The sequence below is a fragment of the Novosphingobium sp. B1 genome (genome assembly GCF_900176395.1).
Taxonomy (GTDB): domain Bacteria; phylum Pseudomonadota; class Alphaproteobacteria; order Sphingomonadales; family Sphingomonadaceae; genus Novosphingobium.
In genome coordinates this window covers 169058-225607 of sequence record NZ_FWXL01000006.1, presented here as the reverse complement: position 1 = coordinate 225607, position 56550 = coordinate 169058, and the positions used below count along the sequence as shown (strand labels likewise).

At 63.5% G+C, this 56550-nt stretch carries 55 protein-coding genes (2 of these 55 only partly in view); 22 read left to right on the top strand and 33 right to left on the bottom strand.

All coding sequences use genetic code 11. The features are described 5' to 3' along the window. Together B9A23_RS12805 and B9A23_RS12800 are read left to right on the top strand one after the other, a co-directional pair. On the top strand, positions 1-395 hold the 3' portion of the coding sequence (locus B9A23_RS12805; RefSeq protein WP_084279446.1) for a CoA transferase subunit B. 265 nt of this gene lie to the left of the window's left edge; only the last 395 of its 660 coding nucleotides appear in the window; the start codon falls outside the window, past its left edge; the stop codon is at positions 393-395. Between the two features lie 23 nt (positions 396-418). Continuing rightward, positions 419-1102, top strand: a complete 684-nt coding sequence (locus B9A23_RS12800) for a glutathione S-transferase family protein (protein WP_084279445.1) — start codon at positions 419-421, stop codon at positions 1100-1102. Positions 1103-1302: 200 nt separating this feature from the next. Here the strand turns inward: B9A23_RS12800 and B9A23_RS12795 are convergent, their stop codons facing one another. The 5 genes from B9A23_RS12795 to B9A23_RS12775 form a co-directional block, all read right to left on the bottom strand. Then, positions 1303-2235, bottom strand: a complete 933-nt coding sequence (locus B9A23_RS12795; RefSeq protein ID WP_084279444.1) for an electron transfer flavoprotein subunit alpha/FixB family protein — start codon at positions 2233-2235, stop codon at positions 1303-1305. After that, complete coding sequence (locus tag B9A23_RS12790) at positions 2235-2987, bottom strand: electron transfer flavoprotein subunit beta/FixA family protein (protein ID WP_084279443.1); 753 nt, start codon at positions 2985-2987, stop codon at positions 2235-2237. Before B9A23_RS12790 ends, B9A23_RS12795 begins: the two co-directional genes overlap by 1 nt. A 410-nt stretch (positions 2988-3397) precedes the next feature. Beyond that, positions 3398-5824 carry a TonB-dependent receptor gene (locus B9A23_RS12785; RefSeq protein WP_084279576.1) on the bottom strand — a complete coding sequence of 809 codons (2427 nt, stop codon included), beginning with the start codon at positions 5822-5824 and terminating at the stop codon, positions 3398-3400. 379 nt (positions 5825-6203) lie between these two features. Beyond that, the gene (locus B9A23_RS12780) at positions 6204-7259 is read right to left on the bottom strand and encodes a sugar phosphate isomerase/epimerase family protein (protein ID WP_084279442.1); all 1056 of its coding nucleotides are present in this window, start codon (positions 7257-7259) and stop codon (positions 6204-6206) included. 14 nt (positions 7260-7273) lie between these two features. After that, positions 7274-8386, bottom strand: a complete 1113-nt coding sequence (locus tag B9A23_RS12775) for a Gfo/Idh/MocA family protein (RefSeq protein ID WP_084279441.1) — start codon at positions 8384-8386, stop codon at positions 7274-7276. Between the two features lie 189 nt (positions 8387-8575). Here B9A23_RS12775 and B9A23_RS12770 point away from each other — a divergent pair, with 189 nt between their 5' ends. Next, positions 8576-9250 (top strand): TetR/AcrR family transcriptional regulator, encoded by a 675-nt coding sequence (locus B9A23_RS12770; protein ID WP_084279440.1) that lies wholly within the window; start codon positions 8576-8578, stop codon positions 9248-9250. 36 nt (positions 9251-9286) lie between these two features. On the opposite strand, the gene galU is transcribed toward B9A23_RS12770, so the two are convergent. Beyond that, positions 9287-10192 (bottom strand): UTP--glucose-1-phosphate uridylyltransferase GalU, encoded by a 906-nt coding sequence (gene galU / locus B9A23_RS12765; RefSeq protein WP_084279439.1) that lies wholly within the window; start codon positions 10190-10192, stop codon positions 9287-9289. A gap of 136 nt (positions 10193-10328) precedes the next feature. Between galU and murA the strand changes: the two genes are divergently transcribed. After that, complete coding sequence (gene murA / locus B9A23_RS12760) at positions 10329-11612, top strand: UDP-N-acetylglucosamine 1-carboxyvinyltransferase (RefSeq protein WP_084279438.1); 1284 nt, start codon at positions 10329-10331, stop codon at positions 11610-11612. Here the strand turns inward: murA and arfB are convergent. The 4 genes from arfB to pabB are packed head-to-tail and all read right to left on the bottom strand — an operon-like array spanning position 11609 to position 15662. Then, entirely contained in the window at positions 11609-12022 is a 414-nt protein-coding gene (gene arfB / locus B9A23_RS12755) for an alternative ribosome rescue aminoacyl-tRNA hydrolase ArfB (protein WP_084279437.1), read from the bottom strand. The genes murA and arfB overlap by 4 nt on opposite strands. A gap of 1 nt (position 12023) precedes the next feature. Next, positions 12024-12722: an RluA family pseudouridine synthase gene (locus tag B9A23_RS12750; RefSeq protein ID WP_084279436.1), complete on the bottom strand. Its 699-nt coding sequence runs from the start codon at positions 12720-12722 to the stop codon at positions 12024-12026. Then, positions 12719-13888: a pyridoxal phosphate-dependent aminotransferase gene (locus tag B9A23_RS12745; protein WP_084279435.1), complete on the bottom strand. Its 1170-nt coding sequence runs from the start codon at positions 13886-13888 to the stop codon at positions 12719-12721. Before B9A23_RS12745 ends, B9A23_RS12750 begins: the two co-directional genes overlap by 4 nt. Positions 13889-13892: 4 nt before the next feature. Next, on the bottom strand, positions 13893-15662 hold the full coding sequence (gene pabB / locus B9A23_RS12740; RefSeq protein WP_084279434.1) for an aminodeoxychorismate synthase component I: 1770 nt from the start codon (positions 15660-15662) through the stop codon (positions 13893-13895). 104 nt (positions 15663-15766) lie between these two features. Between pabB and B9A23_RS12735 the strand changes: the two genes are divergently transcribed. After that, entirely contained in the window at positions 15767-17341 is a 1575-nt protein-coding gene (locus tag B9A23_RS12735) for a helicase HerA-like domain-containing protein (protein WP_084279433.1), read from the top strand. Between the two features lie 94 nt (positions 17342-17435). Here the strand turns inward: B9A23_RS12735 and B9A23_RS12730 are convergent, their stop codons facing one another. From B9A23_RS12730 to B9A23_RS12705, 6 genes are all read right to left on the bottom strand, one after another. Next, positions 17436-20105, bottom strand: a complete 2670-nt coding sequence (locus B9A23_RS12730; RefSeq protein ID WP_084279575.1) for a M1 family metallopeptidase — start codon at positions 20103-20105, stop codon at positions 17436-17438. A 136-nt stretch (positions 20106-20241) separates the two neighbouring features. Next, positions 20242-21636: a sensor histidine kinase gene (locus B9A23_RS12725; protein WP_084279432.1), complete on the bottom strand. Its 1395-nt coding sequence runs from the start codon at positions 21634-21636 to the stop codon at positions 20242-20244. Positions 21637-21640: 4 nt separating this feature from the next. Continuing rightward, positions 21641-22378, bottom strand: a complete 738-nt coding sequence (locus B9A23_RS12720; RefSeq protein WP_084279431.1) for a response regulator — start codon at positions 22376-22378, stop codon at positions 21641-21643. 6 nt (positions 22379-22384) lie between these two features. Continuing rightward, complete coding sequence (locus B9A23_RS12715) at positions 22385-23020, bottom strand: EF-hand domain-containing protein (protein ID WP_084279430.1); 636 nt, start codon at positions 23018-23020, stop codon at positions 22385-22387. A 241-nt stretch (positions 23021-23261) separates the two neighbouring features. Next, on the bottom strand, positions 23262-23630 hold the full coding sequence (locus B9A23_RS12710; RefSeq protein ID WP_084279429.1) for a VOC family protein: 369 nt from the start codon (positions 23628-23630) through the stop codon (positions 23262-23264). Positions 23631-23687: 57 nt separating this feature from the next. Then, positions 23688-25487: an aminopeptidase P family protein gene (locus B9A23_RS12705; protein ID WP_084279574.1), complete on the bottom strand. Its 1800-nt coding sequence runs from the start codon at positions 25485-25487 to the stop codon at positions 23688-23690. 72 nt (positions 25488-25559) lie between these two features. On the opposite strand from B9A23_RS12705, the gene B9A23_RS12700 reads away from it, so the two are divergent. Both B9A23_RS12700 and B9A23_RS12695 read left to right on the top strand, forming a co-directional pair. Next, positions 25560-27626, top strand: coding sequence for a S9 family peptidase (locus B9A23_RS12700; RefSeq protein ID WP_176217980.1), 2067 nt, complete (start codon positions 25560-25562; stop codon positions 27624-27626). Next, a complete protein-coding gene (locus B9A23_RS12695) occupies positions 27623-28018 on the top strand; it encodes an acyl-CoA thioesterase (RefSeq protein WP_084279427.1) in 396 nt (131 codons plus the stop codon). Before B9A23_RS12700 ends, B9A23_RS12695 begins: the two co-directional genes overlap by 4 nt. Positions 28019-28030: 12 nt before the next feature. On the opposite strand, the gene B9A23_RS12690 is transcribed toward B9A23_RS12695, so the two are convergent. From B9A23_RS12690 to B9A23_RS12680, 3 genes are all read right to left on the bottom strand, one after another. After that, complete coding sequence (locus tag B9A23_RS12690; protein ID WP_217806607.1) at positions 28031-29731, bottom strand: sensor domain-containing diguanylate cyclase; 1701 nt, start codon at positions 29729-29731, stop codon at positions 28031-28033. Between the two features lie 116 nt (positions 29732-29847). Continuing rightward, on the bottom strand, positions 29848-32244 hold the full coding sequence (locus B9A23_RS12685; RefSeq protein WP_084279425.1) for an FtsK/SpoIIIE family DNA translocase: 2397 nt from the start codon (positions 32242-32244) through the stop codon (positions 29848-29850). Between the two features lie 107 nt (positions 32245-32351). After that, complete coding sequence (locus B9A23_RS12680) at positions 32352-32927, bottom strand: thiamine phosphate synthase (protein ID WP_254895099.1); 576 nt, start codon at positions 32925-32927, stop codon at positions 32352-32354. On the opposite strand from B9A23_RS12680, the gene B9A23_RS12675 reads away from it, so the two are divergent. Together B9A23_RS12675 and B9A23_RS12670 are read left to right on the top strand one after the other, a co-directional pair. Beyond that, complete coding sequence (locus B9A23_RS12675; RefSeq protein ID WP_084279424.1) at positions 32926-33603, top strand: YggS family pyridoxal phosphate-dependent enzyme; 678 nt, start codon at positions 32926-32928, stop codon at positions 33601-33603. The genes B9A23_RS12680 and B9A23_RS12675 overlap by 2 nt on opposite strands. Before the next feature lie 127 nt (positions 33604-33730). After that, on the top strand, positions 33731-35026 hold the full coding sequence (locus tag B9A23_RS12670; protein WP_084279423.1) for a sensor domain-containing diguanylate cyclase: 1296 nt from the start codon (positions 33731-33733) through the stop codon (positions 35024-35026). A 60-nt stretch (positions 35027-35086) separates the two neighbouring features. Here B9A23_RS12670 and B9A23_RS12665 read toward each other — a convergent pair whose 3' ends face one another. After that, on the bottom strand, positions 35087-37414 hold the full coding sequence (locus B9A23_RS12665) for a TonB-dependent receptor (RefSeq protein ID WP_084279422.1): 2328 nt from the start codon (positions 37412-37414) through the stop codon (positions 35087-35089). Positions 37415-37529: 115 nt separating this feature from the next. Further along, positions 37530-38969 (bottom strand): pyruvate kinase, encoded by a 1440-nt coding sequence (gene pyk, locus B9A23_RS12660; RefSeq protein WP_084279572.1) that lies wholly within the window; start codon positions 38967-38969, stop codon positions 37530-37532. A 70-nt stretch (positions 38970-39039) separates the two neighbouring features. Between pyk and B9A23_RS12655 the strand changes: the two genes are divergently transcribed. The 3 genes from B9A23_RS12655 (at position 39040) to B9A23_RS12645 (ending at position 40731) form a co-directional block, all read left to right on the top strand. Then, positions 39040-39378 (top strand): DUF1244 domain-containing protein, encoded by a 339-nt coding sequence (locus B9A23_RS12655; RefSeq protein ID WP_084279571.1) that lies wholly within the window; start codon positions 39040-39042, stop codon positions 39376-39378. A 164-nt stretch (positions 39379-39542) separates the two neighbouring features. Continuing rightward, complete coding sequence (locus B9A23_RS12650; RefSeq protein ID WP_039333612.1) at positions 39543-39794, top strand: DUF2312 domain-containing protein; 252 nt, start codon at positions 39543-39545, stop codon at positions 39792-39794. 76 nt (positions 39795-39870) lie between these two features. Continuing rightward, positions 39871-40731: an SDR family oxidoreductase gene (locus B9A23_RS12645; RefSeq protein WP_084279421.1), complete on the top strand. Its 861-nt coding sequence runs from the start codon at positions 39871-39873 to the stop codon at positions 40729-40731. Here the strand turns inward: B9A23_RS12645 and B9A23_RS12640 are convergent. After that, complete coding sequence (locus tag B9A23_RS12640) at positions 40728-41420, bottom strand: CPBP family glutamic-type intramembrane protease (protein ID WP_084279420.1); 693 nt, start codon at positions 41418-41420, stop codon at positions 40728-40730. The two genes, B9A23_RS12645 and B9A23_RS12640, sit on opposite strands and share 4 nt — an antisense overlap. A gap of 100 nt (positions 41421-41520) precedes the next feature. On the opposite strand from B9A23_RS12640, the gene B9A23_RS12635 reads away from it, so the two are divergent. The 6 genes from B9A23_RS12635 (at position 41521) to ruvB (ending at position 45532) form a co-directional block, all read left to right on the top strand. After that, positions 41521-42285: a YebC/PmpR family DNA-binding transcriptional regulator gene (locus tag B9A23_RS12635; RefSeq protein ID WP_084279419.1), complete on the top strand. Its 765-nt coding sequence runs from the start codon at positions 41521-41523 to the stop codon at positions 42283-42285. A 5-nt stretch (positions 42286-42290) separates the two neighbouring features. After that, the gene (locus tag B9A23_RS12630; protein ID WP_084279418.1) at positions 42291-42641 is read left to right on the top strand and encodes a DUF3147 family protein; all 351 of its coding nucleotides are present in this window, start codon (positions 42291-42293) and stop codon (positions 42639-42641) included. Between the two features lie 15 nt (positions 42642-42656). Further along, positions 42657-43133, top strand: coding sequence for a crossover junction endodeoxyribonuclease RuvC (gene ruvC / locus B9A23_RS12625; RefSeq protein ID WP_084279417.1), 477 nt, complete (start codon positions 42657-42659; stop codon positions 43131-43133). Between the two features lie 36 nt (positions 43134-43169). After that, complete coding sequence (locus tag B9A23_RS12620) at positions 43170-43679, top strand: nucleoside deaminase (RefSeq protein WP_254895098.1); 510 nt, start codon at positions 43170-43172, stop codon at positions 43677-43679. Positions 43680-43749: 70 nt separating this feature from the next. Then, positions 43750-44367 carry a Holliday junction branch migration protein RuvA gene (gene ruvA / locus B9A23_RS12615; protein ID WP_084279416.1) on the top strand — a complete coding sequence of 206 codons (618 nt, stop codon included), beginning with the start codon at positions 43750-43752 and terminating at the stop codon, positions 44365-44367. Positions 44368-44503: 136 nt separating this feature from the next. Then, positions 44504-45532 carry a Holliday junction branch migration DNA helicase RuvB gene (gene ruvB, locus B9A23_RS12610; protein ID WP_084279415.1) on the top strand — a complete coding sequence of 343 codons (1029 nt, stop codon included), beginning with the start codon at positions 44504-44506 and terminating at the stop codon, positions 45530-45532. Here ruvB and B9A23_RS12605 read toward each other — a convergent pair. Next, complete coding sequence (locus B9A23_RS12605) at positions 45509-45718, bottom strand: helix-turn-helix transcriptional regulator (protein WP_084279414.1); 210 nt, start codon at positions 45716-45718, stop codon at positions 45509-45511. The two genes, ruvB and B9A23_RS12605, sit on opposite strands and share 24 nt — an antisense overlap. Continuing rightward, on the bottom strand, positions 45711-46142 hold the full coding sequence (locus tag B9A23_RS12600; protein WP_139797450.1) for a hypothetical protein: 432 nt from the start codon (positions 46140-46142) through the stop codon (positions 45711-45713). The genes B9A23_RS12605 and B9A23_RS12600 overlap by 8 nt, the downstream gene beginning before the upstream one ends. A 289-nt stretch (positions 46143-46431) precedes the next feature. On the opposite strand from B9A23_RS12600, the gene B9A23_RS12595 reads away from it, so the two are divergent. Beyond that, positions 46432-47352 carry a PEP-CTERM sorting domain-containing protein gene (locus B9A23_RS12595; protein ID WP_084279412.1) on the top strand — a complete coding sequence of 307 codons (921 nt, stop codon included), beginning with the start codon at positions 46432-46434 and terminating at the stop codon, positions 47350-47352. A 110-nt stretch (positions 47353-47462) separates the two neighbouring features. Here the strand turns inward: B9A23_RS12595 and B9A23_RS12590 are convergent, their stop codons facing one another. From B9A23_RS12590 to B9A23_RS12570, 5 genes are all read right to left on the bottom strand, one after another. Continuing rightward, positions 47463-47648, bottom strand: coding sequence for a hypothetical protein (locus B9A23_RS12590; RefSeq protein WP_084279411.1), 186 nt, complete (start codon positions 47646-47648; stop codon positions 47463-47465). 65 nt (positions 47649-47713) lie between these two features. Further along, a complete protein-coding gene (locus tag B9A23_RS12585; protein WP_084279410.1) occupies positions 47714-48031 on the bottom strand; it encodes a DUF1294 domain-containing protein in 318 nt (105 codons plus the stop codon). Next, entirely contained in the window at positions 48012-48293 is a 282-nt protein-coding gene (locus B9A23_RS12580; protein WP_084279409.1) for a hypothetical protein, read from the bottom strand. Before B9A23_RS12580 ends, B9A23_RS12585 begins: the two co-directional genes overlap by 20 nt. A gap of 59 nt (positions 48294-48352) precedes the next feature. Then, positions 48353-48802, bottom strand: coding sequence for a hypothetical protein (locus tag B9A23_RS12575; RefSeq protein ID WP_139797449.1), 450 nt, complete (start codon positions 48800-48802; stop codon positions 48353-48355). 82 nt (positions 48803-48884) lie between these two features. Continuing rightward, entirely contained in the window at positions 48885-49940 is a 1056-nt protein-coding gene (locus B9A23_RS12570; RefSeq protein WP_084279407.1) for a ribonucleotide-diphosphate reductase subunit beta, read from the bottom strand. A gap of 497 nt (positions 49941-50437) precedes the next feature. Between B9A23_RS12570 and B9A23_RS12565 the strand changes: the two genes are divergently transcribed. Further along, positions 50438-50710 (top strand): DUF2171 domain-containing protein, encoded by a 273-nt coding sequence (locus B9A23_RS12565; RefSeq protein WP_084279569.1) that lies wholly within the window; start codon positions 50438-50440, stop codon positions 50708-50710. A gap of 278 nt (positions 50711-50988) precedes the next feature. Here the strand turns inward: B9A23_RS12565 and B9A23_RS12560 are convergent, their stop codons facing one another. The 3 genes from B9A23_RS12560 to B9A23_RS12550 all read right to left on the bottom strand — a co-directional run bounded on the left by B9A23_RS12560 (position 50989) and on the right by B9A23_RS12550 (position 53781). After that, entirely contained in the window at positions 50989-51450 is a 462-nt protein-coding gene (locus B9A23_RS12560; RefSeq protein WP_254895097.1) for a PepSY domain-containing protein, read from the bottom strand. 69 nt (positions 51451-51519) lie between these two features. After that, a complete protein-coding gene (locus B9A23_RS12555) occupies positions 51520-51843 on the bottom strand; it encodes a hypothetical protein (protein WP_084279405.1) in 324 nt (107 codons plus the stop codon). A gap of 30 nt (positions 51844-51873) precedes the next feature. After that, entirely contained in the window at positions 51874-53781 is a 1908-nt protein-coding gene (locus tag B9A23_RS12550) for a ribonucleoside-diphosphate reductase subunit alpha (protein ID WP_254895109.1), read from the bottom strand. A 588-nt stretch (positions 53782-54369) separates the two neighbouring features. On the opposite strand from B9A23_RS12550, the gene B9A23_RS12545 reads away from it, so the two are divergent. Continuing rightward, positions 54370-54618, top strand: coding sequence for a GlsB/YeaQ/YmgE family stress response membrane protein (locus B9A23_RS12545; protein ID WP_084279403.1), 249 nt, complete (start codon positions 54370-54372; stop codon positions 54616-54618). 6 nt (positions 54619-54624) lie between these two features. On the opposite strand, the gene B9A23_RS12540 is transcribed toward B9A23_RS12545, so the two are convergent. Next, a complete protein-coding gene (locus B9A23_RS12540) occupies positions 54625-56133 on the bottom strand; it encodes a YifB family Mg chelatase-like AAA ATPase (RefSeq protein ID WP_084279402.1) in 1509 nt (502 codons plus the stop codon). Between the two features lie 161 nt (positions 56134-56294). Here B9A23_RS12540 and B9A23_RS12535 point away from each other — a divergent pair, with 161 nt between their 5' ends. Next, positions 56295-56550, top strand: the start of a protein-coding gene (locus tag B9A23_RS12535; RefSeq protein WP_139797448.1) for a hypothetical protein. 443 nt of this gene lie beyond the right edge of the window; the window shows 256 of its 699 coding nt (coding positions 1-256); its start codon is at positions 56295-56297; its stop codon lies beyond the right edge, outside the window.

Below are 56550 nucleotides of genomic sequence, written 5' to 3'. Positions count from 1 at the left end.
CTTATTTCGACAGTGCGCAATCCTTCGCCATGATCCGCGGCGGCAAGATCGACCTGACCGTTCTTGGCGCCATGGAAGTGGCCGAAAACGGCGACATCGCCAACTGGATGGTGCCGGGCAAGATGATCAAGGGCATGGGCGGCGCCATGGATCTCGTCGCCGGGGTGAAGAAGATCATCGTGGTGATGGAGCATGTCGCCAAGGACGGCAGCCCGAAGTTCATTCCCACCTGCACCCTGCCGCTCACCGGCAAGGGCGTGGTCGACATGATCGTGACCGATCTCGCCGTGTTCCAGCGCGACGACCACAACGCGCCGTTCCGCCTTGTCGAATGCGCCCCGGGCGTGACGCGTGAGGAAATTCGCGCCAAGACGACGGCGCATTACCTCGACTGACGCAAGCAAGGGAGAATGTTCCGGTGGACTATGTTCTGATCACGGCGAACCGGAACTACTCGAGCTGGTCCTTGAGGCCCTGGGTACTGATGAAGGCGCTCGGCATCGCGTTCGAAGATCGCGTCGAGCCCTTCACCAAGCCTTCGAATTACGAGGAGTTCCGCGCCTTTTCGCCAACCGGTCAGGTTCCGGTGCTGCTTGATCAAGCCCTCACCGTGTGGGATTCGCTCGGTATCGTGCTCTATCTTGCCGAACGCCACCCGGGCGTCTGGCCAGACGATGAAGCCGCTCGCGCTTTCGCGATGTGCGCAATCGCCGAGATGCACGGTGGGTTTTCTGCCCTGCGCAACGATTGCACCATGAACGTCGGCGTGCGCGTCGAACCACGCCCCATGCGACCCGCCTTGCACCGCGACATTGCCCGCATACGGGAACTGTTCGAAGAGGCACTCGACAAGTTCGGCGGGCCATGGCTTGCCGGACCGCGCTTCACTGCGCTCGATGCCTTCTTTGCGCCAGTCGCGTTCCGCATCCGCACATATGGTCTTGATGTTGGCCGGGGACATGCATGGGTCGAGCGCGTGCTCGCGCATCCCGCCATGCTGCAATGGGAAACCGAAGCGCTTGCCGAAACCTGGCGGGAAGAAAGCCATGAGGCTGAACTGGCGGCCGCAGGCAGGATTGTTGCAGATTACCGGAAGGCCTGACCAACCGCCTCACGCTTGACTGCCAACTATCAAGCAGACGTTGATGTCAGTTGCGCAAAAAGAAAGGCCGGCCCGAAGGCCAGCCTTGAAAAGTTTGGGAGAGGATGCCTGAAAGGCCTCACCTATGTGCAACCCAGCGCCCGATTCCGCAATTGCGAAGCACGGGAATGCAGTTGCAGCGTTTGCAACTGACTGCGTTTTTACAGCTTCCCGGTGAGTTCTGGGACCAAGGTGAAGAGGTCACCGACGAGGCCGATGTCGGCGACCTGGAAGATCGGGGCGTCTTCGTCCTTGTTGATGGCGATGATGGTCTTGGAGTCCTTCATGCCGGCAAGGTGCTGGATCGCGCCCGAGATGCCCACGGCGATGTAGACTTCCGGTGCCACGATCTTGCCGGTCTGGCCGACCTGGTAGTCATTGGGCACGTAGCCTGCGTCAACCGCGGCACGGCTGGCGCCGATGCCGGCGTTCAGCTTGTCAGCCAGCGGGGTGATGACCTGCTCGAACGTGGCCGCATCCTTGAGGGCGCGGCCGCCCGAGACGATGATCTTGGCCGAGGTGAGTTCCGGGCGCTCGGACTTGGCGATCTCGGCGCTTACGAAAGTGCTGAGGCCGCTGTCGCCGCTGGCGCTGACGGCTTCGACGCTCGCCGATCCGCCGGTCGCGGCAGCCTTGGCAAAGGCGGTGCCGCGCACGGTGATGACCAGCTTGGCGTCGGAGCTTTCGACCGTGGCGATGGCGTTGCCGGCGTAGATCGGACGGGTGAAGGTCTTGGGGCCTTCGACCGAGAGGATGTCCGAGACCTGCATGACATCGAGCAGTGCGGCAACGCGCGGGGCGACGTTCTTGCCCGTGGTCGTGGCAGGGGCGACGAAGGCGTCATAGTCCGCCATCAGGCCAGCGACGAGCGGCGCGACATTTTCAGCCAGCGCATTGGCAAGCGATGCGTCGTCGGCCTTCAGGACCTTGGCGACGCCGGCGATCTGCGCGGCGGCAGTTGCGGCGCCGTCGCAGTCCGATCCGGCGACCAGTGCGGTCACTTCGCCAAGCTGGCCGGCAGCGGTGACGGCGGCGAGCGTGGCGTCCTTGACGGAAGCGTTGTCGTGTTCGACGAGAACGAGAACCTTGGACATCAGGCTACTCCCATTTCCTTGAGCTTGGCGACCAGCGTGTCGACATCGGGCACCTTGATGCCGGCCGAGCGCACCGGCGGTTCACTGACCTTGAGCGTCTTGAGGCGCGCGGCAACGTCGACGCCGTAGTCAGCCGGCGTCTTGTTGGCCAAGGGCTTGGACTTGGCCTTCATGATGTTGGGCAGCGAGGCATAGCGCGGCTCGTTGAGGCGCAGGTCGGTGGTGACCACCGCCGGCAGCGCCAGGCGCACCGTCTGCAGGCCGCCGTCGATCTCGCGCTTCACGACGACCGCATCGCCCTCGACCGAAACCTCGTTGGCGAACGTCCCCTGGGGACGGCCGAGCAGCGCGGCGACCATCTGGCCGACCTGGTTGCTGTCATCGTCGATCGCCTGCTTGCCGGTGATGATCAGCGCCGGCTGCTCTTCATCGGCAATCCCCTTGATGATCTTGGCCACGGCCAGCGGCTCGACCTCGGTGCCGTCCTCGACCTGCACCAGCACCGCCCGGTCCGCGCCCATCGCCAGCGCCGTGCGCAGCGTTTCCTGGCTCTTGGCCACACCCACCGACACCGCCACGATCTCGGTCACCACGCCCTTCTCCTTCAGGCGAATGGCCTCCTCGACCGCGATCTCGTCAAACGGGTTCATGCTCATCTTCACGTTCGCAAGATCAACACCCGAACCATCCGCCTTCACACGAGGCTTCACGTTGTAGTCAATCACGCGCTTCACGCAGACCAGGGCTTTCATGTGTGGTGCTCCTGCCAATCCCATGCCCGTGGTGCCCGAAGGCACCGGCTCGATCCTCGCGATGAAGGGGAACACCAGTGCTGTCCACGGTAAACTTGCAAAGGTGCAAAGCTTAACTTTGCAGGCGCATGTCAACGGTTGCCATTCGGGTCGACGGCGAGAACCAAATGAAGGAATGGAAATTCGAATAATGGGGGTGGACGACGCGCAGATCGCCGCACCAGCTTCATTACGGAAAGCGCGGCTCCGATAGCGTGCGAGCCAACTCCACAGCCACAGTACCCCCCGTGCAGGAGCAGCATCAAGTGGCGTCCACGAAAGGCCCCATCCTGGAGGTGAGACTGCGCCGTTGAACGCAAAAAGGGGAGCGGCGAACCACTCCCCCTCTGTCTTGCGATCCTGCGAACGACTTAGAAATCGACCGCGAGGCGGACGCCGTAGGTGCGCGGCGTGCCGAATTGCCAGTTGAACACGTCATCGTTCGGGCCGGCAGAAGTGAATCCGCCGTAAGTCAGCGGGCGTTCGTTCTCGAGGTTCTTGGCGAAGGCCGTGATCGAGAAGCGCTCGTTCTCTGGCTTGTATTCCAAGCTGACGTCGGTCTGCGTGAAGGCAGTCTGAGCGCCATCACGGTAATTGTAGAAATCAGTGAAATACTTGCTCTTGAACGTCGTGTTCGCGCTGGCACGCAGGGTTCCTGCGCTGCCGAAGTTGAAGGTATGATCATACCCTGCGGTGATCACCCATTCCGGCGAGAACGGCGGACGGTTACCTGCGAAGTTCGGCTGCTGAGCACCTGGCGTGACCGGATCGAGATCGCCGATACCGTTGCGACTATCGCAAACGCTTTGCGGGCGCCCTGCAGCAGGCAGGCAGTATACGTTGAACTGCGCGAACAGCTCCTTGTACTCGGCATTCAGGTAGTTGACCGAGGCGTGGAAGCGGTCGTTATCGCTCAGAGCGAAATCGGCCGATGCCTCGATGCCCCAGATCTTGGCCTTGCCCGCGTTGAAGGTCTGGCCGCCGACAGTGGTGTCGAGAAGCACGGAGACCTGCAGGTCCTTGTAGTCGTAGTAGAAACCGCCGAGGTTGAACTGGTGCTGGCTGCGGTCTCCGAAAGACTGCTTCCAACCCATTTCGTAAGCCGTGTTGGTTTCCGGCTTGTAGTCGCCAACCGAGTCAAAGCCACCACCCTTGAAGCCGGTCGAGACCTTGGCGAACACCAGGGTGTCGCTGTTGGGCTTGTAGTTCAGCCCGGCCAGCCAGGTGATCTTGTCTTCCTTGCTGGAAAGCGGGAAGATCGTCTTGAATCGGAGATCGGCGAAGTTCTTGGTGCTGATGGCGCCATTGAACAGAAGCGGATCCGGCGGACCGGCGCCAAACGGCGATGCGTTGCGGTATAGCGCATCGCGAGAGTTTTCGGTGTAACGCAGGCCACCTACGGCGGTCAGCGTTTCGCCGAGCGGCACTTCGACCTGACCGAATGCCGACTTGCTCTCGCTGGTGATGTCACGATCGAAGTAGGACAGAGTGACGACATTCGGACCGAAGGTGGTGACGAAGCTGCTTTCGGCGTTGACGGTTTCCTTGAAGTAGAAGCCGCCGACCTGATAGGTGATGCCGTTCACTTCGCCATTGAAACGCAGCTCATGACTTTGCGTGCTGGTGCGCTGGTCCCATCCGAACGAGCGATAGGTGACAGGCAGCGTCAGGAACTGGCCCGGTGTGCCTTCGAACTTGCGATAGCCGCCGATGTACGAAATCGTCAGCGCATCGCTGACTTCGTAGGCAACGCGGCCACGAATGGCGTAAGTGTCCTGCGAAAGCTTGCCAAGACCGAAGGCGGGGGCAGCGTATTCCGCACGGTTGACGGCCGCGAGCAGGTTCGTTTCGTTGGGGATGCACAACACCTGGCCCAGAGCCGAGGCATAGATCGGTGCGACCGCGGTGAAGCCGCTGGCCGTGGTGCAGCTGGCATTGGTCGGGCGGGTGCCAGCGGCATTGAGGTCAGCCGAGGCAAAGGCTTGCGGGGTAAATTCACGCTTGGCGTATTCGCCGGCAAGATAGACCGTAAACGCTTCAGTCGGCTCAAGCTGCACCGAGCCGCGCACGCCGTACGACTTGTTGTCGTCAGAGCGACCGCCCTGGAATGCAGGATAGCTGTAACCCGCGTTGAAAGCAGGGCGGGCCGGATGCTTGATGTAGCCGTCATGCTCGTCATAGAATCCGGCAACGCGAACGCCGCCGATGTCGCCGAGCGGAACCGTCACACCGCCATCAAGGCGGACAGCATTGTAGTTGCCATAGCTTGCCGAGGCGTTGGCGGCGAATTCCTTGCCGGGCTTGCGCGTGATGAAGTTGATCGCGCCGCCGGTCGAATTGCGGCCATAGAGCGTGCCTTGCGGTCCACGCAGCACTTCGACGCGATCGAGATCGAACAGGGCGATGCTGAGCGCCTGCGGGCGGTTCATGTATTCGCCGTCGATGTTCACGACGACCGAGGTATCCTGCGATTCGTCGTTCGAATTGGTCCCGACGCCGCGGACGGTCACCTTGATGGTACCCTGGTCCTGGTTGAGCTGCACCGCCGGCGCGATCTTGCCGATGTCGTTCATGTTCGAAAAGCCGGCCTGCTGCAGCTGTTCGGCGTTCACCACATTGATCGCGATGGGAACATCATTGACGTTCTGGGCGCGGTTTTGCGCGGTGACGATGATGACGTTCGGATCGGCTTCTTCGGTTGCCGTTGACTGCGGGGCTTCCTGCGCATGGGCAGGCAGCGCGAAGGCGAGCGCGAAGGCGCTTGCCAGAAGGGCGCGGGTGTACATGGTCTTGGGCATGATTTCAGTTCCTCCCCAGGTTGCGCCACGTTGGGCGTTCGAATCCATTATCGTATTAGAATTCTAAAAACTAGAACCTAAATTCTATTGGTTGAAAGAATCCAGCCAGTGCGGCTGTTCTGCAACGATGGACGGCTTGCTGACGAACTATGTGGACGAGGTCAGTCATCCAGTAAAATATGAAGGCTTGCCGCAGCCATAGGCGCAGCCTTTGGATGTGTTATCGGTCAGCAGCCGACATATGCGATCATAGTGCAGTTGCATGATACAGACAGAAAAGAGATTTCATGGAAGACGATCCATTCCATGAATGCTTCACAACGCAAAAGGGGCGCCGACGAAGGTCCGCCGACGCCCCAGCAACTGGTTGTGATACCGTTCAGCCGATGCCCATCAGCCGCGCATTGAGCGCGCGATCAGCGCCACCAGCGGCGAAGTCGTCAAAGGCGTGCTCGGTCACCTTGATGATATGCCGGTCGATGAATGGCGCGCCTTCCGCAGCCCCCACTTCCGGATGCTTCAAGGCGCATTCCCATTCCAGCACGGCCCAGCCTGCATAGTCATTTGCTGCCATCTTGCTGAAGATGCCCGGGAAATCGACCTGCCCATCGCCCAGCGAACGGAAGCGCCCCGGGCGATCGACCCACGACTGGTAACCGCCATAGACGCCCGAGCGACCGTTCGGCCGGAACTCGGCATCCTTCACGTGGAAACACTTGATGCGCTCGTGGTAGATGTCGATGAACGCGAGGTAATCGAGCTGCTGCAGCACGAAGTGGCTGGGATCGTAGAGGATATTGGCACGCGGGTGATTGCCGACACGTTCAAGGAACATCTCGAAGGTCACGCCATCGTGGAGATCCTCACCCGGGTGGATCTCATAGGCAACATCGACGCCGTTCTCGTCGAACACATCGAGAATCGGCTTCCAGCGGCGGGCCAGTTCATCGAAGGCATCCTCAACCAGCCCTGCCGGACGAGCAGGCCATGGGTAGAAGTATGGCCATGCGAACGCGCCCGAGAACGAGGCGTGGGCCTTCAGGCCGAGTTTGGCACTGGCCTTGGCAGCGTACTTCATCTGCTGCACCGCCCATTCCTGCCGCGCGCTGGGGTTGCCATGCACCTTTGCCGGAGCAAAGCCATCGAACTGAGCGTCAAAGGCTGGGTGCACGGCGACAAGCTGGCCCTGAAGGTGGGTCGAAAGCTCGGTGATCTCCAGGCCTTTGCTCGCAAGCATGCCCTTGATCTCGTCGCAATAGGTCTGGCTGGTGGCCGCCTTTTGCAGATCGAACAGGCGCCCATCCCAGCTAGGAATCTGCACGCCCTTGTAGCCGAGGCCGGCAACCCAGTCGGCTATGGATTCGAGGCTGTTGAACGGGGCAGTATCGCCGGCGAACTGGGCCAGGAAGATGCCCGGCCCCTTGATGGTCTTCATGTGCGGATACCTCCTCAGAGCTTGACCCAGCCAGAATTGGCGCGGCTGGCGGAAACGGCGGTGTCGATGAAAGTCATGCCGCGCACCCCCTCGTCGATGCCGGGAAGGAGGTCAGCCCCCTCCCCGCGAACCTGCGCTGCGAAATCACGGTAGAGGTTGGCAAATGCCTCGAGGTAGCCTTCGGGATGGCCGCCGGGTGTGCGTGTGCGGGAGGCGGCGTCATTGCCAAGCACGCCTGTGCCCGACCGGACCAGCGTGCAGGTGCCATCGAGGCGATTGATCGTGAGCGTATTGGGCTCTTCCTGTTTCCAGATGATTCCGCCGCTTTCGCCATAGGCGCGAATGCGCAAGCCGTTGAGCTCACCCACCTCGATCTGGCTGGCGAGCAGAACGCCGCGGGCGCCATTGTCAAAGCGCAGCAGGATGGAGCAGTCGTCGTCGAGCAGGCGACCAGGCACGACCGCACCAAGATCGGCGAGCAGTTCGGTAACGCGCAGGCCCGTCACGAATTCCGCAAGCTGGAAGGCGTGGACACCGATGTCACCGATGCAACCGCCAAGCCCGGCACGTGCGGGATCCACGCGCCATTCTGCCTGCTTGCCCACCGCCTCTCCGGCAAGCCAGCCTTGCGGATATTCCACAACGACCTTGCGAATGGCCCCGATCTCGTTGGCGGCGATGCGGGCGCGCGCCTCACGCACCAGCGGATAGCCCGAATAGGTGTAGGTCACACCGAACGGCCTGCCTGCCTGCGCGACGAGACTTGCCAGTTCGTGCGCTTCGGCCAGGGTCGCGGTCAGCGGCTTGTCGGTGATCACCGGATACCCGGCCGCCAGAGCGGCGCGAGCGGATGGCAAGTGATTATGATTTGGCGTGACAATCGAGACAAAGTCGATACCGTCCTCGCGGCGGGCTTCTGACGCGAACATCGCCTCGAGCGAGGGATAGGCACGCGCTGGGTCGATGCGATAGGTCTCTCCGGCAGCAGCGCTGCGGGCTGCATCGCTGGAAAAGACCCCGGCAACCAGTTCGATCTCGCGATCGAGCTCTGCAGCGAAGCGATGGACCGGGCCGATGAAGGCACCGGGCCCTCCGCCGATCATACCCATCCGCAGGCGACGCACCATGATACTCTCCCGACCAAATCCGTTTAGAACTTCGGTTCTATTTGCAAACGCGCAAAGGTCAATGCGCAGGGGACGTCATACGCCATTTTGTCATCGCGTTTGCCGCTAATTCATGCGAAGAAAGCCGAAGTTATTCTAGAATATCTGTTTCTGTTTAATGGCGTCAAATGCGAGGGACCGGTTACTACGATGTCACCAGGAGCCAACGGCGAGGCTGAAACCGATACGCTGGCGGTAGAGACGGTCAGCCGCAAGCCACAGCAAGGGCGCAGCAAAGCCTCGCTAGAACGGATGCTGAGTGCCGCGCGCGAACTCATGCTCGAACGCGGGAACGAGGACTTCACGCTTCAGGATGTGAATCTTCGCGGATCGGTGTCGATCGGGTCTATCTACCTGCGTTTCCAGAGCAAGGACAATCTCGTCCGCGCCGTGATCGCCAAGGCGCTGGAAGATCTCGCCCAGGCCGAGGAAACCATGATCGCCGAGGTCCTGGCCCAGTCGCCGACCCTTGATGAATTCATGCCGCTCTACGTTGCCGGCTATGCCGAGGTGCTGCGCGTGAATGCGCCGTTGTTGCGTTTGGCCATGGAACGCGCAGAGTTTGACCCGCTGGTATCGAAGCCCGGCAAGGACCATGCCTTGCGGGCAACCGCGCGCGGCATGAACGCAATGCTGCGCTTCCGCGACACCTTCGGCGGGGCCGACCACGAGACGAGGGCCAATTCGGCCTATAAGATCGTTTTCGCCACCCTCGCGCGCCAGCTGAGCCTCGGCTCATCGGGAGAGGCTGCACACGACTACGATTGGGAAGTGCTGAAGCGGGAACTCGGCCGGATGTGCCTGGCTTACCTGCGGGCGCCCTGAGCGCCAGAAAGCCAGGCAACGATCCGGGCGAAGTCGTCAGGCGCCCTGCGCCAGCAGGCGCGCCATCAGCGCGCGAACATCGTCGGCCATGTCGGGACGTTCCAGCGCCAATGACAGCGTCGCCTCGACAAAGCCGATCTTGCTGCCGCAATCGAACCGCCGACCGGCAAACGTGACCGCGTGAAACGGCTGCTGCCCGATCATGCGCGCCATTGCATCGGTCAACTGGATCTCACCGCCAGCACCGGCTTCCTGGCTTTCCAGGGTGCGCATCACTTCAGGTTGAAGGATGTAGCGGCCCGAGATGATAAGGTTGGAGGGCGCGTCTTCGCGCTTGGGCTTCTCGACCAGACCCGTGACTTCGGTAAGCGTATCGGACACCCGGTTGCCCGGTGCGATCACCCCATAGCTCGACACTTCTTCTTGCGGCACTTCTAGCACTGAAATGAGGTTGCCGCCGACCTGATCGTAAGCATCGACCATCTGCTTCATGCAGCCGCCCTTGCCACCTTGCTCGCCGACCATCATCTCGTCGGGCAGGAAAATGGCGAACGGTTCGTTGCCGACAACCGCGCGGGCGCACCAGATGGCATGGCCCAAGCCCATCGGCACTTGCTGGCGCACGGTTACAAGGTTGCCGGGCAGGATGCGCGTCGCGTCCAGCACTTCGAGCGCCTTGCCCCTGCCGGACATGGTATGCTCCAGCTCAAAGGCGGTATCGAAATGCTCGACGATGGCTGTCTTGCCGCGGCCGGTAACGAAAATCAGTTGCTCGATCCCGGCCTCCCGCGCTTCGTCCACCGCGTACTGGATCAGCGGGCGATCGATGATGGGCAGCATTTCCTTGGGAATAGCCTTGGTGGCGGGGAGAAATCGCGTGCCGAGCCCAGCCACTGGAAAAACCGCCTTGCGAATGGGTTTGTGTGCTGCGTCTGAACTCATTTCCCTGCGGTATCCGTAATTTGTTGCACCCTCATGATGCACTGCACAATTACTAAGGGTAAATGTCAAGCGCTTGGCCTGATGTTAACGTATGCCCTGCGCTTGCGCCGTTCCGCAAACACGGTAAACGGCAGCGATGGACAAGATCATTATCCGTGGCGGCAAGCGCCTTTCGGGAACGGTGCCGGTTTCGGGTGCCAAGAATTCGGCCCTGACCCTGCTGCCTTGCGCGCTGTTGACCGAAGAACCAGTCACGCTGCGCAACCTGCCGCGCCTTGCCGACATTGATGGCTTCCAGCACCTGATGAACCAGTTCGGGGTTTCGACCTCGATCGCGGGCGCACGGCCCGAAGATTTTGGCCGCGTGATGACGTTGCAGGCCACCCGCCTGACCTCGTCGGTTGCTCCCTATGATCTCGTGCGCAAGATGCGCGCATCGATCCTCGTGCTTGGGCCGATGCTGGCACGTGCGGGCGAGGCGACGGTATCGCTGCCCGGTGGCTGCGCCATCGGCAACCGCCCGATCGACCTGCACCTCAAGGCGCTCGAAGCGCTCGGCGCGACGATTGAACTGGCCGCCGGCTACGTCCGCGCAATCGCGCCAGACGGCGGCCTGCCCGGCGGGCGTTATTCGTTCCCGGTGATCTCTGTCGGAGCGACCGAGAACGCACTGATGACGGCCGTCCTGTGCAAGGGCAAGTCCACCCTCCACAACGCCGCGCGCGAGCCGGAAATCGTCGATCTTTGCAACCTGCTCGTCGCGATGGGCGCGCAGATCGAGGGCATCGGCACATCCGACCTGACCATCCACGGTGTCGACCGTCTGCACGGCGCGACCTACATGGTCATGCCCGATCGCATCGAAGCCGGCTCCTATGCCTGTGCCGCCGCGATCACTGGCGGCGATGTCATGCTGCAAGGCGCCCGCATCGAGGACATGGAAGCCACCGTGCAGGCGCTGCGCGATGCCGGCGTCCATGTCGAGCCGCGCAAGGGCGGCATCTACGTGGCCGCCGACGGGCCGCTCAAGCCCGTGACGTTATCGACTGCGCCCTACCCCGGCTTTGCCACCGACATGCAGGCGCAGCTCATGGCGATGCTGTGCCTCGCCCAGGGATCGTCCGTGCTGACCGAGACGATCTTCGAGAACCGCTACATGCACGTGCCCGAGCTGAACCGCATGGGCGCGCGCATAGAAACCAAGGGCCGTACTGCGGTGGTGCACGGCGTCGACAAGCTGACCGGCGCGGAAGTCATGGCGACCGACCTGCGTGCATCGATGAGCCTCGTGATCGCTGGCCTCGCCGCCGAAGGCGAGACGCAGGTGCACCGCCTCTATCACCTTGATCGTGGCTATGAGCGGCTCGAGGAAAAGCTTTCGCTTCTGGGCGCCGAAATCGACCGCGTCGGTGGAGATTAATCCAGCCGCACCTTGCCGCGTCCGGCTTTTACTGCACCTCTGATCTTCTTGCCCGCCAGCCGCTCGGTCTTGCCGACGCGGTTGAGGCGGGACTTGGCGCGCTTTGCCGGCAGGTTGCAGGCCTCGCGTAGCATTTCGGCAAGGCGCTTCCTTGCGTCCTCGCGGTTCTGCTCCTGCGTGCGATAGCTGCGCGCGGTCAGCACGATTTCGCCCTTGGCGGTCATCTTGCTACCGGCGAGGGTCTTGAGGCGGTGGTAGATCTCGGGCGGCAGCCGCAGCGCGAAAACGTCGAGCCGAAGCTGCACCGCCGTTGCCACCTTGTTGACGTTCTGCCCGCCCGGACCGGCTGAGGCGATGAAGCTCTCCTCGACCAGCGCCAGCGCATGGGCGACGAGAGCATCGGGCGACACGTCAGGCCTCGGTGTTAGGCAGATCGTCGCCGGGTTGTTCGGCTATCGGCAGTTCGAACCCGAAGGCCGCAAAATCCAGCGGCATCGGCGAGTAGGCATCGATCGGCGGCTTGCCTTCGCGCTTCACGACGAGTTCCGAAGCATGAAGCATCGTGCGCCAGGCGAGCTTGCCGTCACCATAAATCGGATCGCCGACGAGGGCGTGACCCAGCCCGGCCAGCGCATGAATCCGGATCTGGTGGGTGCGGCCGGTTTCGGGGCGGAATTCGACCAGCGTCAGACCGGTCTTGCGCGACAGCACTTTCCAGTGCGTGACGGCGGGCTTGCCCTTCTTCGCCGGGATCATGCGCCAGCCCTTCTCGGCCGAGCTGATCTTGGACAGCGCGAGTTCGATCGTGCCGCTTTCGCCCTGCACTTCGCCCGCGACGATGCCGAGATAGACCTTCTCCACCTCGCGCGCTTCGAATGCGGCGGAAAAGCGCTTCAGCGCCTTGGGATTGCGAGCCAGCAACAAGCAGCCGGACGTGTCCTGATCGAGCCGGTGAACGGGGTGCGGTTCGCGCTGGAAACCGAACCGCAGGGCGTCGAGATGGTTCTCGAGACTGTCGCCACCCGCGCGGGGCGGGTCGAGCGGAAGGCCTGCCGGCTTGTCGATCACCAGCGCTTCGCCGTCTTCGAACAGGATGGAGAAATCGATCACGCTACCGCCTTTGCTATACGCCGCAGCGCTTCTTCTAGTTTTGCTTCGTCCGCAGCGAAGCTGATACGGAAGCCGTCCTTGCCGCCGAACGCCGAGGCGGGAACAACCGCAACGCCGCTTCCCAGCAGGTGAAGGCACAGCGCCTCGTCATCGCCGAACCGCCCCATCAGTGGTGCAGCGTCAACCATGCAATAGAACGCGCCGTCGGGAATCGGGGTAGACAGACCTGGAATAGCGTTGATCGCTGCGCAGACCATGTCACGCCGCGCTCGGAAACGTTCGCGCCAGTCAGCAAGGAAATCCTGCGGACCTTCGAAGGCGGCGACGGCAGCGGCCTGCGAGATCGAGGCAGGATTGCCGGACGAGTGCGACTGCAGGCGTCCCATCGCGCCGATCAGCCAGGCCGGGCCTGCCGAGACGCCAATGCGGAAGCCGGTCATGGCGTGGCTCTTGGAAACGCCCGAAACCGTCAGGATGCGGTTGGCAAGGTCGGGACATTCAACCGCCAGCGTGGCGTGGAGACCCTCGCCATAGCGCAGCGGCGCATAGATATCGTCGCTCATCACCAGAACGCGCGGGTGGCGGCGCAAGACTTCGCCCAATGCGCGCAGTTCCTCGGCCGGATAGGTCGCGCCGGTAGGGTTGCCGGGGCTGTTGAGCAGCAGCCAGCGAGTGGCGGGCATGATCGCGGACTCGAGCTGGTCCGCAGTGATGCGGAAGCCCCCTGCGGCGTCGGTCGGCAGGTCCACCACTTCTGCACCGGCAAAGCGCACAATCTCGGGGTAGCTGACCCACCACGGGGACGGGACCAGCACTTCGTCGCCGGGATCGAGCGTGGCGAGCAGGGCATGGAAGATCGCCTGCTTGCCGCCTGCACTGACGATGACCTGCGATGGCGGCACTTCAATGCCGAGATCACGCTTGAAGTGCAGCGCTGCCGCCTCGCGCAACCGCTGCGTGCCGACGACGGCAGTGTATTTCGTGTCGCCCGCGTCAAGCGCGTCCTTGGCGGCCTGCACGACATGGACCGGCGTCGCAAAATCAGGTTCGCCCACCGAAAGCGAGATCACGTCGCGGCCTTCGGCACGAAGCTGGATGGCGCGGTCGGTGATGGCGGTGGTGCGCGATGGCGCAATCCGCGCATGGGCCTTTGAAAGCTGGGTCATGGGATCATGAGCCGAGCAAACGCGCCGGGATCAACCCGCGCAAGGCGTTGCCGACAAGAAAGCCGCCTGCGAGGTCATCGAGCGTCAGGTCGGCCTCTTCTGCGCGCCCGGCCTCGATCAGCGACCGGCGCAGCACGCCCGGCAGCAGGCCCAGATTTGTACGCGGAGTGAGCAGCTTGCCGTCGCGTTCCACGAACACGTTGGTGAAGGTGCCCTCGGTGATCAGGCCATCGTCGCGCAGGAACAGCGCTTCGCCCGCGCCTGCCTTCTTCGCGGCGGCAAGGCCAGCTTCGTAGAAGCCGCGATCGGTAGTCTTGTGGCGCAGGCGCCAGTCACCGTCCGAGACCGGCAGCGGCAGCACGGCACAGGTCAGGCTTTCAAGTGGCGCGGGCATGGGCGACGCATCGAGGGCATGGCCGCCACCTTTGGACGCCACCAGCCGCACCTTCGATGGCTTGTCGAGATCGAAGCACAGCGCGTGGATCGCGTTGCGCACGGCATGGCGATCGAAGCTGAAGCCGAGAGCCAGCGCGCTCGCCTTCATGCGTTCGAGGTGCAGTTCGAGCAGTTCGATGCCCTTGGCGGGATCGAAGGCCATTGTTTCGATCAGATCGGCATGGCCGGCAGACAAGCGCAAGAAATTCCCCTTCACCACGCATTCGCGCCATTCGCCGATCATCGCGGAATCGGCAACCACTGCCGAGCCCACCCCCATCACGGCGCGGCCGTCCGGCGACAGGCGCACGGTGCGGATTGCCACATTGAAGGCCGCATCGCCAGAGGGGTCAATGCGGCCGATCGAACCGCAATAGAGCCCGCGCGAGTCCCGTTCGGCCTGGTGGATCACCTCCATCGCGCGGATCTTCGGAGCGCCGGTGATCGAACCGCAAGGGAAGATGGCGCGAAGCAGGCTGCGCACGTCTTCTCCCGGCGCCAGCCTGGCGCGTACGGTCGTCACCATCTGGTGCACGGTGGGATAGGTTTCGATGGAAAAGGGCGCTTCGACCTTGACCGAGCCGGGGTTTGATACGCGCGACAGGTCGTTGCGCATCAGGTCGACGATCATCAGGTTCTCGGCGCGATCCTTCACGCTTGATGAGAGGTCGGCCTTGAAGCGCGCGTCCTCTTCTGGCGTGCTCCCGCGCGGGGCAGTGCCCTTCATCGGGCGCACGCGGGCTTCACCGCCTGAAAGCTTGAAGAACAGTTCGGGTGAGAACGAGAGATGCCAATGAGCACCATCCCATATCACGCCGCCGTATCCCGCGCGGGCATCGCGACGCACATCGGCATAGATCGCCAGCGGATCTCCATCCCATGTTCCGGCGAGCGGAAACGTGAGGTTCGCCTGGTAGATATCGCCAGCGCGGATCGCTTCCTGCACGAGATTGAAGGCCTTGGCGTAGCCGCCCGAGGAGATTGCTGCGCCCATGGGCCCAAGCCTGCCTGAGCCCGTGGAATTATTCGCCAGCCAGCACTCAACGTCAGCGCTAGCAAGGCGGGTGACCGTCCCGAAGCGGGCGAACCACACCAGCGGACCCGCCGCGCCGGTCCGCTCCGCCGCCAGCGGGGCGAGGCGCTTTTCAAGAGCGAGGCCCGCTTCATAGGCAAGATAGCCTGCCCAGTTGCCCGGCATGGAGGCGATCCGGGCTAGCGCGGCTTCGACTTCGTCCGCTCGGCGCGCAATCACGATATCCAGCACGTCCTCGTAAAGACGTGCATCGCTGGCGCCCTCGGCGCGGGCGTCGTCAAGAAGGATGAAGGGGGCATGGGTCATGGCTTGCGGGCGCGCTCTAGCCGTTCCCCGCTCCGGATGCAAAAACCCCTCGCAAGGCTGCGTGGCGCGGCCTAGTCTTGGGCGAAATGGATGGGGTGTTGCCGATGGAAGACATTTACCTTGGCCTTGGTTCGAACGGCGAACGGCAGGTCCTGCGCCTTGGCCGCGCCAACCGTCACGGGCTGATCGCGGGCGCCACCGGCACCGGCAAGACGGTGACGCTGCAGGGCATCGCCGAACAGTTCTCGATGCGCGGCGTACCCGTTTTCATGGCCGACGTGAAAGGCGACCTTGCGGGCATTGCCATGCCGGGAAGCCCGACCTTCAAGCATGCAGCTTCCCTCGAAGCACGCGCCAAGGAACTGGGCATCGAGGACTACGCCTATTCCGACAATCCGGCAGTGTTCTGGGATCTCTACGGCGAATCCGGCCACCCAATCCGCACGACGATTTCTGAGATGGGGCCGCTGCTGCTTTCTCGCCTGATGGGTCTCAATGAGACGCAGGAAGGCGTGCTCAACATCGCCTTCCGCTATGCCGATGACAACGGACTGCTGCTGATCGACTTGCCCGACCTGCAATCCGTGCTGGTCGCCTGTGCGGAGAATGCCGGCGCTCTGGCCACCAAGTACGGCAACGTCTCCAAGGCCAGTGTCGGCACGATCCAGCGCCAGTTGCTGGCCTTCGAAAGCCAGGGTGCAGACCGTTTCTTCGGTGAACCGGCGTTCGAGGTGAATGACTTCCTCAAGGTGGACGATCAGGGCCGCGGCATGGTCAACGTGCTCGCCGCCGACAAGCTGATGCAGAGCCCCAAGCTCTACGCCACCTTCCTGCTGTGGCTGCTGTCCGAACTGTTCGAAGCGCTGCCGGAAGTGGGCGATCCGGAAAAGCCGTGTCTGGTGTTCTTCTTTGATGAAGCGCATCTGCTGTTCGACGATGTCCCGCAGGCGCTGATGGAGAAGGTGGAGCAGGTGGTCCGCCTGATCCGTTCCAAGGGTGTCGGCGTCTTTTTCGTCACGCAGAACCCGATCGACATTCCGGAAAAGATCGCAGGACAGCTTGGCAACCGCGTGCAGCATGCCCTGCGGGCGTTCACCCCGCGTGACCAGAAGGCGATCCGCGCCGCAGCCGAAACCTTCCGCATCAACAAGGACCTCGATGTCGAAACGGTCATCACCGAACTGAAAGTGGGCGAGGCGCTGGTCTCGACGCTGGACGACGATGGTGCGCCATCGGTGGTGCAGCGCACGCTGATCGCACCGCCGCGTTCGCGCCTCGGGCCGCTGACGCCGAAGGAGCGCGCGGTGATCCAGTCGGTCAGCCCGTTCGATGGCAAGTACGATACCGCCTTGAACCGCGAATCCGCCGCCGAAGTGCTGGCGCAGAAGGCCGCCGATGCCGCAGCCGCCGCGCAGCAGATCGAAGATGAGGGTGCCGACAAGCAGCGCGCCGCTCCGCGCCGGACGACATCTATGTGGGAGAAGGCGGGCAAAGCCGCGGCGGGCGCGGTGGCCTCATCTGCAGGCGCAGTGATCGCCGCCAGCATCACCGGCAAGAAATCCCGCGCTGCGCCCGTGGCTTCGGGTGTCACAGCGGTCGTCGGCTCTATCGCCACCTCGATTGGAGGGGAGGCATTCGGCCGTTTTGCGCGCGGGATCCTGGGAGGCTTGTTGCGCTAGGCAACGCTCGCCGCGCACAAGGCGAAGCAATCCAGAGCGTATTTCACTGGCTCTGGATCGCTTCCTTGAAATGACGAGGTTCGGAGGTTGCCCCTTACTTCGCCTTGGTGTTCTGCCAGTCCATCAGACCCTTGACGAACAGCGGCCGCGTGCGGGCCTTTTCGGTCAGGACGCCGATGACCCGATCCACGGGACGGGCTGCCTCGGCAGGAACGGTCGCACGGAAGGCCTTGATCTTGTCGATCATGGCCGGATCGTTCGACGGTCCGCCAAGCTGCGCGATGAACGTTCCGCGGCTCTGCGCATCGACCAGCGATTCAACCTTCTGGCGGTTGGCCACGGCAAAGTCGAAGGTCTTGTCGGGATGCAGACCAGCGGCGGCACCGATGATCGCCGCACTGGTCGTCTTGCCCGGCGCATCGGTCAGCGCAAGATCAAGGGCTGCCTGCGCCAATGCCGGATCGGCTGGGCGCCCTAGCAGCGTATAGAGGAACTGGCGTTCCACTGCGCTGTTGCTCGCAGCCGCCATGGCGCGAAGCGCGTCCCAATCGGCCTTGGTAGCGTTGCGGGCAACGATGTTGAGCCACGTGGTCTTCTGCGGACCGTCCATCGCCTTGGGATTGCTGGAAAGCATCGCAAAGCGGCGGCGCGCCTCGCCGACCACATCGGGATCGCCCATAGTGCCAAAGCCCGAAATCAGCGTGGCGCGAAGATCGGCATCAGGCAGGCTCTCGTTCGCCTTGGGGTCGAAGCCCAGTGCCATCAGGCGCGGCTTGTAGATGCCCGCGATCCGCTCATAGAGCTTCTTCTGCGCGGTCGGCTGCTTGTCGAGCACGCGCCAGGCCCCGACGAAATCGCCGAATGCCGATTGCATCACCACCGGGTTGGCGTTGCCCGGAATCGCCGACAGCAGATCGAACGCGGGGGCATATGGCTGGTAGCCGCTCGCCGAAAGCGCGAGATTGTCGGCAATCAGGCCCATCTGGTCCACCGGTTGCAGCGTCGGAATGGCCTTCTTGAGCGAGGCAAGCATCTGCGGCGTATAGAGCGAGCGGTAATAACCCAGTTGCCCGGCATTGATCACGATCGGGCCGCAACCGTTGACGGTGACAGTCGCCTTTCCGCCATCGAGAATAGTGCGGACTGGCTCGCCCGAACCTGCCGAGACGATCAGCGGCACCTTCCACTGCTGCGGCTTGGCGGCGACCTCGTCCTTGCGATCGACGCTGAATTCGCTCTGCTGCAGGTTCAGCGTGGCCACGCCCTTCTTGCAGGTCATGCCCGTCACCTTCACCAGCGGAATGCCCGGTTTTGTGGTGAAATCCGAGGCGATGGCAGTCAGGCCGGGGGCGCCGGCCTTCTCGATCGCTTGCCACAGATCCTTGGAACGGGTGTTGCCGAACTTGTGATCGCGCATGTAGGCGCGCAGCCCATCGCGCCAGACGTTCTCGCCGGCGAAGGCTTCCAGCATCGAGATGACGGCCTCGCCCTTCTGGTAAGTGATCGTGTCGAAGGCCTGGTTGGTCTCGTCGACGGTCTTGATCTCCTGCACGATGGGGTGCGTGGTCTTGAAACCATCGAGGCCCATCGCCGCATCGCGACCGTTGACGCGGCCCAGCAGCGGGAACCAGTCAGGGTGGAAGTGGGCGGTCGCCTTGGTTTCCATCCAGCTGGCAAAGCCCTCGTTCAGCCAGAGATCTTCCCACCAGGCCATCGTCACAAGGTTGCCGAACCACTGGTGCGCCACTTCGTGGGCCTGGGTGGTCACGATGTTCTGGCGGGCAGACGCGCTGGTGATCGCCGGATCATTCAGCAGGATGCGCTCGAACGTGAGGATGGCGCCCCAGTTTTCCATGGCCGAAAAGAACTGCGACTGGCCGGGCGCCGCAACGTTATCGATCTTGGGCAGCGGATAGGGCTGGCCGAAATATTCGGAATAGTAGGGAATGAGCGGCGCCAGCTCGTCAAGCGCGAACCGCGATTGCTCGCCGCTGCCCTTGGGGGCAACGATGCCGGCCTGGACGCCGGGCATGGCTTCCTTGGTCATGCGCTCCCAGTCACCCGTGCCGAAGAACAGGAGGTAGGAGGACATCTTCGGGCTGGTGCCGAAGGTCACTCGCTTCATGCCGCCTGCAAGCTGCTCTTCCCTGGCGACCGGCATGTTGCTGATGGCCATCTGCGTTGCGGGCACGACGGCTGAAAGGTCGAACGTCGCCTTGTAGATCGGCTCATCGAACATCGGAGCGAAGCGGCGGGCATCGGGCGCTTCAAACTGCGTGAACAGTCCGCGCACTTCCTTCCCGGTAGCCTTGTCAGGATAGTCGAGCGCGAACAGCCCGTTGGCCTGCGTGTTGATCACGCCGGTATAGGTGGTGTCGAGACGATACTTGCCGGGCTTCAGCGGCGCAGCGGCGGTGAAGGTCGCGGTCTGCGTCTTTTCGTCCATCGTCACTGTGGCAGGCATCGAAGCGCCCCCTTCAGGCGTGAGCGTTGCCTGCGTGATCTTCAGATCCAGCGCATGCAGCGTCAACGCGGGCGTCGCTTCGGTCACTTCCAGATCGACCGACGAGGTGCCGGCAAAGGTCATCGCCTTGGCGTCGGGCGTCACCGAGATGCGATAGTGTGAAGGATGAGCGACGCGGGGAAGATCGGTGTGCACACCAGCTGCGGCAGACGGATTCGCCGAGGCCTGCTGCGCCACGGCCGGGACGCCGGCGCACGCAACGGAAAGTGCAAGAGCGGAAACAAGTGAAATGGTACGCATGCCGATCATGACTCCCGGGCGCAATGAAGATTGGTTGCACTAGCAACCAGCCGGTCTGCTCGCGACTCCTTTCGACGAACGACGTGCGCGAGCCGACGAATGTCGATTGACTATCGCTGGAAGAATGAGCCGGCGCTTAACCGATTGGCAGGCGCAAAACTGCCGTCAGACCCAGCGTGGCCCCATCCGCCCCATGCCTGTTCCACAAGGCGAGCGTTCCGCCATGCTGGTCGGCTATGGCCCGGGCTAGGGTCAGGCCAAGGCCGGTCCCGCCGGTGCCGCTGTTGCGCGAGGCTTCGAGCCGGGTGAACGGCTCCATCATTCGCGCGATCTCGTGTTCGGGTATGCCCGGGCCATCGTCCTCGATCCGGAGCACTGCCTCGCGCCCTTCACGGGTCAGCGTGATACGGGCGCGCTGGCCATAACGCATCGCGTTGGACACAAGGTTCCGCAAGGCGCGGCGCATCCATGTGGCGCGGACAGGCAGGACGATACGGTCGGTATCGCCAAGTTCGACTGGCTCGCCCATGTCCTCGAATTCGCCGATAACGTCGGCAACGAGCGCGGAGAGCTCGGTCGGTTCTACGGGATCGGACGGGCGTCCGACCCGCGCAAGCGAAAGGATATCATCGAGCGAACGGTTGATGTCCTCGATCGTGGCCGCCATGCGGGCGCGCTCGACATCGTCGTCAACCGCTTCGATGCGAACGCGCAATGCCGCGAGCGGCGTCTTGAGGTCATGCCCGATGGCGCCAAGCATCACGTCCTTTTCATCGAGCATGGCGACGATGCGCGCTTCCATCGCATTGTGCGCGACGATCAGGCCCTGGATGTCGTCCGGCCCATCGGGCTGCAACTGCCCTTCAATCGTGCGATTTCCCGCGAAATCATCGACGCGCCGTGTCAGTGCCTTGAGCGGGCGGGCCATGTGCCGCAGGATCAACGCCATCGTCCCGACCAGAATCAGGTACAGCACGATCGTCTGGCCAACCAGCGGCGCGAGCACGCGGAGCTCGCCGCCTTCGGTGAGAACGCGGGTCGACGTCCACTCGCCGGCAGGACTGCGGATCGAGGCGATCACCAGCCGCGGCATCGGCTCTTTCGAGACTATCTGCAGCTTGCGGCGGTTGCGGTTCCAGAATTCTATGCTGGGTCCATCGCGCATGGGATCGCGCTCGAAAACCAGCACTTCCGCGGTCTCTATACCCTGGGCATTGAGGACCTCGGCCAGTTCGTGTTCGACCCGGGGCAGCCGCCGCTCGCCCGGGCGCTGCAGCGACGCTTGCGAATGTTCGATGCGGAACGGCGGCGGGAGCCGGTCGTCGCTATCCCCGCGCCGGCGGCGGCGCTCATCGGGACTGGGGCCGATCAGGCGGAAAGCGGCTGAACTTACCATCGAAACTTCACGCCGATGGTTCTGCTCCCGCCACAGCAGAACGGCCGAAATCGTCTGCGCCACCAGCAGCGCGAGTGCGATGGCGAGCAGGACCTGACCCTGCAGACTGCGCGGCCAGAGGCGGAGCCGGTTCATCTTTTCAGGCCTCGTCGCTGGTGGCCGGGCGCTTGCGCACTTCGGCGGCGAGCATGTAACCGCCACCCCACACCGTCTGGATCAGTTGCGGATTGCGGCTGTCGACTTCAACCTTGCGGCGCAGACGTGATATCTGGTTGTCGACCGCGCGGTCGAACAGGTGGGCTTCACGTCCCTGGACCATGTCCAGCAGCCGATCACGATCGAGAACCTGGCGGGGATGGTCGAGGAAGGCCATCAACAACCGGAATTCGGCCGAGGAAATCGCGACCACCGCGCCTTCGCTATCGATCAGGCGGCGCTTGAGCGGATCGAGACGCCAGCCTTCGAAATCATAGATGACCGCGTCCGAGATTTCGCTCGACTGCTTGGTCGCGCGGCGCAGGACCGAGCGGATGCGGGCAACCAGTTCGCGCGGGTCGAACGGCTTCACCACGTAATCGTCGGCGCCGATTTCCAGCCCGACAATGCGGTCGGTGGATTCGCCCTTCGCCGTTATGAAGATGACTGGAAGGCGCTTTGCTTCCACCAGGTGGCGGCAGAGCGACAGGCCATCCTCACCCGGCATCATGATGTCGAGCAACACCAGGTCACAGCCGGATTCGAGCAGGCGGCTGCGGGCTTCCGCGGCGGTGCCGGCCTGGGTCACGACAAACCCCTGCCGGACAAGGTAGTCCGCCAGGGGTTCGCGCAGCGCAGGTTCGTCATCGACAAGGAGCAGTCGGATCGGCGCTTCGTTCATTGCAGATCAGTCTGCCGGAGGAGGAGGTGGAGGTCCATCGCCCATCGCACCCATGCCGCCCCCCATGTGGCCGCGCATCTTGTCCATCCCCATCTTGCCCATCATCGCTTTCATCGAAGCACGACGTTCTTCCGGGGTGATCTTGCCGTCCTTGTTGGTGTCGGCCATGTCGAAGTGCGCCTTCACGCCAGCATCGAATTCGGCGCGGGTGACGGTGCCATCCTTGTTAGCATCTGCCATCATTGCCATGTGGCCGCCCATCATGCCGCCCATCGGGCCCTTGCGCATGCCGTGGCCACGGCCATGGCCACCCTTGCGGTCACCACCGGGACCTTCGGGGCCCTTCATCTGCTGATGGTGGGCAATGAATTCGGCCTGGCTGATCGAGCCGTTCTTGTCAGTGTCGATCTTGGCGAACTGCTCGGCCCAGCGGGCGCTCTTGTCGGCCTGGTCAAGCTTGCCGTCCTTGTTGACATCAAGCTTGGCCCACATCTGGTCAGACTTCGCCTTGGCTTCGGACCAAGTGATGGTCTTGTCGCCATCGGCGTCCATCTTCTGGGCGAAAGCGGGCGTCGCGGCATAAAGCGCAAGCGAAGCCGTCGCGGTCACCGCCGCGGCGGCGGCTATCTGAAACTTCTTCATCGTCTAAGGTCCCGTCTTCAGGAAAGAGGAAGGAAACTGCGGCTGCCGTGCACGGCAAGGAGAGGGGGAGGGAAACCTTGCTCAGGGGGGGACTGAACATCGGCAACCGCAGTTCCTATGGCACCTATCTAGGTGACGCTTGTCGCGGGACTATGCCGGATGGACGGCTTTATTGTCGCAATTTGTCGCGTATGCCGAAAGACATTCATTCAGCGGCAAGCGCACGCGGCAAACCGGCCCTTCAGCCCATGACGAAGGCATTGAGCTTGTTGCCGTCGGGATCGCGAAAGTACGCGGCATAGAAGCCGCCGCTGCGCAGGCCTGGAGGGCCTTCGCAAGTTCCGCCATGGGCCAGCGCGATCGCGTGTAGCCGGCCGACCTGTTCCTTGTCCTTCGCCTCTATGGCAACCATCACGCCATTGCCGACGGTGGCTGGATTGCCATCGAACGGGGCCATGGCAGCAATCCCCGCGCCGCCCTCGGGTACACCCCAGGCAATGCCCGTTTCTAATTCCATCATGCGCCCCACCCCCATCTCTGCCGCAACGGCATCATAGAAGGCAGCGGCGCGCGGCAGGTCATTCGTCCCGACTGTGACGTAACCGATCATGGCTCATGTTCCCCTTTTGCTGATTCGCCGGGGAACATTATGCGAACATCCACGGCCTCAAAAGGGCGCGCAGGCAGCTTCCAGCCAAGCCAGGTCGTCTCCGGACAGCTGCGGGGCAAGGACCTCGCGCACCCGCGAATGATAACCGTTCAGCCAATCGCGCTCTTCGCTCGAAAGCAGGGCCACATCGACCAGATCGCGGGCGATGGGGGCAAACGTCAGCGTCTCGAAGCCGTAGAACTCGCCTTCGGCACCAGCGATCTCGCGTTTCTCGACCAGCACGAGGTTCTCGATGCGAATGCCGTACTCGCCGGTCTTGTAATAACCCGGCTCGTTTGAAAGGATCATGCCCGGCATCAGCGGCTGCCCCGTGCCGGCCTGCCCGCCGCTAGCCTTGGCGATGCGTTGCGGGCCTTCATGGACGGCGAGGAAGCTCCCGACGCCATGGCCGGTGCCATGGGCGTAGTCCAGACCTGCCGACCACAGGAACTGGCGCGCGAAGCTGTCGAGCTGGCTGCCGGCGGTGCCTTTCGGGAATACGGCGCGTGCGAGCGCGATATGCCCCTTGAGCACGCGGGTGAAGCGGTCCTTGACCTCTGCATGCGGCGCGTCAGGGCCGACCCATACGGTGCGGGTGATGTCGGTGGTGCCGTCAACGTACTGGCCGCCTGAATCGACCAGGTAGACGCTGTTCGGCTCTAGCGTGCGGCTGGTCTCCTCGCTCACACGATAGTGCACCACTGCCCCGTTCGGTCCCGCACCCGAGATCGTGTCGAATGACAGGTCGCGGAGCAGCCCACCTTCGGCGCGGAATGCCTGCAAGCGGTCCGCAGCGGAGAGCTCGGTGACAGAGCCCTTGGGCGCTTCGACCTCGATCCAGCGCAGGAAGCGGGCGATGGCGGCGCCGTCGCGCGCCTGCGCAGCGCGATGCCCGGCCTGCTCGACTTCGTTCTTGATCGCCTTGGGCAGGACAACCGGATCGGTCACGGCGATAGCCTCGGCTCCGGCCTGATAGAGCGCATGGAAGATCGCAGCCACCGAGCGCTCGGGATCGACCGCAACCTTGCGGCCCTTCATCTCGCCCAGAGAACGAACGAAAGCATCACGCGGGTGGATGCGGACCGCATTGCCGAGATGTGCGGTCAATTCAGGCGTGACCTTTTCAGACGCCATGAACAGGTCCGCCGTACCATCGGCATTGGCGATCACGAACGACAGCGCAACCGGGGTGCGATCGACGTCGGAGCCGCGAATATTGAGCAGCCAGGCCACCGAATCGAGCGCAGTGATCACGGTCGCGTCATAGCCGTTGCTGGTCAGCCATTCGGCGACGGCGGCGCGCTTTTTATGTGCAGACTGTCCGGCATGTTCATCGGCATGGGGCACGGCGATGGCCAGCGAGCGTTCGGGCTGGTCCTGCCACACCGCATCGACCGGGTTGTGCACCACCGGCAACAGCGTCGCATCGCGCTTGTCGAGCGCGGCGCAGACCGCTTCGACCCAGCCTTCCGAATGGAGCCATGCGTCGTAACCGATCTTCGCACCTTGCGGGGCATGCTGCCCGAGCCATTCTGCCACGCTGGTCTGCGGCACCGACTGGTACGACCACAGCTTGCCATCCACCTGATCGCGCACCTGCAGGGTATAGCGCCCGTCGACGAAGATGCCGGCTTCATTGGCCAGTACCACGGCCGTGCCTGCCGAACCGCCGAAGCCGGTCAGCCATTCCAGCCGCTGCGCATAGGCACCGATATATTCGCTCATGTGCTCGTCGGAGATCGGAATGACAAATCCGTCGAGGCCGTCCTTGGCAAGCTGCTTGCGCAAGGCGTCGAGGCGGGCTTCATGAGTGTGCATCAGCATGGGATAAGGTCCTGAATGTGGTCGGCCCGCCTTGCGGGCATCATGCACGCAACATAGATGCGAGGGATGAGCATTGCCACACCTCCTGTCGCCGCAAAGATCCCGCACAGCTTTTCGCACCACGGCCTGACCGTATCCGACGATTACGCCTGGCTGCGCGATCCCGGCTATCCCGAGGTTACCGACAAGACCGTGCTTGCCCATCTCGAGGCCGAAAACGCTTGGTTCGAGGCCCGCATGGGCGAGCGCAAGCCGGTGATCGACGCATTGTTCAAGGAAATGCGCGCGCGCATCAAGGAGGCCGACAAGTCGGTCCCGCAGAAGGACGGAGACTTTCTTTACTGGATCGAGTTCGAGGACGGCGCGGAATACAAGAAGTGGTGGCGCCGCCCGGTCGGCGCGCCAGACGATGGCAGCGCGGACGAGCTGATCCTCGATGAAGTCGCCCTGGCGCAGGGCAAGGACTACTTCCGTCTCGGCGCGATTGCCGTATCGAAGGATGGGACGAAGCTCGCCTGGTCGGTCGACGACAACGGCTCGGAACGCTTCACCGCCCGCATCAAGATCATCGCCACCGGTGAAGTGCTGCCCGACGAGATTCCCGGCACGCTGTCAGGCCTGATCTGGGTGAAGGACGACACCGGCCTCGTCTACAGCCTCGCCAACGAGAACTGGCGGACTGACAATGCGCGCTTGCACTGGATCGGCCAGCCGCTGGAAAGCGACGTCGAACTCTACCACGAGGATGACGAGGGCTTTCGCGTTGGCGCGGCGCTTTCAGCAAACGAGCAGTGGCTGATCATCTCGACCGGCGACCATGAAACGGGCGAGGTGCGGCTGGTGCCGGCGGATGATCCGCTCGCCGAACCGCTGCTGGTCAAGCCGCGCCAGAAGGGCGTGGAATACGACGTCGATGAGCGTGACGGCGTGCTCTACATCCACGCCAACGACACGCACGAGAACTTCCGTCTCGCCACTGCGCCGCTGTCCGATCCGGGCAACTGGACGACGCTCATCGAAGGCACCGACGACTTCTACCTCACCGGGTTCGACCTGTTCCACAATTTCTACGTGACCGAAGGCCGCGTGCGTGGCCTCGACCGGATCGAGGTGCGCTATTACGACGATCCCTCGCGGGTCGAACCCATCGAATTTCCGGAGGCAAGCTACGAAGCCTCGCTGGGCGACAATCCCGAATGGGACATGAGCGTGCTGCGCGTCGGCTATGAATCGATGGTCAGCCCGGCGTCGTCCTATGACTATGACGTGGCGACGCGCAGCCTGACACTGCTCAAGGTGCAGGAAATCCCGAGCGGCTATGATGCATCGCTCTATGACACGGCGCGGCTCGAGATCGCGTCGCGCGATGGCACGATGGTTCCGGTCAGCGTCGTCTGGCGCAAGGACCGGGATGCCGGCGGACCGCTGCACCTCTACGGCTACGGCGCCTACGGCATATCCATCGGCCCCGGTTTCTCGACCACGCGGCTGAGCCTGGTCGATCGCGGCTTTGCCTATGCCATCGCGCATATCCGGGGCGGCGATGACCTTGGCCGCGCATGGTACAAGGCGGGCAAGCTGGAGGCGCGGACCAATACCTTCAACGACTTCGTCGACGTGGCGAAGGGCCTGATCGAGCGCGGCTTCACCCAAGCCGGAAAGATCAGCATCTCGGGCGGCTCGGCCGGGGGCGAGCTGATGGGCGCGGTGATCAATTCCGATCCCGACCTGTGGGGCGCGGTGGTCGCGCACGTCCCGTTCGTCGACGTGCTCAACACCATGCTCGACGAGGACCTGCCATTGACGCCGGGCGAATGGCCGGAATGGGGCAACCCGATCGAGGACAAGGCGGCGTTCGAGCTGATCCGTTCCTACTCCCCCTACGACCAGGTCAAGACACAGGCCTACCCTCCCTTGATGGTAACCGCTGGCCTCAATGACCCCCGGGTCACCTATTGGGAACCTGCCAAGTGGGTGGCGAAGCTGCGCGAGGCGAAGACCGACGGCAACGAACTGATCCTCAAGACCAACATGGGCGCAGGCCACGGCGGCAAATCGGGCCGGTTCGAATCCTTGAAGGAAACAGCCGAGGAGTTTGCCTTCATCCTGTGGCAGCTGGGGGTCGAGGCTTGAGCAACCGCCACACCCTCACCTTCACCGCAGGTCCCGAGCACATCGACGAGCTGGGCCATGTCAACAATGCGGTGTGGGTGAACTGGATTCAGGACATCGCCACCGCGCACTGGTCGGCAGCAGCGTCGGCGGAACATCAAGGCGCTTACGTCTGGGTCGTGACACGGCACGAGATCGATTATCGCGGCAATATCGTCGCGGGCGAAAGCGTGACCGCCGAGACCTTCATCCCCGAGCCGCCCACCGGCGCGCGGTTCGATCGGCGCGTCGACTTCCGCACTGCCGAAGGCAAGGTCATCGTCAGCGCGAAGACTACCTGGGCAATCATCGACCGCGCCTCGGGCCGGATCCTGCGTGTGCCGAAGGACGTGGCAGCGCCCTTCCTGCCCTAGGCGATTCCTGCCCTAGGCGACGGCGCGCGAAGATGCCTCGAAGCCGGTGACCTTTTCCTTCATCGTTCGATTGCGGCCGAGGCGTTTTGCTTCGTAGAGAAGTTGATCGCATCTTGCGTAGAGCGAGGTGAAGTCGATCTGGAGGCTGCCGCGCGTATCGTGCTCCACCAGCCCCATGCTTGCCGTCACCACCCGGTCTAGCCCTGGAACATCGGCGGCGATCCGGCTCGATATGGCACGGCGGACGCGCTCGGCCCTGACTCCAGCGTCGGGACCGCGCAGTAGCAGGAGGAATTCTTCGCCGCCCATGCGAATCGCCTTGGTATCGCGATCGTCGACCAATGCGCTTGCGGCAGCCCGCAGGACGATATCGCCAGTAGCATGGCCATGGGTATCGTTGACGCCCTTGAAGTGATCGAGATCGATTACGGCCATGGTGCGGAAACCCCGCGCGAAGAGTCCGGCGAAGCGTTCCTCGATGGTACGGCGGTTGGTCAGCCCGGTGAGAGGATCGCGATCAGCCACGCCTTGCAGTTCAAGGGCGCGGGCCGTGGCCTCGTCACGCTGGTGGCGCACGTCAACGAACCGACTGATGATGCCAAGTGCCGTAACCAGAACCTCGATCGCCAGAGCGAACTGGTAGATGACGATGGCTTCGGTCGGGCGCATGGCGGGAAGCAGGTAGGACATGATGCGCCAGGTGCCCACCAGCAGGATCGGCGCCCACCCCACGATCAGGAAACCCACGACCTTGCTTCCTGCGCGCCATGCCGCAACCATCATCGTGGCCAGGGCCAGGATCACCACGCCGATCACCGCATGGATCGTCGGCGAAGAATATGGACGCACAGCTTCGGCAGGAATCGAACAGGCCACGCCTGACAGCATCACGGCAACGGCAAGCCGATGGGCAAGGCGCCGCAAGCGCGGGTCGAGATATTCGGGCTCGATGAAGCTGGCCGCGAACATGAGCCCTGCTCCTGCCATGGCCGAAAAGGCTATGTTGGAGGCCTGCCATTCGAATTCGAGCCCGCTTTCCACGACAAGGTGGACAAAGCCGGTGGCGTAGGCAGCCTGCACAAGCATCGCCGCTACCATCACCAGATGCCAGATGACGTAGCGTTCGGGCAGAACCGAATAGAACGCCGTATTGATCAACAGTGGCACGAGCAGCATGCCACAGATCAAGGCCATGGCGATCATGCGGTGGAGCGGCCAACCGCTTCCCTCGGGCTTGGGATCAAGGCGCAACTCGCTCAGCGTCGTCTTTCCCCAGGCACGAACGATGCGCACGCCAACCGTACGCGTTTCGGACGTGGCACCGCTGACCGGCACGGTGATGTAAGGCCCCGTGGCAAGATGGTGGACATCGCTCGGCCAGAAGGACGTCCAGCTTTCGCGACCGGCAGCATCGATCAGTCCGATCTCGATCCGGTCGAAATTTCCGGCATGGGTGGTGATGGCTTGCGGCAACACGCGACCGGGCTGATCGCCAAGATCGAAGCGGATCAGCACCGCATCGCCTGATAGGCTCCATCCGCTGTCATCGCACCGCCAGCGGGAGGGATCGGCAACAACGACTCGCCAGGTCTCGCCGGCGGCAGCGTCGGCATGGCAGGCCCGTTCGACTGCGACGGCCTGCGCACCCGCCGTGGCAGGGAACAGTCCCAACCACAGCAGGACAAGCAACAGCCATCGTCCAGTCCTGATCATGCCATTGGAATACTTCGCCAAACTTATGAGTGAGTTAATGCGAAGCTGCGCAATTGGTGAACATCACCTGATGCGTTCATGGCGATATTTTCATAGTCTGCGTAACGAGGGTTCGGTCAGAGCGGATTGCCATCCTTGTCGCGGTAAATGTCACGCCGGCCCACATGATTGGCCGGCCCGACGAAACCATCGGCTTCCATGCGCTCGATCCACTTGGATGCGGTGTTGTAGCCCACGCCCATCTGGCGCTGGATCCAGCTTGCCGAAGCCTTCTGGCTTTCGAATACGAGCTGGCAGACCTGACGGTACTTGCGCTCTTCGGGATTGTCCGACGCGCTGTCGATATCATCGAAGCCGAAGCCGCCGTCTTCAGGTTCTTCCGTAACCGAATCAACGTATTCCGGGCTGCCCTGGCCGCGCCAGTGATCAGCCACCTTCTCCACCTCCTCGTCCGAGACGAACGGTCCGTGGACGCGCTTGATGGGATCGGTGTTGGGCTTGTAGAGCATGTCGCCCTTGCCCAGCAGTTGCTCGGCACCCTGCTCGCCAAGGATGGTTCGGCTGTCGATGCGGCTGGTGACGGCAAAGGAAATGCGCGTCGGCAGGTTTGCCTTGATCACGCCGGTGATGACGTCGACCGAGGGGCGCTGCGTTGCCATGATCAGGTGGATGCCGGCGGCGCGGCTCTTCTGCGAAAGGCGCTGGATCAGCACTTCGATTTCCTTGCCGACCGTGACCATGAGGTCGGCCAGCTCGTCCACGATCACCACGATCTGCGGCAGGACCTGATAATCGAGCTGCTGCTCCTCGAAAAGTTCCTCGCCCGTATCGGGATCGAAGCCCACCTGGATGCGACGGCCGAGCGGCTTGCCCTTGGCCTGCGCCGCACGCACCTTCTCGTTGAAGCCCGAGATGTTGCGCACGCCGATCGAGGACATCTGGCGATAGCGCCGCTCCATTTCCTCGACCGCCCACTTCAGCGCGCGAACGGCCTTGGCAGGCTCAGTCACCACCGGCGAAAGCAGGTGCGGGATGTCGTCGTAGGACTTGAGCTCAAGCACCTTGGGATCGACGAGGATGAGGCGGCATTGCGCGGGCGTCAGGCGATAGAGCAGTGAGAGCAGGATGCAGTTCAGACCGACCGACTTGCCCGAGCCGGTGGTACCGGCCACTAGCAGGTGAGGCATCGTGGCAAGGTCGGCCACGATCGGCTCTCCGGCAATGTCCTTGCCGAGGATGATCGGCAGCAAGGCCTTGGAATTGGCAAACTTCTCGCAGCCGATCAGTTCTCGGAACGAGACCATGTCGCGGATAGCGTTGGGCAGTTCGATGCCCATCACCGTGCGCCCGGGAATCGACGAGACGCGTGCGGATATCGCGCTCATGTTGCGGGCGACGTCGTCGGCAAGGCCGATCACGCGGCTGGCCTTGATGCCGGGCGCGGGTTCCAGTTCGTACATGGTCACCACCGGACCGGTGCGCACGGCGGTGATCTCGCCCTTCACGTTGAAGTCGTCGAGCACATTCTCGAGCAGGCGGGCGTTTCGCTCGAGCGCCAATTTGTCGATCTTCTGGGTCGATCCGGCGGGCGCCTCGACCAGCAGTTCGATCGATGGCAATTCGTACTTGTTGTCGAACAGGTCGCCCTGCCGCGCCTTGGGCTGCACGGCGGCCGGCGCGGGAGTGCGCGTCGGATCGCTGATCTCCGTCGGCTTGCGCTGGGCAAGAGCATCGGCAACGTCGACCGCTTCGGCAGCGGCACGCACTTCCTTCTCGCGCCGCTCTTTCTTCGGCCGCGTTACGGTCTCCTGCTCATCCTCGTCGTCAACCGCGATCTCGCGCTCTCTTGCCGATCCGCGAAGGAAGGGTGGCAAGCTGAGCAGTGAGCCCCAATCGAACGCGAAGATGCGGCTGGCGATCGCCATGCCTCCGGCCAGCGCGGCCAGCCCGACCGGCACGGTGAACCATGGCGCCGAAACCTGCGGCACCAGACCGGCAAGACCGTTGACCGCCGCCGCACCGAGCAGCCCCCACAAGCCGCCAGGTCCGGCCGGAAGGCGGCTGGCGCTGCTTGCTCCCCACAGCGCAAGCGCAGTGCCAAGCAACGCCATCGAAACAAAGAGCAGCAGCGTGGGCCGCCACCAGCGCGGTGCGGGAATTGCTTCCTCGTCCTCGTCGACGTCGACGAAATCGCTTTCGGCATCCCACAGACGTCGGGCAAACACCCACAGCAACGGCAGCAGCAACGCGCCGGGCAAGCCGAACAGGCGCAGCACCAGTTCGGCTGTCCAGGCCCCAGGAATACCCATCCAGTTTTCGACCGGGCTGCCCGAGGCGGTGCTGCCAGAAGGGTCGGTCTGGGTATAGCTGACCAGCGCGAGCAGCAGGAAGAGCATCGCCGCGACGAGCACGCCGCCGCCCAGCAGTTCGGCACTGCGGCGGACCGAGCGACGCAGGACGGCGCGCCAATCGGCGCGCGCGCGCGTTGCGGTTGTCCCTGCCCGGCTTGCCATGTCTATTCCGTATCCCTGCCCCGAAGCCCTTGCTTCTCGTCGGCATAATGCGCCCGAAGGGGACTCACCGTCAAGAAACAGGGCGGAAAATGCGGTGAATCAATGGTTCAGATCAGGCCATCGATCGCAGCCCAGCCGTGCACCGGAAGGCGCGCCGCGCGCCGTGCGGCCATCCCGCCAAGCGCAATGACCGGCAAGGGACTGCGCCTTGCCATGAGGAGAAAGCGCAGGGGCCCGAGCACTGGCGCGCCTGGGTGTGAGCGTGTCGGGAAAACCGGGGAAAGCAGCACGGCGTCGGCCCCTGCCCGCACCGCCGCTGCAATCTCGGCCAGCGAATGGGCCGTGGCCAGCTTCCAGCCCGGCGCCCCGGCTACTTCGCGGGCAGAGCCATAGACGCCGTCGACGCGCTCTGTGCAATCCAGCCGCGCTGCAATCACGCCGACCCCGCGCGCCCGTGCGCGTCGTTGCAATTGGCGGAAACGCTGCATCCGCGCGTGGGGCGCCAGGTGGTAGTGGCGGAAGACAACGGCATCGCCCTTGCCGAGGCGAGCAATCACGCGCTCGAGGCGGGCGTCGTTGCGCTCATCGGTCAGCAGCAGGCGCACGGGCAAGGATCGCCGCGTGCCCACCTGCCCTCTGATGCTCTGGCGCTTTCCCATCGCCGCGCTATAGCACCGCGCCATGGAACAGGCAGTCCCTTCCTCCGCCCCCGCAAGCCCGCTCGAACAGGTGCGTGCGCGCATTGCCGCGGCAGCCCGCATTGCCGGTCGCAAGGCCGAAGACGTCACGCTGGTTGCCGTGTCGAAGACCAAGCCCGCAGAGGCGATCCTGGGCCTGATTGCACAGGGCCAGACGGTTTTCGGTGAGAACCGCGTACAGGAAGCGCAGGCCAAATGGCCCGAGATCCGCGCCGCCCACGCAGAAGTGCAGCTCCACCTCGTCGGCCAGCTTCAGTCCAACAAGGCCGAGGACGCGGTCGCCCTGTTCGATTGCATCCACTCGGTCGACCGGGCCAGCCTCGTCACGGCCTTGGGCAAGGCGCAGGAAAAGCTCGGCCGCAAGGTGCCCTGCTTCGTGCAGGTCAACATCGGCGCCGAAGAGCAGAAGGGCGGCTGCGCCGTGTCCGAAGTGCCTGTCCTTCTGGCCCTGGCCAGAGAGGCGGGATTGCAGATTGTCGGCCTGATGTGCGTGCCGCCCGCCAGCATCGAGGCCGCACCATTCTTCGCCCTGCTTGACAAGCTGGCTGACGACAACGGCCTTTCGGGTCTTTCGATGGGCATGAGCGACGATTTCGAGACGGCCGTGCAACTGGGCGCGAGCCACGTCCGGATCGGCTCAGCACTCTTCGGAGAGCGCTGAAAAGGCAGGTTTTTTAACGTTAATTTCAAGCTTACGATCTAGACGGCACAGTACTGCCGTCGGGCTTAATCTGTTTTGCCCGGTTGCTTCGCCAAGATAACGCGCGACACTGGGAGATATAATCACAATGGCCATCAAGCCGGCACCTGAAAGTGGCCGCCTCAAGGCGGACGACAGGTTGCTTGACCGCACCCATATCGGCGCGATGGCGGCGCAGGCCATCGTGCTGATCGCCGTCCTGCTTACGCTGATCGTTGACGAACGCTATCATGATCGCCTTGCCGGTGTGGCCGCGCTTGGCCTTGCCAGCGTTTTCGGCCTGCAGTTGATCCTGCGTCGCGTCGCCCTGTCCATCCGTGCCCGTCAGCAGCAGCAATTCCGACAGACCCGCGATTCGCGCGAACAGATCCAGGAACTGTTCGCGATGACCGACATGCTGCAGGCTGCAGAGACTTACGAAGATGCCAGCGCCGTGCTGATGGCAACGGCCCGGCGTCTGCTGCCCGCCTATGGCGCGGCACTCTTCGTCTTCAACAACTCGCGTGACCGGCTCGACCTCGCACGGGCCTGGGACATGCCGGACGGTTTCACCGTTCCCGAATCGCTCTCGCCGTCCAATTGCTGGGCGCTCAAGCGCGGCAAGCCGCACATCAACGCTCCCGCCGATGCAACCTTGTGCTGTGCCCACCATGCCTCGCAGATCGCCAGCGTCGAACTGCCGATGATGGCTTGCGGCCAACTGCACGGGCTGCTGGTCCTCGTCCACCATGAGCAGGACGGGGCCTTCGCACAGCTACTGGAGATCCGCCGCCTCGGCCGGGCCCTGGCAGATTCCATGTCGCTGGCGCTATCCAACATCGCGCTGCGGGAGAAACTGCGGACGCAGTCGCTGCGCGATCCGCTCACCGGCCTCTACAACCGCCGCTACATGGAAGACGCGCTCGAGCGCTTCGTCTCGCTCGGCTCGCGCAGCGGCGCAAGCACGTCAGTGATCATGCTCGATCTCGACAATTTCAAGAAGCTAAACGACGAGCATGGCCACGCCAAGGGCGATGCCGTGTTGCGCGATGTGGCAGCCCAGATTGTCGGTGCGCTGCGCCCGAGCGACGTCGTCTGCCGCTATGGCGGGGAAGAACTGGTGGCGATCCTTCCGGACTGCTCGCTGGAGGACGCGCTGGAAAAGGCGGAAGCCTTGCGCACCCGGATCGAATCGCTAGCCGCCAGCCACGAATGCGCGATCTCGGCGTCTCTCGGTGTAGGCGCAGTGCCTGAGACGGCAACATCGGCAACCGACATCCTGCCGATCACCGATACCGCCCTCTATGCAGCCAAGAAGGCCGGCAAGAACCGCGTGGTGTCCTCCGACAAGCGTCCTGGCCGCGACGCCATCCGCCTGGCCTCGGTAACGGCAAAGCCCAATTGAACGGCAATCGGGCCGCGCAAGTCACCCTGCGCGGCCCGACCGGTCTTTGGCTTAGCGGGATCAGAAGTCTGCGTTGATCTCGACACCAAGAACGCGACCACGCACCAGCGGCGAGAACGTCCCTGCCTTCGGATTGTCGGCAAAGGGCCGGTCGACGCCGGTCGAGAGCGGACCGCCGAAAACGGGGATCTGCGCCGCCGTGCCGAGTTGCGTATCCCCGCCATGCTGAACCTGGTCTAGCAGGTTGCGGCCATAGACGGTGAAGGTCACCCCGCCGGTCTTGTAGCTGAGCGAGGCATCGAGGTTGTCGGACGAGGTAATCCAGCCGAAGTTGTTGTCGGTATAGGCAAAACGGTCGCGATGCTGGAAGTTGGCGCGTGCGACAAACGACTTGCGATCGCCGACCGGGAAATCGCCTAGCACACCAACGCCATACGTCCACTTCGGTGTACGGGGCAGGTCGAGTGCCTTGTCGGCATCGTTGACGACACCATCGCTGGAGATATCGAACAGCACCTTGGTGTACTTGGCATCGATATAGCCGAAGTTGGCAGTCAGCAGGAAGTTCTTGCCCACGGCGAAGCGGCCCTCACCCTCGATACCGTTGATGCGGGCATCGGCGGTGTTGAAGATCGATTGCGCCACGCCCGCTGCCGAGCCTTCGTTGACTTCACGCTGCATGTTGCCGACGTCTGTGCGGAAGGCAGCGAGATTCAGCGTCAGCTTGCGGTCGGGCGAGCGGTACTTGACGCCCAGTTCGTAGCTGTCGACCTGTTCCTCATCGAAAGACAGACCGCGCGTCGCGGCCACGGCTTCGAAGGCGCGGGCATTGGTGATGCGGAAGTTGTAGCCACCCGAACGGAAGCCCCGCGTCCAATTGCCGTAGGCCTGCGCATCGCCATTGAACTTGTACTGGAAGCCCAGCTTGGGGCTCCAGTTTTCCCAGGTGCGCTTGTCCTTGAAGCCGTTGTTCTCGTTGGGGATCAGCGGATTGACACCCGATGTCGGGCAAGTTGCGAAGACCACCGAGCACTCGGCGCGAGGCCGGATGTAGGTAACCGCAACGTCCTTGGTTTCCTTCGACCAGCGGAGGCCGGCCGTAAGGGTGAGCTTTTCGGTCACGTCGAAATCGCCGGAGGCAAACACGCCAAGCACGTCATGGTCCTGACGGCCGCCACCATATTGCGTCGTCGGGCTGATCGTGCGCGGGAAGAAGCGCAACTCGTCATAGCGCAGGTCCTGCGTGAACCAGAAGCCGCCAGCCGTGAAGTCGAGCGCCCCGAAACGGTTGTTGTAACGCAGCTCGTCCGAATACTGGCGCTGCTTGAACAGCGTGTTGGAGTGGAACACGAAGACCGGCTTTGCGTCGATGTCACCGCCGGTCGAGGCATCATAGTCGCGGAAGCCGAAGATGTTCGTGATCTTGCCGTCGCCAACGTCGATCTCGGTCTTGTGCGTCGCGAACCAGGTGCGGTTCTTGTAGAAGCCGCCGTTATCGATCGAGAAGTCGAAGGTGTCACGCTTGTAGAGGCCGTGGTTCTGGCCAGCCGGACCATCGCCGTCGCTGTTGAAGTATTCAACCTTGGCGACCATGCGAATGGCATCCGACGGCAGGAACTCGAGCGCGCCACGCAGGATCTGCGTCTGCGCCTTGCCGAAGTCCTTCCCGTTGAACAGGTTCTTGAAATAGCCCTGGTCGGAATTGACGTAGGCGCCGACCTTGAAATTGAGCTTGTCGGCGATGATCGGACCCGAGATCACGGCCTGCGCAGCGAAGTTTCCGGATCCGCGGCCAGAGTCGATTGGGCCTTCATAGAAGGTGCGGAAGTTGCCGCGAAGCTCCGACGTCGGATCGCCGGTGTTGATCAGCACCGCGCCGCCAGTGGTGTTGCGGCCATAGAGGATACCCTGCGGACCGCGCGCCACTTCGACCGAACCGAGATCGAACACGTCGAACACCAGGCCGTTGTTCACGCCGATGTAGACGCCATCGACGAAGACGCCGACGGTCGGATCGATCGACGGGATCGAGCTGTTCACGCCGAGGCCACGGATCGAGAAGTTGGCCGTACCGCGCGAGGTGCCGACCTGGTCGAGCGAAACGTTCGGCGCGCTGTAGGTCAGCGTCTGGATGTCGCGCACCTGCAGCGCCTGCAGGCTCTGCGCATTGAACGCGGTGATGGCAACCGGCACGTCCTGGACGTTTTCGACGTCCTTCTTCTTGGTTGCCGTCACGATGATGTCGGCGTTGAGCACGTCGATCGCCGACTGCTCCTGGTTCTGCGCCGCTTCTTGCGCAAAGGCCGCGCCGGCTCCGGCGACGGAGAGCGCAAGGACGCTCAAACCACCCGAAAACGCACGCACGACCTTGCTCGATTTCAATGCCATTCACAGCTCCCGTTTTATATTGTGGAGCTGAAAATGCCCGTAAGAGGCCGACATTCAACCTGTTTTTAAATGAGCAATTAAATCTTACATGCATCGTTGCATATTTACATCATTGTCACTTGTGATGGTCCAGTTCGTTGCCCTGAAGCGTGACGACATGAAGCAGATTGGTCGCCCCCGGCGTGCCGAATGGAACCCCGGCCAGCGCCACCAGCCGCGAACCGGCTGCGCCGAAGCCATGACGCAGCGCCATGCGCTTGCCCTTGGCGATCATCTCCTCGAAGCTGCCGATGTCCTTGGTGCTGACCGCGTGAGCCCCCCACAGCAGCCCGACCTTGCGGGCGGTCGTCTGTGATGGTGTCAGCACCAGCATCGGCACGCCGGGCCGTTCGCGCGCAACGCGTCGCGCCGTCGAGCCCGACCCGGTGAAGACGATGATCCCTGCAATCGGCAGCGTCTCTGCAATGCTGGCAGCGGCCTGCGCCAAAGCATCGGCAGTGGTCGGATCGGGCAGCGTTTCGATGAAATGCACGCGCGCGGCATAGCCGGGATCGGCTTCGACCTGCGCGGCGATGCGGTGCATGATCGTCACCGCTTCCTCCGGCCAGGCGCCGGCAGCGGTTTCGGCCGAGAGCATGACCGCGTCGGCGCCGTCATAGACAGCGTTGGCGACGTCGGAGACTTCGGCGCGCGTGGGCGTCGGCGTCTCGATCATCGATTCCAGCATCTGCGTGGCGACGACCACCGGCTTGCCCTGGCGGCGGGCGCTCTCGACGATCCGCTTCTGCAGCGGCGGCACCTCTTCGGGATTGAGTTCGACGCCGAGGTCGCCACGGGCCACCATGATGCCATCGGACAGTTCGATGATCTCTTCCAGCCGCGAGATCGCCGCCGGCTTCTCGATCTTGGCCATTAGCGAACCGTATCCGCCCATCAGGCGTCGCGCCTCGGCCACGTCCTCGGGCCGCTGGACGAACGACAGCGCGATCCAGTCAGCGCCATGCTCCACCGCAAACGACAGGTCGCGGCGGTCCTTCTCGGTCAGGGCAGGCACCGGCACCACCGCGTCGGGCACGTTGACACCCTTGCGGTCGGAAATGACGCCGCCCACTTCGGCCGAGCACAGGATTTCGTTCTGGTCGGCCCGAATCACGCGCAGCCGCAGCTTGCCGTCGTCAATCAGCAGGCGCTGGCCCTTCTGCAGGATGCCGAAGAGTTCCGGGTGCGGCAGTTGGACGCGGGTTTCGTCACCCGGCTCGGGATTGCGGTCGAGCGTGAAGTGGCCTGAATGCCGGATAACCGCGCGACCTTCCTTGAACTTGCCGACGCGCAGTTTCGGGCCCTGCAAGTCGCACAGGATCGTGATCGGGCGATTCACCTTCTTCTCGAGAGCGCGGATGTTGGCGATCGTCTCGGCATGGATGGCATGTTCGCCATGGCTCATGTTCACGCGAAAGGCATCGGCGCCGGCGCGGTAGAGCTTTTCCAGCATCTCCGGTTCGCGGCTGGCAGGGCCTACCGTGGCGAGGATCTTTACCTTGCGGCCCGCGATCATGTTGGCGCGAGGATCAAGCTTGGCCACTACGCTGGTACTCCTTATGAATCTGCGCGATGCGCTATGGCCCATGCCATTTCAAAACCCAAGGAAGATTACAGTGGATACGAATGCAATCGATGCGCTTCCGGATTCCGTAGCGGCTGCTGCCTTCCGGCGGCTGGTCAAGCACCTGCAGCACCGCCATGATGCCCAGAATATCGACCTGATGGGGCTGTCCGGCTTTTGCCGCAACTGCCTGGCCGACTGGATCATCGAGGGCGGCTTTGAGGGCGACAAGGCCGCAGCGCGCGAAGTGATCCACGGCCTGCCTGCCGCCGAATGGAAGGCCCGCTATCAGACCGAAGCGACACCCGAGCAGCTCGCCCGCATGGACGAGAGCCTGAAGAAGAATGCCGGACATTCCTGATGTGAAGGAAAGGCCAACCGGCCTTTCCTTGCAGCACCAGGCCGTTGCCGCCAACCAAGACCCCATTAATCCCCGGACTATCCACAGGCCGGTTTTGCCCGAATCCGGTGGCACCGCTATCAGCCGCGCCACCTGATTCACCCGCATACCCGGAGACTTTCCCGATGGTCGAATTCGACGACGCCAAGACAGCAGACGATCGTCTGCGCCTCCTGATCGAGCGCATCGAACGCCTCGAAGAGGAAAAGAAGGGCATCGGCGACGACATCAAGGACGTCTACAACGAAGCCAAGGCGACTGGTTATGACGCCAAGATCATGCGCCAGATCGTCCGCCTGCGGAAGATGAAGCCCGACGACCGTCGTGAGATGGAAGCCGTGCTTGAAACGTACAAGAACGCCCTCGGCATCGACTGATCGCGTTTTCCGGGCAGGGGCGGAACTGCCACCCTGCCCGGCCATTGGCTTCCTGTGATTTCAACAGGATAGCCCGATGACCCAGAATGCCACCGTCCGCCCGCCGATCCATGAAGATGGCCTCCCCGGCACCGAAGCCGGCCTTGATCCCAAGCCGGAATGGCAGCCGCGCTATCCCGGCTCCGGGCGTCTCAAGGGCAAGATCGCGATCGTTACCGGTGCCGACAGCGGGATCGGCCGCGCCGTCGCCGTGCTCTTCGCGCGCGAGGGCGCCAAGGTCGCCATCGCCTATCTGTGCGAGGACGAGGACGCGGCAAAGACCCGCGAACTGTGCGAGGCCGAAGGCGCCGAGGCGCTGACCTTTGCAGGTGACCTCGGCGATCCTGAAGTCGCCCATGCGCTTGTCGATCTGGTCATCGGCGACTGGGGCCAGCTTGATGTGCTGGTCAACAACGCCGGCGAACAGCACCCCGACAAGGACATTCGCGACATCACCACCGAACAGTTGCAGCGGACATTCCAGACCAACATCTTCTCGATGTTCTATGTGGTCCAGGCCGCGCGCGAACATCTCAAGCCGGGCGCAGCCATCGTCAACTGCACCTCGATCACAAGCTACAAGGGCGAGCCCGAATTGCTCGACTATTCCAGCACCAAGGGCGCGATCACGGCGTTCACGCGGGCCTTGTCAGAGCAATTGGTCGGTGAGGGCATCCGCGTGAACGCGGTCGCACCCGGTCCGATCTGGACCCCGCTCAATCCCAGTGGCGGTGCAACCGAGGAGAAGCTTGCCCATTTCGGTGAGAACACGCCCATGGGCCGCCCCGGCCAGCCCAACGAGGTCGCCCCGAGCTTCCTGTTCCTGGCTTGCGAGGATTCATCCTACATGTCCGGCCAGGTGCTCCATCCGAACGGCGGCACGGTGGTCAACGGCTAACCGGTAATCAAGGCAGCGCCCAGCATCACGGCATTGGACACGATGTGGTTGAGGATGGCGGCGACCATCCCCACCCGCACCCGCATATGCCCGAACATCAGGCCCGACCAGAACTGCGGCAGGGCCATCGGCACGGCGGCCAGCGTGATCGCGGGGTAGTTGAACAGGTGCAGCCCCGCAAAGATCAGCGTGGTGATGTAAAACAGTGCCGGAAATGCTTTCCTGAAACCTAGGGGCACATGTCCGTCACGCCGCTTCACCCACCACGTGATCGCGGTTGCAACCAGTGTGCCGACAAGCGCGATTGCCACGGCGACCTGGTTGCCCCGCATCGCCACGACAACGCACGCGCCGATCAGCAGCACTCCCATCGTTGTCAGCGCCCGCCGCGTTCCACTCATCCAGCCGCGGAAAAACAGTTCTTCAAGCACCGGCCCGAGGAGGACCGCCCCGCCCCACAGCGCGAGTGGCGCCATCCCGTCGAAGGCGTTCGGCGGCGAAAGGCCGAATGCCTTTTGCCACACGAGGATCAGCGGCATGATCACCAATCCCAGCACCGCGACCTGAATCGCAGTGAGGATAGCCCAGCGCGTAACGGCGCCTTCGGCATCGAGGCCGCTGGCCTGCTGCGGAGCGGGGTGGGCAAGGAAGCTGCGAAGTTCGGCAAGCACGGTGCGGATCATTGCCATGTCATGCCCGCAAATATGCCGCGGCGCCACACCGATTGCCGGATTGCGCTGTCTCGGCTAGGGGCACTTCCAGACTCAGACCTCGCAAGAAGCACGGACCATGGCAGGCCATTCCAAATTCAAGAACATCATGCACCGCAAGGGCGCGCAGGACAAAAAGCGCTCGGCACAGTTTTCCAAGCTCAGCCGCGAAATCACCGTGGCCGCCAAGATGGGCATGCCCGATCCGGACATGAACCCGCGCCTGCGCGCCGCTGTCAACGCGGCCAAGGCGCAGTCCATGCCCAAGGACAACATTGCCCGCGCGATCGACAAGGCATCGAAGGGCGATGGCGAGAACTACGAGGAAGTGCGCTACGAAGGCTATGGCCCGGGCGGCGTCGCGATCATCGTCGAAGCGCTGACCGACAACCGCAACCGCACCGCCACCAACATCCGCACCGCCTTCTCCAAGAACGGCGGCAACCTTGGTGCCTCGGGCGCGGTGAGCCATGGTTTCGAACGCCTCGGCCTGATCGAATACCCCGGCAAGGTGGGTGACGAGGAGAAGGTCCTCGAAGCCGCGATCGAAGCCGGCGCCGAGGACGTCGAATCCGACATGGGCGATGGCGATGAAAACCCCGGCAGCCACCAGATCTGGGTCGCCGTCGAATCGCTGCACGAAGTGGCGCGCGAGCTTGAGAAGACCCTGGGCGAAGCCGAAGGCGTGAAGCTGGCATGGAAGCCGAGCCTGAAGACCTCGGTCGATGCCGACAACGCCGCCACCCTGCTCAAGCTGATCGACGTCCTTGAGGACGATGACGACGTCCAGACCGTGTGGGGCAATTACGACATTCCTGACGACGTCATGGAAACGCTGGGCTGATCGACATGTGGCAACTGGCCGCGAAGGCGCTGCTCTCGGGCGTGCTGATCGCGGCCATTGCCGAAATCGGCAAGCGCCTGCCCGCCCTGGGTGCGCTGGTCGCCTCGCTCCCGCTTGTCTCGGTACTCGGCATGATGTTCCTGTGGAACGCCCGACCTGACGCCGAGAACATGGCGATCCACGCCGAGGCCACCTTCTGGTATGTGCTGCCCTCGCTTCCGATGTTTCTCGTCATCCCGGCCCTGCTGCGCCATGGCGTGCCGTTCTGGATTGCGCTGGTCGGCGGCTGCTTGCTGACCGTGGTGCTCTATCTGGTGATGATGCAGATCGGCCCCCGGTTTGGACTGAAAGTCTGAGATGATGGTGCGCCAATGATTATCCTGGGCATCGACCCCGGGCTCACTGTCACCGGCTGGGGCGTCGTCGCCAAGTCGGGCAGCCGGTTGAGCCATGTGGCCAACGGCCAGATCCGCACCGACAACAAGGCCACCATGGCCTCGCGCCTGGTAGAACTCGATTCCGCACTCGCCGCCGTGATCGACATCTACAAGCCTGATACCGGCGCGGTCGAAGAGGTCTTCGTCAACGTCAACCCGCAGTCCACGCTCAAGCTCGGGCAGGCGCGTGGCGTAGCCATGGTCGCGGTCGCGCGGGCTGGAATCCCGGTGGCCGAATACCCCACCAAGGTCATCAAGAAGGCGCTGGTCGGCACCGGCGGCGCGGAAAAGCAGCAGATCCAGCACATGCTCAAGATCCTGCTTCCCGGCGTGCAACTGGCCGGAGAGGACGCTTCCGACGCCTTGGCGGTTGCAATCACCCACGCCAACATGCTGGGCAGCCACCGCTGATCCGGAACGTCCGCCCGCATCCGGCGTATGGATCGGATGGACGCACTGAATGACAAGCTGAGCGACGAAGACTGGATGGCCCGGGCAAGAGACCTCGCCGTCTCGCGCAAGGGCACCGATCCTGCCAACACCCCGATCGCCGCAATCATCGTGCGCGATGGCCAGTTGCTTTCGCACGGCGTCAACCGCACGGCCGAACACTGCGACGCTACTGCCCATGCCGAAGTGATGGCAATTCGCGCGGCAGGCAAATCCTCGGGAGAGATGCGCTTCCCCGGCGCCACGCTCTATTCCACGCTCCAGCCCTGCGGCATGTGCACCATGGCCTCGATCTGGGCCGGCATCTCGCGCATTGTCTATGGCGCGGGCCGGGAAGACGTCCACGAGATGTACTTCGAGGACCGTCACCTCTCGACGCTCGACTTCGTCGCCGATGCCTATAAGGACGATCTCACCCTGACCGGCGGCGTCATGGCGCACGAATGTGCAGAGCTCTACTTCCGCCCATGGGACGATGTGCCCGAGGACGAGCAAGCCAACGACTAGCTGCCCGTCCCCGCATTTGGCGCAGGTAGCCTCTGGCCACGGTAAAAAGTTCCTGCCATAGGAACAAACCATGATCGCCAAGCTGACAGGCATTCTTGATGACACCGGGCCCGACTGGGCCGTGATCGACGTGAATGGCGTCGGCTATCTCGTGCAATGCTCGGCCAAGACGCTCACGCACCTGGGTATCCGGGGCGACAAGGTCGTCGTCCATACCGAAATGCAGGTCAGCGAAACCGACCAGCGCCTTATCGGCTTCACCAGCGCCGGCGAACGCGCCTGGTTCCGTCTCCTTACCGCGGTGCAGGGTGTTGGCAGCAAGGTGGCGTTGGCGATCCTGTCCGCCCTGTCGATCGAAGAACTCCAGCGCGCATGCGTCCGCGGCGACAGCGCGATGGTCGCCCGCGCCAATGGCGTTGGCCCCAAACTTGCCAGCCGCATCGTCAACGAACTGAAGGACAAGGCTGGGGGTCTTGCAGGTTATGCCTCCCCTGCCGGCATGGTCAGTGGCGAAGCGTTCACCCCGCCCCCCGGCAACGCCAGCGCCGACGCCGTTTCGGCTCTGCAGAACCTGGGCTTCAAGCCCGCCGTGGCGAGCAGCGCGGTGGCCGCAGCGGTCAAGGAACTGGGCGAGGATGCCGGGCTGAACGATCTGGTGCGCGTGGCGCTGAAGAGGGCGGCAGGGTGAAGCGCATGTTGCTACTCGGCATTCTTGCGGGCGGCTTGGGCCTGATATGGCACTTTGGAAGTGCTGAGGTTGCCATCGACACGTGCCTCGATGCTGGCGGGTCCTGGGATTACGCTGCACAGAATTGCCAGGAAAAATGACCGACAATCCCCTCCTCTCCCCCGCCTCGCAGATCGAGGATCAGGACGCAGCGCTGCGGCCCAAGACGCTGGCCGAATTCGTCGGGCAGGCAGGAGCCAAGGACAACCTGCAGGTCTTCATCGAAAGCGCCAAGATGCGGCGCGAGGCGATGGATCATGTGCTGTTCTTCGGCCCGCCGGGCCTTGGCAAGACCACGCTGGCCCAGATCATCGCGCGCGAACTCGGCGTCAATTTCCGCGCCACCTCCGGCCCAGTCATCGCCAAGGCCGGTGACCTCGCCGCGCTGCTGACCAATCTCGAACACGGCGACGTCCTGTTCATCGACGAGATTCACCGCCTCAACCCCGTGGTCGAGGAAGTGCTGTACCCGGCGATGGAAGACCGTGCGCTGGATCTGATGATCGGCGAAGGCCCCTCGGCCCGCTCGGTACGGATCGACCTGCCACCCTTCACCCTGATCGGCGCGACCACGCGGCAGGGCCTGCTGCAGACGCCGCTGCGAGACCGCTTCGGCATCCCGGTGCGCCTGCAGTTCTACTCTGTCGAGGAACTGGAGCGCGTCGTAGCGCGCGGCGCTTCGCTGATGGGCATCGGCATCGACAAGGGCGGCGCCACCGAGATCGCCCGCCGCTCGCGCGGCACGCCCCGCGTTGCCGGCCGCCTCCTGCGCCGCGTGCGCGACTTTGCGCAAGTGGCGGGCGCGGACAAGATCACGCAGTCCATTGCCGACAACGCGCTCACCCGGCTTGAGGTCGACAAGATCGGGCTGGACCTGCAGGACCGCCGCTACCTGACGATGATCGCCGATATCTACAAGGGTGGCCCGGTCGGCGTCGAAACGCTTGCAGCCGGGCTTTCGGAACCGCGCGACACGATCGAGGAAGTGATCGAGCCCTACCTGATCCAGCTCGGCATGATCGCCCGCACCGCGCGCGGCCGCTGCCTCAACGATCGCGGCTGGCAGCACCTCGGCCTCACCCCGCCCGCGGGCTCCACACCGTCACTCTTCGACCAGCCGGAATAGCGCCTCCACCGGCTGGCCGAGGGCCGCTGCAAGCTTGAGGGCAATCATCGTCGAGGGGATGAACACCCCATTCTCGACGGTGTTGATGGTCTTGCGCGAAACGCCGATGGCCTCGGCGAGCTGGCCTTGGGTCCACCCCTTGGCCTCGCGTGCGGCGCGCAGTTCGTTGGCAAGCCGCTCAGCCAAGGGCGGCGCGCTCCAGCCGGACGAAGCGGTCGATTGCCGCAAACAGGCTTATCAGCACGACCATACGGAACCCGAAGACCGCCGGCATTCTCGTCAGGGAAGCAATAAGCGCCCCGACAATGGCAACGGGAACCGCTGCCGAAAATCCCCACTCCATCGCCCGCGCTCTGTTCGCACGGGTGACCTCGTCGTCCACAAGTTGTCGCACTTGTGGATCACGCAGCCATAACCCTCCGGTGGTGAGAACGAGCATCAGCATTTGTGCCATGGCCAGCCACGCGACCAGACCGACGAACTCGACCACTCGCTTCGGCATGTCCACAGGCAACAGGGTGGATTGGGCTGCGAAGATGATCATGGCGCCTCGTAGGACACGCACGCGGCGACGACTGAGACGATCGGCAACGTTGGCAGAATCGGACATTGGCTGGCATCCCTCGCCCTAGTAACTTAAAGGTTACAGGTAACCCAAAGGTTACACCCGGTCAACCTGCCCATTCACTTTGGCTAACGGTTCGGTCCCATTCTGGCACAGAGTTAACGCTGGGGCCGCTTCGGTCCCGATTTCGGGCAGAATCCACCATTGCAGATGGGTTAACGGCATTGCCCTGTTGGGGTGCATCTGCGTTCTTCGACAAGTCAGGAAAGGCAAAGCTTCGCGTTAACCCGCAACTGCTAATGCGCTTTCCCAGGGAAGAACGAGAGCAAAGATCATGTCGGTTCGGATGGCATTGGCAAAACTGGCGGCAGCAGCAGCAGGTGGGGCGATGCTCGGCGGCGGCGCCGTACACGTGTCTGAAGCGCCCTCGAAGGGCGAAATCCATCACGTAAAGCCAGTGAAGGTCAAGAAGGCCAAGCGCGTGATCGCGCGGGCTCCGGCCAAGCGGCAGATCCATCGCGCCCGCCGCGTCGTCACCACCACGACCACGCGGACCTGCGAGCCGGCCCAGCAGATGGCGATGGTGCCGGTGCCCTACATGCCCCCCCTGCCCCCGCAGCCTGTGGGCGGTTCGGGCGGCGGCGTTCCGGTGGTGATCGGCGGCGGCGGCATCGGCGGTTTCGGTGGCGGATTCTTCGGCGGCTTCTTTGGCGGCAGCGGCGGCGGCAGCAGCGGTGGCAACATCGTCATTTCGTCGACCAGCACCGGCTCCACCTCCACCTCGGGCGGCTCCACGTCTTCGTCGGGTGGCTCCACCTCGAGCACCACAGGCGGCGTCTCGACCTCGACCGGCGGCGTCTCGACCTCGACTTCGACCTCGTCAGGCAATGTCTCCACTTCGAGCGGATCGGTGAGCACCTCGTCGGGCAACGTCAGCACGTCCTCGGGCAACGTCTCCACCTCGTCGGGTAACGTCAGCACCAGCTCATCTACGTCGACCTCGTCCGGCAACGTCAGCACCAGCTCGTCAACGTCGTCCTCGAGCAGCACCAGCAGCTCGACCTCGTCGTCGACCTCATCCTCGACGTCGTCGTCCACCTCATCTTCAACTTCGTCGAGCTCGAACGGCAGCACCTCGACCTCATCGACCAGCAGCGGCACCGAAGTGCCCGAACCGTCGATGGTGGTCCTGTTCGGCGCGGCCGCCGCGGCGCTTGTCGCCCGCCGGCGCTACGGCAAGCCGAAACAGGCCTGAAGCGAACCTCCACCGCGGCCGCCCGTCGGCTGCGGCACACGGGAAGGGCGGCGTCCGGGGGGAAGCCGCCCTTTTCTCATGCCTTGATAAGGTTCGGTGGGCCGAGGCCGTCAGTCGCAGCCGCCGTCGCCGCAATCGCCGCTGCCTGCATCGGTGGCCCACCACAGGCCGCCCGAACTGTCGCCCGTCGCTTCGCTGCGTCGCTCAGGCCCGCGCACCTGCGGCCGCAGCGCAAGCAGCGCCAGCCCCAGCACCACGACAACGATCACCAGGAATCCCCAGAACAGCGTCGGCATCGGCCCATACTCCCTCGGTCCCGGAGAGTGCGCCCAATGCTGTCGCGCGTCAAATGCGGAATGGATCAGCCATACATCATTCCGCCGACATGCCAGCCGATCGCACCACCGGCTGCCACGATCTGCAGGAAAGCGATGGTCTTGAGCTGGCCGACGAAGGGTTGCTTGCGCGTCTTGTGCCGGAAAACCCGCCGCGCGAGGAAGGCGCCGGGCGAGCCGCCAAGGAATGCCGCGGTCAGCAGGTTCGATTCGGGCGTACGCCAGCTGCCGCGCAGCGCCGCACGCTTGTCGAACCAGAATGCGGTGAAGGTGTGAAGGTTGATCAGCAGCAACCAGACGCCTGCAATCTTCGGCCAGGGCAGGTCAGCGAAAGCTTCCAGCATCAATTCCAACCTGGGCCTTGTCTACCATGTCCATGAAGTTGCGCGCCGCCTCGCGGTCCTCGGGCTCCTTGAACGCAACATCAAGATCGGGCGCGCTACCGAGCATGTGCAGCAGCGTCCACAGCCCGAAGCAGCGCGCGCGGTCCTTCTCCAGCCCGAGATCAACAAGCATCTTCTCCACCCCCGCTTCCATCGCGGCAGGCGTGACGGCGGCAAGATCGTCGGTGCCGAAATAGCGGCGAAGCTGGTCGTCGAGTTCCATGGGAGAGCTGATACAGCAATCGGAAATCGGGTCCAGCCTTGGGGTTGGTTGCAAGGCCGTCAGTCCAGCCTGGTGAGCCGCACCTTCAAGCTGCCGCTGACATTCCGCAGAATTCCCGATTCCAATGCGATGAGCAGCACTCCGCCGCCGCCCGTGCCAACAGGCTGAATCACGTTGAAGGTCTGGGTCCGCATCTCCTGGAAGTTCTCCCAGGCCTCCTGCGGGGTCGCCGCGCGAACGTGGCTGCCAAAGCGCTTGAAGCGAACCACGTCCGCCTGCTCGTTCCCTTCGAGTTCCCTCTGGCCGATCAGAAACCGATTTATCCAGCCCGTTTTTGGTGGATCAATGGCGCGCCAAGAAGTCCAGGCGCCATGATCTGGATCGGGCAGGGAAACCGCATATTCCCCCACATCCACCACCAAGGAGACGGCCAAGCGGTCGCCCTGCGGAGTGGCTTCCAGCAGGACTTCGGCGAACTTCGGTGACGAGCCGCCCTCAACATCGAGCATGTCGGGTTCGCCTTCTGGATTTGCAAAAGGATGCCAAGGCAACGGCATGGCCTGCCCCTGCCCTGGCATGCTTGTTCAAACCTTACTCCGCCGCGATTCCCGCAGCGCCGAACATGTCGATGTCCACCTCGACGGGCGCTTCGACGTTGGCTGCCGACTTCGCGGTGCGCCGCTTGTCGAAGCTCGACCACACCGTATTCCAGTCGCCCTTGGTGGCGGCCTTCGAATATTCCGTGGCGCGGGTTTCGAAGAAGTTGGCGTGTTCGACACCGTTGAGCAACGGAGCGAGCCAGGGCAGCGGGTGGTCTTCGATCATGTAGATTGCCGGCAGGCCGAGCTGGCTCAGGCGCCAGTCGGCGATGTAGCGGATGTAGCGCTTGATTTCCTTGGCGCTCATGCCGGGCACCGGCCCCTGTTCGAAGGCGAGATCGATGAAGGCGTCTTCGAGGCGCACCGTCTTCTGGCAGCAGTCGATGATGTCTTCCTTGACCGCACGGGTCAGGCAGCCGCGTTCCTTCACGAAAGCGTGGAACAGGCGGATGATGCCCTCGCAATGCAGCGATTCATCGCGGACCGACCACGAGACGATCTGGCCCATGCCCTTCATCTTGTTGAAGCGCGGGAAGTTCATCAGCATCGCGAACGAGGCGAAGAGCTGCAGCCCCTCGGTGAAGCCGCCGAACATGGCCAGCGTGCGGGCAATGTCCTCGTCGCTGTCGACGCCGAAGGTCTGCAGGTAATCGTGCTTGGCCTTCAGCTCCTCGTATTCGAGGAACATGCCGTATTCGCTCTCGGGCATGCCGATGGTATCGAGCAGGTGCGAATAGGCGGCGATGTGCACCGTCTCCATGTTGGAGAACGCGGCCAGCATCATCTTGATCTCGGTCGGCTTGAACACGCGGCCGTACTGCTCGTGGTAGCAGTTCTGCACTTCCACGTCGGCCTGGGTGAAGAAGCGGAAGATCTGCGTCAGCAGGTTGCGCTCATGCTCCGAAATCTTCTGCGCCCAGTCGCGGCAATCCTCGCCCAGCGGCACTTCTTCCGGCATCCAGTGGATCTGCTGCTGGCGCTTCCAGAATTCGTAGGCCCAGGGATATTCGAAGGGCTTGTAGGTCGGGCGGGCTTCAAGAAGGGGCATGGCGGTGTCCTGTGCTGATTCTGTCAATGTAAGGTCTGAAGCGGTCAGGCAAAAGCGCTGCACGGGCCTTTGCGGGGGATTGTGGCGGGGTTTTCCACGCCCATGAATCGTGTCCTTTGGGGCAGGAAACCTCGGCCTGGCGACAGGGGCCATCGGTCTGGCGCTCTGGCCGGTTTTGCAACGGAACGGCGGACGCGCGCCACGGTTGATGGGGCAAGAGCGCGCCAACCTGGACGCGCTCGGCAAACCACCGATTTTGCAGGAGAATTGCCATGGGCGAATATGAACCGAACGACTCGCGCAACATGACCGGAGCCAATACCGGGGAGCGTCAGCAGCAGCAGATGAACCAGTCGTCCGACAGCGGCATGCGCAGCCCCGGCGGCGCCGAACAGCAGGACGGCGGACAGCGCTGGAACGAAGGCAGCAGCGGCCAGCAGTCGCAGTTCGATCAACAGCAGGGCCAGATGGGCGGCAGCCAGGCCGGCGGCGAACAGATGGGCTACGGCAACAGTTCCGAAGGCGCCTCGGGCATCCGCGAGCACATGGAAGTGATCGGCGCCGATGGCGTCCATGTCGGCACGGTCGATGGTGTTGAAGGCGACCGGATCAAGCTGACCAAAAAGGATTCGGGCGCAGGCTTCGAAGGTGGAACCCATTCGGGCCACCATCATTACCTCTCCACTGGGCTCGTTGCCGAAATCGAGGGCGACAAGGTTCGTCTCTCGGCCAACGGCGACGTTGCATGGGGCATGCTCGAGGAAAAATAAGTCCGGAAAGGCTGCGAGGCATTCCCGCATTTCGGCCGGTACCCCGGCTCCGGACTGCCAGAACGTCCCGCCCCCTTCGGGACCAGGTCGTGCCACGCGACCGGAAAGCGCTCCGCCGAAAGGCGGGGCGTTTTTCTTGTTGGTTGGGTGTGCCTTCCGCATCCGCGGAAGGCTTGCGGTGCCGGCCCGCTCCCCCGGCCCGGCCACCCAGATCATACCTGCAAGGTAACCGGGCCGACGAAGCGCCCCGGCACCGCACGCAAAACTCGCGCTATTATCTACTTCCAGAACCAGCCGGGCTTGAGGCTGCGGTCCTTGCGGTTCTTCCACATCGAAAAGTACATCCACAGCCCGGAGATGCTGAAGAACAGCAGCGCCAGCCCGGTCATCAGCGAGATCGCAGTGCCTACGGGGCCGAATTCCTCGCCCGAATGCAAGTGGTGGAACCAGCCGACCAGCGACTTCACCCCGCCCGGAGCGGCCTTGGGACGACACATCATGGTCTCGGGGCAGACAAAGCCCTGCGGAACGGGTGGAGGCCCGGCCCGCTCGCCCGCAGGCCAGAGTGCGGTCACATGACTGGCGACGCCGGTGAAGGCCATCCAGATCATGAAGACTCCGAAGAACACCGTGATCCAGCGGTGCCACTTGCGCATGAAACGAACCCCTTTGATAATGCGAATTGATCGCAAGATTAGACAAAGCCGCCTTAGCGGGCCTGACCGGGATCGTGCAAGCACAAGTATTGTCGCGGATTTTCGCACGAGTGCGCCAGCCGCAAAGTGTCGCGGGGTGTAACGGGGCGGTCGTCACGAGCCGCCACCTTTCTGCAAGTCTTGGATGAACGCCCACGCCAGCCATGCAATGAAACCGACGACAGGCGCCCACATCCAAGTGAACAGAAAGATCTCAACAGCGCCGGGCCGCTGAAGCAGAAGGCCGCTATGGATGTATTCGTTGAAAACACCCGCCTTGCCGTGAAGCCCGTTGTGGTACCCGTACCGATCAGGGAAGCCGGTCTGGCTCTTTAGCCAAAGCCAGACAGCGATCCATGGCAGCATGTACAGGATAACGCGAAGCGTGCGCTTCCATTCACGCTTCCGTGGAGAATCTGTCTCTTCTGCGTCGGACATCCGCCACTCCGGCGAAAGGCCGACCCACCATCACTGGCAGGCCAGGCATTCCTCGTAATCGGTCGGGCCGGCCGACAGTTCGATCTTCGGGGCCTCGGCGGTGTTGTCCGCCTCGACGCCACCCGCAAAGCCTGCGCGCTGGACCGACTTCGACCGGAGGTAATACAAGCTCTTGATGCCCTTCTCCCATGCCTGGAAGTGGAGCATCATCAGGTCCCACTTATCCACATCGGCCGGGATATAGAGGTTGAGCGACTGCGCCTGGTCGATGAAGGGCGTGCGGTCTGCCGCGAATTCGAGCAGCCAGCGCTGGTCGATCTCGAAGCTGGTCTTGTAGATCGCCTTTTCTTCCGGGCTCAGGAAGTCGAGGTGCTGGACCGAACCGCCCTGCTCCAGGATCGAGTTCCACACATTGGTGGAGTCCTTGCTCTTTTCGGCAAGCAGCTTCTGCAGGTAAGGGTTCTTGACCACGAACGAACCCGACAGGGTCTTGTGCGTGTAGATGTTGGCCGGGATCGGTTCGATGCAGGCCGAGGTGCCGCCGCAGATGATCGAGATCGACGCGGTCGGCGCGATCGCCATCTTGCAGGAAAAGCGCTGCATCACGCCCATTTCCGCAGCATCCGGGCAGGCACCACGCTCTTGCGCCAGCAGGATCGAAGCCTCGTCAGCCTTGGCGGCGACGTGCTTGAACATCTTGAGGTTCCACGCCTTGGCCATCGCCGATTCAAACGCGATGCCCTTGAGCTGCAGGAACGAGTGGAAGCCCATCACGCCCATGCCGACCGAACGTTCGCGCATGGCCGAATACTTTGCGCGGTCCATCTCGCTCGGCGCGCGGTCGATGTAGTCCTGCAGCACGTTGTCGAGGAAGCGCAGCACGTCTTCGATGAAGCGCTTGTCGCCGTTCCACTCGTCCCAGGTTTCGAGGTTGAGCGACGACAGGCAGCACACCGCGGTGCGATCGTTGCCAAGGTGGTCACGCCCCGTGGGCAGGGTGATTTCAGAGCAGAGGTTCGAGGTCGAGACCTTGAGGCCCAGTTCGCGGTGATGCTTGGGCATCATGCGGTTCACCGTGTCGTTGAACACGATGTAGGGCTCGCCCGTGGCAAGGCGGGTTTCGACCAGCTTCTGGAACAGCGAACGCGCATCGACCGTGCTGCGGATCGAGCCATCCTTGGGGCTGCGCAGGTGGAATTCGGCGCCATCGCGCACGGCTTCCATGAACTCGTCGGTCAGCAGCACGCCGTGGTGCAGGTTCAATGCCTTGCGGTTGAAGTCGCCGCTCGGCTTGCGGATCTCGAGGAACTCCTCGATCTCGGGGTGCGAAACGTCGAGATAGCAGGCGGCCGAACCGCGGCGCAGCGAACCCTGGCTGATCGCCAGCGTCAACGAATCCATCACGCGGACGAAGGGGATGATGCCGCTGGTCTTGCCGTTGAGGCCGACACTCTCGCCGATGCCGCGCACCTTGCCCCAATAGGTGCCGATGCCGCCGCCGCGCGAGGCGAGCCAGACGTTCTCGTTCCAGGTGGCGACGATGCCTTCGAGGCTGTCATCCACCGAGTTCAGGTAGCACGAGATCGGCAGGCCGCGCCCGGTGCCGCCGTTCGAAAGCACGGGCGTTGCCGGCATGAACCACAGCTTCGAGATGTAGTCGTAGAGGCGCTGAGCGTGCTCCTGGTCGTCGGCATAGGCATCGGCCACGCGCGCGAACAGGTCCTGGTACTTCTCACCCGGCAGCAGATAGCGGTCGTCGAGCGTGTCCTTGCCGAAATCGGTCAGGCGCGCATCGCGGCTGTCGTCCGTCACGATGGTGAAGCGGCGCGGGTTGACCTTCTTGGAATCGCTGACCGGTGCGGCTGCGGCTGCGGCTGCCGCAACCGTGGCGGCCATGCCGGCGACCAGCGCTTCGCTGCCTGCATCCTTGGCGTTCATGTCGAGTGCCTTTGCATCACCGGCCGGGGCCGAGGCGTTTGCAAACGCCAGTTCATCCTGCGCAACCACGGAGCCGTCTCCAGTTCTGAAATCCACGTGCAACCCCCGTTCGTACGCCAGCGCAAGCACTGGGCGATCAACCAACACACGAATCGGGCCAGCGGCCCAATCCTACAGGAGACGGAACGAAAGTGGAACAAGCTGTTCCGCAGGCGCTCGGCTCCGAAATTTCCCGGTCACGGCCCCGATGCCCGGCGCGCAGGCAACGTATTGCCATCGCGCGCAAAACACGCCCAAGCGCTCTAAACTAGGTTTAGAGGTCCCCCTGAAGCCCGACCACAACCCATAGTGCCTCAACCTGAATCTGACACAAGAGGGTAATGGTCCCGATACAGACTCGGTTCGTCGCACATGCGATTCGATTCATCGCTGCAACCCCCATGTTGCAGTGCAGCGACGCGTGGGATTGCGGCACTTCAAGCGCCAATCAGGCCTTGCAGAAATTTTTTCGCGCAGGCCCACCAAATTGTGGACAAGAACGCGTCAACACACCCCATATGTGGTGTCCACAGGAATGGAGCGCAACCTTTGCGGAATTTGATCTCGATCCTCTTCACCGGTCTCGTCGTCGGCGTGCTGGCGCGATTCTTCTACCCCGGCGCGGTAGACCTCGGCCTGCTCAAGACGATTCTGCTCGGCGTCGGCGGCGCGCTCGTCGCCGGCCTGTTCGCCAGCTGGCGCTCGGGCGGGGCGTTCGGCGATGGCATCAACCGCGCAGGCTGCCTCGCCTCGGTCATCGGCGCGATGCTGCTCATCTTCCTGGGCCGCAACCTCTAGGCCACATCAGGCCCGGGGCGCGATCCGGCGATAGCTGAGCGCCTCGGCCACGTGGATGCGCCCCACCGTGTCCGCCCCTGCCACGTCGGCGATCGTCCGCGCCACGCGGAGCATCCGGGTATAGCTGCGCGCGGACAGCCGCATGGCTTCGGCCGCTTGCGCCAGAAGCTTGCGTCCCGGCTCGTCCGGGGTCGCATGAAGGTCGAGCAGATCGCCGTTCAGCTCGGCATTGCTGCGCGCGGCCGTCCCATCCAGCCGCGCCACCTGCACCGCCCGCGCCCGCGCCACGCGCGCGGCCACCTGGTCCGATCCTTCTGCGGGTGGTGGCAGGGCGAGATCGGCGGCGGAAACCGGATCGACCTCGACATGCAGGTCGATGCGGTCGAGCAGCGGGCCTGAAACCTTCGACTGGTAATCGCCAGCGCAGCGCGGCGCGCGGCTGCAACCCAGAGCCGGATCGCCCAGGTGCCCGCAACGGCACGGGTTCATCGCCGCCACCAGTTGCACCCGCGCCGGGAAGGTCACATGAGCATTGGCGCGCGCGACAGTCACCTCACCGGTCTCGAGCGGCTGGCGCAGCGAATCAAGCACGGCGCGCTGGAACTCGGGCAGTTCATCGAGGAACAGCACGCCCAGATGCGCAAGGCTGACCTCACCCGGCCGCACCTTCAGCCCACCCCCCGTAAGCGCGGCCATCGAAGCCGAATGGTGCGGGCTGCGGAACGGCCGCACCCGGCTGATCCGTCCATCCTCGAGCGTGCCGGCGACCGAAGCCACCATCGACACTTCCAGTGCCTCTGCCGGTGTCAGTTCAGGCAGGATGCCCGGCAGGCACGATGCCATCAGCGACTTGCCCGCACCCGGCGGCCCGATCATCAGCAGGTTGTGCCCCCCAGCCGCAGCGATCTCCAGCGCGCGCTTTGCCGTCTCCTGCCCTTTGACCTGCTTGAGATCCGCCATGCGCCGCGGGACCTCTGCCAGCCCTTGCGCCGGCTGCGGCAGGCGGTGCTGGCCCTTCAGGTGATTGAGCAGCCCGGTCAGGTCAGGGGCGGCAATCACGTCTATCCCGCTCGCCCAGCGTGCCTCAGGTCCTTGCGCGGCCGGGCAGATCAGGCCCTTGTCCTGGCCACTGGCATGAAGCGCCGCCAGCAGCACGCCGGGCGATGGCAACACCCGCCCGTCCAGCGCCAGCTCGCCCACCGCCACGTAGTCGGCGATCTGTTCAAGATCGACGACGCCCATCGCTGCCAGCAAGGCCAGCGCGATCGGCAGGTCATAGTGCGATCCTTCCTTGGGCAGATCGGCAGGCGACAGATTCACCGTGATCCGTTTAGGCGGCAGTGCCAGGCCAAGTGCCGACAGCGCCGAGGACACGCGTTCGCGGCTTTCACCCACCGCCTTGTCAGGCAGGCCGACGAGGCGGAATGCCGGCAAACCGGGCGCCACCTGGCACTGCACTTCCACCGCGCGCGCCTCCAGCCCAAGATAGGCCACTGTCGACACCAGCGCGACCATCCACCCTCCCCCTCATCCGCAATGCTACGTAGCCTAGCAGCGGACATGGCCTGGCGGCGGCGGGATGCGGCCATTTCCGAGGCATCGGCAGGACATGGTGAAGCGATCTTAACCGCATCCCTTGGCAATTCGGCAATTCACGCGCGCGGAGAAGGCAGATCATGTTCCGCCGCATTCTCCTGCCTGCGATCTGCGCCCTGTTCGCCTGCCAAGCGGCCTCGGCGCGCGAGGTGACGACACGCACCTGGACCGAGAACGGCGTTACCTGGACCGAAACCACCGTCGTCGAAGTCTATGAACCCGGCTCGGAACGCATCGCCGGCATTCCGCGCGCCGATGTGAAGGGGGTTGCCAGCTTCGGCCCCTTCGAAGTGCTCGATGGCACGCGCGCGGCGCTCGTGGCCGAAACCGACAGCT

Excerpts from the sequence above, each read along its gene's own strand:
- B9A23_RS12590 (WP_084279411.1), bottom strand. The coding sequence starts at position 47,648 with ATGCCGACGCTGTTCTGGGGATTCCTGGTGATCGTTGTCGTGGTGCTG.
- B9A23_RS12630 (WP_084279418.1), top strand. The coding sequence starts at position 42,291 with ATGTGGCAACTGGCCGCGAAGGCGCTGCTCTCGGGCGTGCTGATCGCG.
- ruvC (WP_084279417.1), top strand. The coding sequence starts at position 42,657 with ATGATTATCCTGGGCATCGACCCCGGGCTCACTGTCACCGGCTGGGGC.
- B9A23_RS12680 (WP_254895099.1), bottom strand. The coding sequence starts at position 32,927 with ATGGCGCGGTGCTATAGCGCGGCGATGGGAAAGCGCCAGAGCATCAGA.
- B9A23_RS12595 (WP_084279412.1), top strand. The coding sequence starts at position 46,432 with ATGTCGGTTCGGATGGCATTGGCAAAACTGGCGGCAGCAGCAGCAGGT.
- B9A23_RS12600 (WP_139797450.1), bottom strand. The coding sequence starts at position 46,142 with ATGTCCGATTCTGCCAACGTTGCCGATCGTCTCAGTCGTCGCCGCGTG.
- B9A23_RS12690 (WP_217806607.1), bottom strand. The coding sequence starts at position 29,731 with ATGATCAGGACTGGACGATGGCTGTTGCTTGTCCTGCTGTGGTTGGGA.
- B9A23_RS12705 (WP_084279574.1), bottom strand. The coding sequence starts at position 25,487 with ATGCACACTCATGAAGCCCGCCTCGACGCCTTGCGCAAGCAGCTTGCC.
- B9A23_RS12745 (WP_084279435.1), bottom strand. The coding sequence starts at position 13,888 with ATGACCCAGCTTTCAAAGGCCCATGCGCGGATTGCGCCATCGCGCACC.
- B9A23_RS12650 (WP_039333612.1), top strand. The coding sequence starts at position 39,543 with ATGGTCGAATTCGACGACGCCAAGACAGCAGACGATCGTCTGCGCCTC.
- B9A23_RS12640 (WP_084279420.1), bottom strand. The coding sequence starts at position 41,420 with ATGGCAATGATCCGCACCGTGCTTGCCGAACTTCGCAGCTTCCTTGCC.
- B9A23_RS12795 (WP_084279444.1), bottom strand. The coding sequence starts at position 2,235 with ATGTCCAAGGTTCTCGTTCTCGTCGAACACGACAACGCTTCCGTCAAG.
- B9A23_RS12585 (WP_084279410.1), bottom strand. The coding sequence starts at position 48,031 with ATGCTGGAAGCTTTCGCTGACCTGCCCTGGCCGAAGATTGCAGGCGTC.
- B9A23_RS12670 (WP_084279423.1), top strand. The coding sequence starts at position 33,731 with ATGGCCATCAAGCCGGCACCTGAAAGTGGCCGCCTCAAGGCGGACGAC.
- B9A23_RS12725 (WP_084279432.1), bottom strand. The coding sequence starts at position 21,636 with ATGAACCGGCTCCGCCTCTGGCCGCGCAGTCTGCAGGGTCAGGTCCTG.
- B9A23_RS12710 (WP_084279429.1), bottom strand. The coding sequence starts at position 23,630 with ATGATCGGTTACGTCACAGTCGGGACGAATGACCTGCCGCGCGCCGCT.
- pabB (WP_084279434.1), bottom strand. The coding sequence starts at position 15,662 with ATGACCCATGCCCCCTTCATCCTTCTTGACGACGCCCGCGCCGAGGGC.
- B9A23_RS12635 (WP_084279419.1), top strand. The coding sequence starts at position 41,521 with ATGGCAGGCCATTCCAAATTCAAGAACATCATGCACCGCAAGGGCGCG.
- B9A23_RS12730 (WP_084279575.1), bottom strand. The coding sequence starts at position 20,105 with ATGCGTACCATTTCACTTGTTTCCGCTCTTGCACTTTCCGTTGCGTGC.
- B9A23_RS12735 (WP_084279433.1), top strand. The coding sequence starts at position 15,767 with ATGGAAGACATTTACCTTGGCCTTGGTTCGAACGGCGAACGGCAGGTC.
- B9A23_RS12785 (WP_084279576.1), bottom strand. The coding sequence starts at position 5,824 with ATGCCCAAGACCATGTACACCCGCGCCCTTCTGGCAAGCGCCTTCGCG.
- B9A23_RS12580 (WP_084279409.1), bottom strand. The coding sequence starts at position 48,293 with ATGGAACTCGACGACCAGCTTCGCCGCTATTTCGGCACCGACGATCTT.
- B9A23_RS12570 (WP_084279407.1), bottom strand. The coding sequence starts at position 49,940 with ATGCCCCTTCTTGAAGCCCGCCCGACCTACAAGCCCTTCGAATATCCC.
- B9A23_RS12555 (WP_084279405.1), bottom strand. The coding sequence starts at position 51,843 with ATGTCCGACGCAGAAGAGACAGATTCTCCACGGAAGCGTGAATGGAAG.
- B9A23_RS12565 (WP_084279569.1), top strand. The coding sequence starts at position 50,438 with ATGGGCTACGGCAACAGTTCCGAAGGCGCCTCGGGCATCCGCGAGCAC.
- B9A23_RS12770 (WP_084279440.1), top strand. The coding sequence starts at position 8,576 with ATGTCACCAGGAGCCAACGGCGAGGCTGAAACCGATACGCTGGCGGTA.
- B9A23_RS12715 (WP_084279430.1), bottom strand. The coding sequence starts at position 23,020 with ATGAAGAAGTTTCAGATAGCCGCCGCCGCGGCGGTGACCGCGACGGCT.
- B9A23_RS12645 (WP_084279421.1), top strand. The coding sequence starts at position 39,871 with ATGACCCAGAATGCCACCGTCCGCCCGCCGATCCATGAAGATGGCCTC.
- B9A23_RS12620 (WP_254895098.1), top strand. The coding sequence starts at position 43,170 with ATGGACGCACTGAATGACAAGCTGAGCGACGAAGACTGGATGGCCCGG.
- B9A23_RS12655 (WP_084279571.1), top strand. The coding sequence starts at position 39,040 with ATGCCATTTCAAAACCCAAGGAAGATTACAGTGGATACGAATGCAATC.
- B9A23_RS12675 (WP_084279424.1), top strand. The coding sequence starts at position 32,926 with ATGGAACAGGCAGTCCCTTCCTCCGCCCCCGCAAGCCCGCTCGAACAG.
- ruvA (WP_084279416.1), top strand. The coding sequence starts at position 43,750 with ATGATCGCCAAGCTGACAGGCATTCTTGATGACACCGGGCCCGACTGG.
- ruvB (WP_084279415.1), top strand. The coding sequence starts at position 44,504 with ATGACCGACAATCCCCTCCTCTCCCCCGCCTCGCAGATCGAGGATCAG.
- B9A23_RS12665 (WP_084279422.1), bottom strand. The coding sequence starts at position 37,414 with ATGGCATTGAAATCGAGCAAGGTCGTGCGTGCGTTTTCGGGTGGTTTG.
- B9A23_RS12790 (WP_084279443.1), bottom strand. The coding sequence starts at position 2,987 with ATGAAAGCCCTGGTCTGCGTGAAGCGCGTGATTGACTACAACGTGAAG.
- galU (WP_084279439.1), bottom strand. The coding sequence starts at position 10,192 with ATGAGTTCAGACGCAGCACACAAACCCATTCGCAAGGCGGTTTTTCCA.
- B9A23_RS12540 (WP_084279402.1), bottom strand. The coding sequence starts at position 56,133 with ATGGTCGCGCTGGTGTCGACAGTGGCCTATCTTGGGCTGGAGGCGCGC.
- B9A23_RS12775 (WP_084279441.1), bottom strand. The coding sequence starts at position 8,386 with ATGGTGCGTCGCCTGCGGATGGGTATGATCGGCGGAGGGCCCGGTGCC.
- B9A23_RS12720 (WP_084279431.1), bottom strand. The coding sequence starts at position 22,378 with ATGAACGAAGCGCCGATCCGACTGCTCCTTGTCGATGACGAACCTGCG.
- murA (WP_084279438.1), top strand. The coding sequence starts at position 10,329 with ATGGACAAGATCATTATCCGTGGCGGCAAGCGCCTTTCGGGAACGGTG.
- B9A23_RS12550 (WP_254895109.1), bottom strand. The coding sequence starts at position 53,781 with ATGAACGCCAAGGATGCAGGCAGCGAAGCGCTGGTCGCCGGCATGGCC.
- B9A23_RS12700 (WP_176217980.1), top strand. The coding sequence starts at position 25,560 with ATGAGCATTGCCACACCTCCTGTCGCCGCAAAGATCCCGCACAGCTTT.
- B9A23_RS12575 (WP_139797449.1), bottom strand. The coding sequence starts at position 48,802 with ATGCTCGATGTTGAGGGCGGCTCGTCACCGAAGTTCGCCGAAGTCCTG.
- pyk (WP_084279572.1), bottom strand. The coding sequence starts at position 38,969 with ATGATCGCGGGCCGCAAGGTAAAGATCCTCGCCACGGTAGGCCCTGCC.
- B9A23_RS12685 (WP_084279425.1), bottom strand. The coding sequence starts at position 32,244 with ATGGCAAGCCGGGCAGGGACAACCGCAACGCGCGCGCGCGCCGATTGG.
- B9A23_RS12780 (WP_084279442.1), bottom strand. The coding sequence starts at position 7,259 with ATGAAGACCATCAAGGGGCCGGGCATCTTCCTGGCCCAGTTCGCCGGC.